The sequence below is a fragment of the Alicycliphilus denitrificans K601 genome, from assembly GCF_000204645.1.
Classification (GTDB): Bacteria; Pseudomonadota; Gammaproteobacteria; order Burkholderiales; family Burkholderiaceae_C; genus Alicycliphilus; species Alicycliphilus denitrificans.
This window is the reverse complement of record NC_015422.1, coordinates 1331405-1387202: the sequence shown is the minus strand read 5'-3', so window position 1 is coordinate 1387202 and position 55798 is coordinate 1331405. Positions and strand designations below refer to the sequence as shown.

Annotated in this window: 54 protein-coding genes (1 of these 54 only partly in view); 40 read left to right on the top strand and 14 right to left on the bottom strand. The window is 68.8% G+C overall.

Annotated elements, in window-relative coordinates:
* Positions 1-20: 20 nt before the first annotated feature.
* A complete protein-coding gene (gene rpsF, locus ALIDE2_RS06600; RefSeq protein WP_013519928.1) occupies positions 21-395 on the bottom strand; it encodes a 30S ribosomal protein S6 in 375 nt (124 codons plus the stop codon).
* Positions 396-438: 43 nt separating this feature from the next.
* On the opposite strand from rpsF, the gene grpE reads away from it, so the two are divergent.
* From grpE to ALIDE2_RS06580, 4 genes are all read left to right on the top strand, one after another.
* A complete protein-coding gene (grpE, locus tag ALIDE2_RS06595) occupies positions 439-1173 on the top strand; it encodes a nucleotide exchange factor GrpE (protein ID WP_420796268.1) in 735 nt (244 codons plus the stop codon).
* Between the two features lie 92 nt (positions 1174-1265).
* Complete coding sequence (dnaK, locus tag ALIDE2_RS06590) at positions 1266-3209, top strand: molecular chaperone DnaK (protein WP_013519930.1); 1944 nt, start codon at positions 1266-1268, stop codon at positions 3207-3209.
* 95 nt (positions 3210-3304) lie between these two features.
* Positions 3305-4438, top strand: coding sequence for a molecular chaperone DnaJ (dnaJ, locus tag ALIDE2_RS06585; protein ID WP_013519931.1), 1134 nt, complete (start codon positions 3305-3307; stop codon positions 4436-4438).
* A gap of 214 nt (positions 4439-4652) precedes the next feature.
* Complete coding sequence (locus ALIDE2_RS06580; RefSeq protein WP_013721653.1) at positions 4653-5318, top strand: PEP-CTERM sorting domain-containing protein; 666 nt, start codon at positions 4653-4655, stop codon at positions 5316-5318.
* A 73-nt stretch (positions 5319-5391) separates the two neighbouring features.
* Here the strand turns inward: ALIDE2_RS06580 and ALIDE2_RS06575 are convergent, their stop codons facing one another.
* Complete coding sequence (locus ALIDE2_RS06575; RefSeq protein WP_013721652.1) at positions 5392-6762, bottom strand: tryptophanase; 1371 nt, start codon at positions 6760-6762, stop codon at positions 5392-5394.
* A 198-nt stretch (positions 6763-6960) separates the two neighbouring features.
* Between ALIDE2_RS06575 and ubiU the strand changes: the two genes are divergently transcribed.
* From ubiU to accD, 20 genes are all read left to right on the top strand, one after another.
* Positions 6961-8082 carry a ubiquinone anaerobic biosynthesis protein UbiU gene (ubiU, locus tag ALIDE2_RS06570; RefSeq protein ID WP_013519934.1) on the top strand — a complete coding sequence of 374 codons (1122 nt, stop codon included), beginning with the start codon at positions 6961-6963 and terminating at the stop codon, positions 8080-8082.
* A 23-nt stretch (positions 8083-8105) separates the two neighbouring features.
* Positions 8106-9011, top strand: a complete 906-nt coding sequence (locus tag ALIDE2_RS06565) for a U32 family peptidase (protein WP_174764562.1) — start codon at positions 8106-8108, stop codon at positions 9009-9011.
* Between the two features lie 19 nt (positions 9012-9030).
* Positions 9031-9549 carry a ubiquinone anaerobic biosynthesis accessory factor UbiT gene (gene ubiT, locus ALIDE2_RS06560; RefSeq protein ID WP_013519936.1) on the top strand — a complete coding sequence of 173 codons (519 nt, stop codon included), beginning with the start codon at positions 9031-9033 and terminating at the stop codon, positions 9547-9549.
* On the top strand, positions 9546-9953 hold the full coding sequence (locus ALIDE2_RS06555; RefSeq protein ID WP_013519937.1) for a putative zinc-binding protein: 408 nt from the start codon (positions 9546-9548) through the stop codon (positions 9951-9953). The genes ubiT and ALIDE2_RS06555 overlap by 4 nt, the downstream gene beginning before the upstream one ends.
* Positions 9950-10534: a UbiX family flavin prenyltransferase gene (locus ALIDE2_RS06550; protein WP_013519938.1), complete on the top strand. Its 585-nt coding sequence runs from the start codon at positions 9950-9952 to the stop codon at positions 10532-10534. The genes ALIDE2_RS06555 and ALIDE2_RS06550 overlap by 4 nt, the downstream gene beginning before the upstream one ends.
* 55 nt (positions 10535-10589) lie before the next feature.
* Positions 10590-12074, top strand: a complete 1485-nt coding sequence (ubiD, locus tag ALIDE2_RS06545) for a 4-hydroxy-3-polyprenylbenzoate decarboxylase (protein WP_013519939.1) — start codon at positions 10590-10592, stop codon at positions 12072-12074.
* A gap of 18 nt (positions 12075-12092) precedes the next feature.
* Positions 12093-13241: a cytochrome P450 gene (locus ALIDE2_RS06540; protein WP_013519940.1), complete on the top strand. Its 1149-nt coding sequence runs from the start codon at positions 12093-12095 to the stop codon at positions 13239-13241.
* Between the two features lie 40 nt (positions 13242-13281).
* Positions 13282-14646 carry an MBL fold metallo-hydrolase gene (locus ALIDE2_RS06535; RefSeq protein ID WP_013519941.1) on the top strand — a complete coding sequence of 455 codons (1365 nt, stop codon included), beginning with the start codon at positions 13282-13284 and terminating at the stop codon, positions 14644-14646.
* Between the two features lie 188 nt (positions 14647-14834).
* Positions 14835-15773, top strand: a complete 939-nt coding sequence (locus ALIDE2_RS06530) for a LysR family transcriptional regulator (protein ID WP_013519942.1) — start codon at positions 14835-14837, stop codon at positions 15771-15773.
* A gap of 20 nt (positions 15774-15793) precedes the next feature.
* Positions 15794-17215, top strand: a complete 1422-nt coding sequence (leuC, locus tag ALIDE2_RS06525) for a 3-isopropylmalate dehydratase large subunit (RefSeq protein ID WP_013519943.1) — start codon at positions 15794-15796, stop codon at positions 17213-17215.
* A gap of 23 nt (positions 17216-17238) precedes the next feature.
* The gene (locus ALIDE2_RS06520; protein WP_013519944.1) at positions 17239-17364 is read left to right on the top strand and encodes an entericidin A/B family lipoprotein; all 126 of its coding nucleotides are present in this window, start codon (positions 17239-17241) and stop codon (positions 17362-17364) included.
* 23 nt (positions 17365-17387) lie between these two features.
* On the top strand, positions 17388-18038 hold the full coding sequence (leuD, locus tag ALIDE2_RS06515) for a 3-isopropylmalate dehydratase small subunit (protein ID WP_013519945.1): 651 nt from the start codon (positions 17388-17390) through the stop codon (positions 18036-18038).
* Between the two features lie 74 nt (positions 18039-18112).
* Entirely contained in the window at positions 18113-19183 is a 1071-nt protein-coding gene (gene leuB / locus ALIDE2_RS06510) for a 3-isopropylmalate dehydrogenase (protein ID WP_013519946.1), read from the top strand.
* Between the two features lie 269 nt (positions 19184-19452).
* Positions 19453-20565 (top strand): aspartate-semialdehyde dehydrogenase, encoded by a 1113-nt coding sequence (gene asd, locus ALIDE2_RS06505; RefSeq protein WP_013519947.1) that lies wholly within the window; start codon positions 19453-19455, stop codon positions 20563-20565.
* 279 nt (positions 20566-20844) lie between these two features.
* Entirely contained in the window at positions 20845-23460 is a 2616-nt protein-coding gene (locus ALIDE2_RS06500) for a motility hub landmark protein FimV (protein ID WP_041700722.1), read from the top strand.
* Between the two features lie 64 nt (positions 23461-23524).
* Positions 23525-24343, top strand: a complete 819-nt coding sequence (truA, locus tag ALIDE2_RS06495) for a tRNA pseudouridine(38-40) synthase TruA (RefSeq protein ID WP_013519949.1) — start codon at positions 23525-23527, stop codon at positions 24341-24343.
* Complete coding sequence (locus ALIDE2_RS06490) at positions 24340-25056, top strand: phosphoribosylanthranilate isomerase (protein ID WP_013519950.1); 717 nt, start codon at positions 24340-24342, stop codon at positions 25054-25056. Before truA ends, ALIDE2_RS06490 begins: the two co-directional genes overlap by 4 nt.
* Entirely contained in the window at positions 25057-26325 is a 1269-nt protein-coding gene (gene trpB / locus ALIDE2_RS06485; RefSeq protein WP_013519951.1) for a tryptophan synthase subunit beta, read from the top strand.
* Positions 26322-27131 (top strand): tryptophan synthase subunit alpha, encoded by an 810-nt coding sequence (gene trpA, locus ALIDE2_RS06480; RefSeq protein ID WP_013519952.1) that lies wholly within the window; start codon positions 26322-26324, stop codon positions 27129-27131. The genes trpB and trpA overlap by 4 nt, the downstream gene beginning before the upstream one ends.
* Positions 27132-27159: 28 nt before the next feature.
* Positions 27160-28032: an acetyl-CoA carboxylase, carboxyltransferase subunit beta gene (gene accD, locus ALIDE2_RS06475; protein WP_013519953.1), complete on the top strand. Its 873-nt coding sequence runs from the start codon at positions 27160-27162 to the stop codon at positions 28030-28032.
* Between the two features lie 76 nt (positions 28033-28108).
* Here the strand turns inward: accD and ALIDE2_RS06470 are convergent, their stop codons facing one another.
* Positions 28109-28657 carry a YggT family protein gene (locus ALIDE2_RS06470; RefSeq protein ID WP_013519954.1) on the bottom strand — a complete coding sequence of 183 codons (549 nt, stop codon included), beginning with the start codon at positions 28655-28657 and terminating at the stop codon, positions 28109-28111.
* 93 nt (positions 28658-28750) lie between these two features.
* Here ALIDE2_RS06470 and ALIDE2_RS06465 point away from each other — a divergent pair, with 93 nt between their 5' ends.
* From ALIDE2_RS06465 to ALIDE2_RS06390, 16 genes are all read left to right on the top strand, one after another.
* Positions 28751-29386, top strand: coding sequence for an LON peptidase substrate-binding domain-containing protein (locus tag ALIDE2_RS06465; protein WP_013519955.1), 636 nt, complete (start codon positions 28751-28753; stop codon positions 29384-29386).
* A gap of 36 nt (positions 29387-29422) precedes the next feature.
* Positions 29423-31324 (top strand): polysaccharide biosynthesis protein, encoded by a 1902-nt coding sequence (locus ALIDE2_RS06460; protein ID WP_013519956.1) that lies wholly within the window; start codon positions 29423-29425, stop codon positions 31322-31324.
* Positions 31321-32553 (top strand): lipopolysaccharide biosynthesis protein, encoded by a 1233-nt coding sequence (locus tag ALIDE2_RS06455; RefSeq protein ID WP_013519957.1) that lies wholly within the window; start codon positions 31321-31323, stop codon positions 32551-32553. The genes ALIDE2_RS06460 and ALIDE2_RS06455 overlap by 4 nt, the downstream gene beginning before the upstream one ends.
* The gene (locus tag ALIDE2_RS06450) at positions 32537-33139 is read left to right on the top strand and encodes an acyltransferase (protein ID WP_013519958.1); all 603 of its coding nucleotides are present in this window, start codon (positions 32537-32539) and stop codon (positions 33137-33139) included. Before ALIDE2_RS06455 ends, ALIDE2_RS06450 begins: the two co-directional genes overlap by 17 nt.
* Complete coding sequence (locus ALIDE2_RS06445; RefSeq protein WP_238530113.1) at positions 33132-34190, top strand: glycosyltransferase; 1059 nt, start codon at positions 33132-33134, stop codon at positions 34188-34190. Before ALIDE2_RS06450 ends, ALIDE2_RS06445 begins: the two co-directional genes overlap by 8 nt.
* Positions 34187-35215, top strand: a complete 1029-nt coding sequence (locus ALIDE2_RS06440) for a glycosyltransferase family 2 protein (protein ID WP_013721650.1) — start codon at positions 34187-34189, stop codon at positions 35213-35215. Before ALIDE2_RS06445 ends, ALIDE2_RS06440 begins: the two co-directional genes overlap by 4 nt.
* Positions 35212-35907, top strand: coding sequence for a class I SAM-dependent methyltransferase (locus ALIDE2_RS06435; RefSeq protein ID WP_013519961.1), 696 nt, complete (start codon positions 35212-35214; stop codon positions 35905-35907). Before ALIDE2_RS06440 ends, ALIDE2_RS06435 begins: the two co-directional genes overlap by 4 nt.
* On the top strand, positions 35904-37076 hold the full coding sequence (locus ALIDE2_RS06430; RefSeq protein WP_013519962.1) for a DegT/DnrJ/EryC1/StrS family aminotransferase: 1173 nt from the start codon (positions 35904-35906) through the stop codon (positions 37074-37076). The genes ALIDE2_RS06435 and ALIDE2_RS06430 overlap by 4 nt, the downstream gene beginning before the upstream one ends.
* Positions 37077-37082: 6 nt before the next feature.
* Positions 37083-37709, top strand: a complete 627-nt coding sequence (locus tag ALIDE2_RS06425; protein WP_013519963.1) for a sugar transferase — start codon at positions 37083-37085, stop codon at positions 37707-37709.
* Between the two features lie 39 nt (positions 37710-37748).
* Positions 37749-39296 carry a lysine--tRNA ligase gene (lysS, locus tag ALIDE2_RS06420; protein WP_013519964.1) on the top strand — a complete coding sequence of 516 codons (1548 nt, stop codon included), beginning with the start codon at positions 37749-37751 and terminating at the stop codon, positions 39294-39296.
* A gap of 5 nt (positions 39297-39301) precedes the next feature.
* The gene (locus tag ALIDE2_RS06415) at positions 39302-39955 is read left to right on the top strand and encodes a mechanosensitive ion channel family protein (protein ID WP_174764520.1); all 654 of its coding nucleotides are present in this window, start codon (positions 39302-39304) and stop codon (positions 39953-39955) included.
* A 192-nt stretch (positions 39956-40147) separates the two neighbouring features.
* On the top strand, positions 40148-41266 hold the full coding sequence (locus ALIDE2_RS06410; protein WP_013519966.1) for a branched-chain amino acid ABC transporter substrate-binding protein: 1119 nt from the start codon (positions 40148-40150) through the stop codon (positions 41264-41266).
* 120 nt (positions 41267-41386) lie between these two features.
* Complete coding sequence (gene livH / locus ALIDE2_RS06405; protein ID WP_013519967.1) at positions 41387-42313, top strand: high-affinity branched-chain amino acid ABC transporter permease LivH; 927 nt, start codon at positions 41387-41389, stop codon at positions 42311-42313.
* Positions 42313-43572 (top strand): high-affinity branched-chain amino acid ABC transporter permease LivM, encoded by a 1260-nt coding sequence (locus tag ALIDE2_RS06400; RefSeq protein WP_013519968.1) that lies wholly within the window; start codon positions 42313-42315, stop codon positions 43570-43572. The genes livH and ALIDE2_RS06400 overlap by 1 nt, the downstream gene beginning before the upstream one ends.
* Positions 43572-44345 (top strand): high-affinity branched-chain amino acid ABC transporter ATP-binding protein LivG, encoded by a 774-nt coding sequence (gene livG, locus ALIDE2_RS06395; RefSeq protein ID WP_013519969.1) that lies wholly within the window; start codon positions 43572-43574, stop codon positions 44343-44345. The genes ALIDE2_RS06400 and livG overlap by 1 nt, the downstream gene beginning before the upstream one ends.
* Positions 44345-45055, top strand: a complete 711-nt coding sequence (locus ALIDE2_RS06390; protein ID WP_013519970.1) for an ABC transporter ATP-binding protein — start codon at positions 44345-44347, stop codon at positions 45053-45055. Before livG ends, ALIDE2_RS06390 begins: the two co-directional genes overlap by 1 nt.
* 80 nt (positions 45056-45135) lie before the next feature.
* On the opposite strand, the gene ALIDE2_RS06385 is transcribed toward ALIDE2_RS06390, so the two are convergent.
* From ALIDE2_RS06385 to ALIDE2_RS06335, 11 genes are all read right to left on the bottom strand, one after another.
* Positions 45136-46197, bottom strand: a complete 1062-nt coding sequence (locus ALIDE2_RS06385) for a 6-phosphofructokinase (protein WP_041701293.1) — start codon at positions 46195-46197, stop codon at positions 45136-45138.
* Between the two features lie 2 nt (positions 46198-46199).
* The gene (gene nagZ, locus ALIDE2_RS06380) at positions 46200-47282 is read right to left on the bottom strand and encodes a beta-N-acetylhexosaminidase (RefSeq protein ID WP_013519972.1); all 1083 of its coding nucleotides are present in this window, start codon (positions 47280-47282) and stop codon (positions 46200-46202) included.
* A 64-nt stretch (positions 47283-47346) separates the two neighbouring features.
* On the bottom strand, positions 47347-47739 hold the full coding sequence (acpS, locus tag ALIDE2_RS06375) for a holo-ACP synthase (RefSeq protein ID WP_013519973.1): 393 nt from the start codon (positions 47737-47739) through the stop codon (positions 47347-47349).
* Positions 47740-47796: 57 nt separating this feature from the next.
* Positions 47797-48564, bottom strand: a complete 768-nt coding sequence (locus ALIDE2_RS06370; protein ID WP_013519974.1) for a pyridoxine 5'-phosphate synthase — start codon at positions 48562-48564, stop codon at positions 47797-47799.
* Positions 48561-49334: a DNA repair protein RecO gene (gene recO / locus ALIDE2_RS06365; RefSeq protein ID WP_013721649.1), complete on the bottom strand. Its 774-nt coding sequence runs from the start codon at positions 49332-49334 to the stop codon at positions 48561-48563. The genes ALIDE2_RS06370 and recO overlap by 4 nt, the downstream gene beginning before the upstream one ends.
* A 221-nt stretch (positions 49335-49555) precedes the next feature.
* Positions 49556-50497: a GTPase Era gene (gene era / locus ALIDE2_RS06360; protein WP_013519976.1), complete on the bottom strand. Its 942-nt coding sequence runs from the start codon at positions 50495-50497 to the stop codon at positions 49556-49558.
* Positions 50498-50565: 68 nt separating this feature from the next.
* Positions 50566-51252: a ribonuclease III gene (gene rnc / locus ALIDE2_RS06355; RefSeq protein ID WP_013519977.1), complete on the bottom strand. Its 687-nt coding sequence runs from the start codon at positions 51250-51252 to the stop codon at positions 50566-50568.
* Between the two features lie 2 nt (positions 51253-51254).
* Entirely contained in the window at positions 51255-51620 is a 366-nt protein-coding gene (locus tag ALIDE2_RS06350) for a DUF4845 domain-containing protein (protein ID WP_013519978.1), read from the bottom strand.
* A 13-nt stretch (positions 51621-51633) separates the two neighbouring features.
* Positions 51634-52608 carry a signal peptidase I gene (lepB, locus tag ALIDE2_RS06345; RefSeq protein WP_013519979.1) on the bottom strand — a complete coding sequence of 325 codons (975 nt, stop codon included), beginning with the start codon at positions 52606-52608 and terminating at the stop codon, positions 51634-51636.
* A 6-nt stretch (positions 52609-52614) separates the two neighbouring features.
* Entirely contained in the window at positions 52615-54423 is a 1809-nt protein-coding gene (gene lepA / locus ALIDE2_RS06340; protein WP_013519980.1) for a translation elongation factor 4, read from the bottom strand.
* A 424-nt stretch (positions 54424-54847) separates the two neighbouring features.
* A protein-coding gene (locus ALIDE2_RS06335) for a DegQ family serine endoprotease (protein WP_013519981.1) crosses the window boundary here: on the bottom strand, positions 54848-55798 show its 3' portion. It continues 531 nt past the right edge of the window; the window shows 951 of its 1482 coding nt (coding positions 532-1482); its start codon lies beyond the right edge, outside the window — the gene reads right to left on this strand; it ends in the stop codon at positions 54848-54850.

Sequence of the window (55798 nt, the reverse complement as noted above, 5' to 3'; positions counted from 1 at the left end):
CTCCTGGAACGGCCGGTCTATCAGCGCTCGGTGGCGGCGAACTCGGCCTGGCTGGCCTTGCGGGCTTCTTCGCGCTCGACAGTCTTCATCATCGAAGACGGGCCGGTCTCGGCCTTCTTCTTCTGCACGGTCAGGTGGCGCAGCACGGCGTCGTTGAACTTGAAGGCGTGCTCCAGCTCGGCCATCACGGCCTGGTCGGCCTCGATGTTCAGGCACAGGTAGTGGGCCTTGGCGAGCTTGTTGATCAGGTAGGCCAGCTGGCGGCGGCCCCAGTCCTCCACGCGGTGCACCTGGCCACCGCCGGCGGTGATCATGCCCTTGTAGCGCTCCAGCATGGCCGGAACCTGCTCGCTTTGATCCGGATGGATCAACAAAATGATTTCGTAGTGACGCATGCAAACTCCTTTTGGATGACACCACCCGCCGCGTCGTGTAGCAGTGTGGCAAGGCAAAGCCGGGCATTATAACGCTCACGAGCGGAGCTTGTACACTGCGGCCCGGCGCGCCACCGACCCAGATCATGCCGATGGCGGCAAACGGCGGCGCGGGCCGCGTCCTTGCTTGAAATTTCCCGGCCCGTACCCATGTGCCGCGGATAAGCACTCCAGTTCCAATCCAACCGTAGCCGACATGTCCGACACCCAGAACCAGAATCCCGCACCCACCCCCGAAGAGATCGAAGCCGCGCTGGCGGCGAATGCGGCCGACGAGCTGGCCCGCCTGCAGGCCGAGCTCGCCGAGCTCAAGGCCAAGAGCGCCGAGCTGGCCGACCAGTTCCTGCGCGCCAAGGCCGAGGCCGAGAACGCCCGCCGCCGCGCCGAGGAAGAGGTCTCCAAGGCGCGCAAGTTCGGCATCGAGAGCTTTGCCGAGAGCCTGCTGCCCGTGTGCGACAGCCTGGACGCCGCCCTGTCCATCGAGAGCGCAACGGCCGAGCAGCTGCGCGAGGGCTCGGACGCCACGCTGCGCCAGCTGGTCGGTGCGCTGGAGCGCAACAAAGTGGTGGTCATCAACCCGGCCAGCGGCGCCAAGTTCGACCCCCACCAGCACCAAGCAATCAGCATGGTGCCGGCCGATCAGGAGGCCAACACCATCGTCAGCGTGCTGCAGAAGGGCTACCTGATCGCCGACCGGGTGCTGCGCCCGGCCCTGGTGACCGTGGCGGCATCCAAATAAGAAGAGAGAAAAAGCATCGCGCCGCTTGAATACCGGCGGCCCATCCACAAGTTACTGGCTATCCAGACATTTCAGACATCACGGAGAAAAACATGGGAAAAATCATCGGCATCGACCTGGGCACGACCAACAGCTGCGTGGCCATCATGGAAGGCAACACCACGCGCGTGATCGAGAACAGCGAGGGCGCGCGCACCACGCCGTCCATCATTGCCTACCAGGAAGACGGTGAGATCCTCGTCGGCGCCTCCGCCAAGCGCCAGGCCGTCACCAACCCCAAGAACACGATCTACGCCGCCAAGCGCCTGATCGGCCGCAAGTTCGAGGAAAAGGAAGTGCAGAAGGACATCGACCTGATGCCCTTCGAGATCGTCAAGGCCGACAACGGCGACGCCTGGGTGCAGGTGCGCGGCCAGAAGCTCGCGCCCCCGCAGATCAGCGCCGAAGTGCTGCGCAAGATGAAGAAGACCGCCGAGGACTACCTGGGCGAGCCCGTGACCGAGGCCGTGATCACCGTGCCGGCCTACTTCAACGACAGCCAGCGCCAGGCCACCAAGGACGCCGGCCGCATCGCGGGCCTGGACGTCAAGCGCATCATCAACGAGCCCACCGCCGCGGCCCTGGCCTTCGGCCTGGACAAACAGGACAAGGGCGACCGCAAGATCGCCGTCTATGACCTGGGCGGCGGCACGTTCGACGTGTCCATCATCGAGATCGCCGACGTGGACGGCGAGAAGCAGTTCGAGGTGCTGGCGACCAACGGCGACACGTTCCTGGGCGGCGAGGACTTCGACCAGCGCATCATCGACTACATCATCGGCGAGTTCAAGAAGGAACAGGGCGTGGACCTGTCCAAGGACGTTCTGGCCCTGCAGCGCCTGAAGGAAGCCGCCGAGAAGGCCAAGATCGAGCTGTCGAACTCGGCCCAGACCGACATCAACCTGCCCTACATCACGGCCGACGCCTCGGGCCCCAAGCACCTGAACATCAAGCTCACGCGCGCCAAGCTCGAAAGCCTGGTCGATGAACTGATCGAGCGCACCATCGCGCCCTGCCGCACGGCCATCAAGGACGCCGGCATCAGCGTGTCGGACATCAACGACGTGATCCTGGTCGGCGGCATGACGCGCATGCCCAAGGTGCAGGAGAAGGTCAAGGAGTTCTTCGGCAAGGAGCCGCGCAAGGACGTGAACCCCGACGAGGCCGTAGCCGTGGGCGCGGCCATCCAGGGCCAGGTGCTCAGCGGCGACCGCAAGGACGTGCTGCTGCTGGACGTCACCCCCCTGTCCCTGGGCATCGAGACCCTGGGCGGCGTGATGACCAAGATGATCACCAAGAACACCACGATCCCGACGAAGTTCGCGCAGACCTTCTCCACGGCCGAGGACAACCAGCCCGCCGTGACGATCAAGGTGTTCCAGGGCGAGCGCGAGATCGCCAGCGCCAACAAGCTGCTGGGCGAGTTCAACCTGGAGGGCATCCCGCCCGCCTCGCGCGGCACGCCGCAGATCGAGGTGAGCTTCGACATCGACGCCAACGGCATCCTGCACGTGGGCGCCAAGGACAAGGGCACGGGCAAGGAGAACAAGATCACCATCAAGGCCAACTCGGGCCTGTCCGAGGAAGAGATCCAGAAGATGGTGAAGGACGCCGAGCTCAACGCCGCCGACGACAAGAAGAAGCTCGAACTGGTGCAGGCCCGCAACCAGGGCGAGGCCGCCGTGCACACGGTGAGCAAGAGCCTGGCCGAACACGGCGACAAGCTCGACGCCGGCGAGAAGGAGAAGATCGAGGCTGCGGTGAAGGATCTGGAAGCCGCTCTCAAGGGCGAGGACAAGGCCGCCATCGAGGAAAAAACCACGGCCCTGATGGCAGCCAGCCAAAAGCTCGGAGAGAAGATGTACGCCGACGCCCAGGCGGCCCAGCAGGGTGCGGGCGCCGACGCCGCGCAGGCCTCCTCGGCAGGCACCTCCGCTGGCGCCGCGCAGGACGACAACGTGGTGGACGCCGAGGTCAAGGAAGTCAAGAAGGGCTGACCCGCGCCAACGCAGCGCCGCCCGCCCAGCCGCCGCGCCGTGCCCCTGCCGGGGCTCGCGCGGCGTTCCTGCTCCAACCGGTCTGAAGAATCCCCATGTCCAAGAGAGATTTTTACGAGGTCCTCGGCGTTCCCAAGAACGCCTCGGACGACGAGCTCAAGAAAGCCTATCGCAAGCTCGCGATGAAGCACCACCCTGACCGCAACCAGGGTGACGCCGCCAAGCCTGCAGAGGAAAAGTTCAAGGAGGCCAAGGAGGCCTACGAGATCCTGTCCGACCCGCAGAAGCGCGCCGCCTACGACCAGTACGGCCACGCCGGCGTGGACCCCAACATGCGCGGCGGCATGGGCGGTGCCGAGGGCTTCGGCGGCTTCGCCGAGGCCTTCGGGGACATCTTCGGCGACATGTTCGGCGGCGGACGCGGGGGGCGCGGGGGGCGCCAGGTCTATCGCGGCAACGACCTGTCCTACGCCATGGAGATCACGCTGGAGGAGGCTGCAAAGGGCAAGGATGCGCAGATCCGCATCCCGAGCTGGGAATCCTGCGACACCTGCCATGGCAGCGGCGCCAAGCCTGGCACCAGCGCCAAGACCTGCGGCACCTGCAATGGGGCGGGCGCGGTGCAGATGCGCCAGGGCTTCTTCAGCGTGCAGCAGACCTGCCCGCACTGCCGCGGTACGGGCAAGATCATTCCCGAGCCCTGCACCGCCTGCCACGGCCAGGGCAGGATCAAGCGCCAGAAGACGCTGGAGGTGAAGATCCCCGCCGGCATCGACGACGGCATGCGCATCCGCTCCTCCGGCAACGGCGAGCCGGGCACCAACGGCGGCCCGCCGGGCGACCTGTACATAGAGATCCGCGTGCGAAAGCACGACATCTTCGAGCGCGACGGCGACGACCTGCACTGCCAGGTGCCCGTGAGCTTCATCACCGCGGCGCTGGGCGGCGAGATCGAAGTGCCCACGCTCTCGGGCAAGGCGGCCATCGACATCCCCGAGGGCACGCAGGCGGGCAAGCAGTTCCGCCTGCGCGGCAAGGGCATCAAGGGGGTGCGCGCGAGCTACCCCGGCGACCTGTACTGCCACATCGTGGTGGAGACGCCGGTCAAGCTCACCGAGCATCAGCGCAAGCTCCTGCGCGAACTCGACGAGTCGCTGAAGAAAGGCGGGGGCAAGCACTCGCCCTCGACCGAGAGCTGGACCGACAGGCTCAAGAGCTTCTTCAGCTGACGGCCACCCTGCAAGCGCAGAAACGGCACGCATGGCGTGCCGTTTTTCTTGAGGAGTGACCGGCGCCCCTCCCCCAAACTCCGAGGGTAATTTGTCGAGAATTTTTACATCACGTATCAATCGATTGGCACGGCCCATTGATTTTCAAAGCCTTTTTTATTTGGCATGAAAAATGCTTTTTGATACACGCCTGTAATTTCGACCCGATACAACCATGAAAACCATTGCCGCCCTCGTACTCGCCCTGGCCTCGGTTGGCGCCCAGGCCGATGTGGTGATCACCAATACCTTCAACGGCACCGGCATTCAGCCCCTGGGCGAGCCGGACACCACCACCTATGGCGAGGTTTTCACCACGCCCGATGCCATCAACACGGTGCTCGACAGTTTCAGCCTGATCTTGCAGTCCCTGAATGCGAGCACAAGCCAGCTGTACGCCGGCGTGGCCACCTGGGTCAATGGCGGTGCGGGCACGTCGCTGTTCACCTCTTCCGTTTTCAGTGGCAATTTCACGGACTGGACCGAGGTCGTCATCGGCACCGGCGGCCTCTCGCTCACGCCCGGCCAGCAATACGTGGCCTTCTTCAGCGCCTCGGGCCTGTTCGATGGCTCCAACGCCCTGGTGCAAGTGGGCCTGAGCGACGATGCCAACACCCTTGGCATGTCCTGGGACAACGCCAACGGCGGCAGCCCGCTGCATCCCAACTGGAATGGTTGCCAGGCATGCTCCTACCAACTGGCCGGAACCATGGAATTCAGCAACCCGGGCAATCAGGTGCCCGAGCCAGGCAGCATGGCACTGCTGGGTCTGGGGCTGCTCGGCGCCGCCGCAGCCCGGCGCCGCAGTCCGGCGAAGGCGCGCGTGCCCGAGCAGGTCTGACCCCCAGGCAGCGGCGGGGGCCTTCCCGCATCCGCTGCCGATATAGCGAGACAACGCAAGGCGCAAAGAGCCCTCACACCCACGCGCACTCGCAGGTGAAGTGGCGCAGAAACCGGGGCTGCCTGGTGATCCTCACGCCGCGGATGCCCGCGGCCTTGGCCTTGACCTCGGCGATCACCTCGGCCGCGTAGTCGAAGTGGCTTTGTGTGTACATGCGGCGCGGGAAGGCCAGGCGCACCAGCTCCATGCTGTGGTAGGTCTCGGTTCCGTCCTCCAGGCGCTTGCCGAACATCACCGAGCCGATCTCCACGCCGCGGATGCCGCCCTCCAGGTAGAGCGCGTTGCACAGCGCCCAGGCCGGGTAGTGCTGCACGGGCATGTCGGGCAGCACGGTGCGCGCGTCGATGTAGACGGCATGGCCCCCGGTGGGCTTGACAAAGCCGACCCCGGCCGCCTCCAGGCGCTCGCCCAAATATTCGGCGGTACGCAGGCGGTAGCGCAGGTAGTCCTCCTGCAGCCCTTCCTCCAGCCCCACGGCCAGCGCCTCCAGGTCGCGTCCGGCCATGCCGCCGTAGGTGGGAAAGCCTTCCATCATGATCAGGTCGTTCCTCACCTCGTCCAGCCATTCGTCGCTGCGCAGGACGATGAAGCCGCCGATGTTGACCATGCCGTCCTTCTTGGCGCTCATGGTCGCGCCGTCGGCGTAGGAGAACATCTCGCGGGCGATCTCGCGCACGGGGGTGTTCTCGTAGCCGCGCTCGCGCATCTTGATGAACATGGCGTTCTCGGCGAAGCGGCACACGTCCATGATGAAGGGCTTGCCGTATTGCTTCAGCAAGGCGCTGTAGGCACGGATGTTGGCCATGGACACGGGCTGGCCGCCGCCCGTGTTGTTGGTCATCGTGAGCATGCCGAAGGGAATGCGGCCGCCTTCCTTCTTCAGCAGTGCCTCGGCGCGGTCCAGGTCGATGTTGCCCTTGAACGGGTGGATCGTCGCGGGCTGCAACCCCTCGGCGATGACCACGTCCACGGCCTCCACGCCCATGTATTCGAGGTTGCCGCGCGTGGTGTCGAAGTGGCAGTTGTTGGGCACCAGGTCGCCCTTCCTGCACACCGCCGTGAACAGCACCTTCTCGGCCGCGCGGCCCTGGTGCGTGGGCACGAAGTGCGCCATGCCGGTGATGTCCTGGATCACCTTTTCGAGACGGAAGAAGCTGCGCGCGCCGGCGTAGCTCTCGTCGCCCTCCATGATGGCGCCCCACTGGCGCGCGGACATGGCGCCCGTGCCCGAGTCGGTGAGCCAGTCGATGAGCACGTCCTCGGCGCGCAGTTTGAAGATGTTGAGATGGGCCTCTTCGAGCAGGCGTTCGCGCTCAGCGCGCGTGGTCATGCGTATGGGTTCGACGCTCTTGATGCGAAACGGCTCGATGAGGGTCTTGGGCATGGTCTGTCGCTCCTGGGATGTATGGTGGATGCGCGAAGGTAGTCCCGCCCCAAAAACCATGGTGTCGGTCTTTTCCAACACCGGTGGAAAAAACCGCCGCGACCGCGGCATGCACCCATGCCCATTTCCAATGGGATACATCGGAAATACACCGCCTGCCCTTGACAAAAATCAGCTTGTGGTCTTTTGCATCGTCCTATGGTGTGCGGCCTGCGGGGAAACGCCCGCACCAGAACAGCACCGGAACCCGCCGTGAACGCCCTTGCCAGCCCCTCCTCAGCCAGCACCATCGATACGGCCGCCAGCGCCGCCCCTGCCGCCCCCGAACTGGTCTGCCCCGCCGGCAGCCTGCCCGCGCTCAAGGCGGCCATCGACGGCGGCGCCGACTGCGTCTACCTGGGCCTGCGCGACGCGACCAACGCGCGCAATTTCGCCGGCCTGAACTTCGACGAGGCCGCCATTCAGAACGGCATCGCCTATGCCCACGACCGCGGCCGCAAGGTGCTGATGGCGCTCAACACCTACCCGCAGGCGACCAACCCCGCGCCCTGGCGCTCCGCGCTCGACCGGGCCAGCGCCTGGGGCGTGGACGCCATCATCCTGGCCGACCCGGGCCTGATGCGCTACGCCAGCGAGCGGCACCCCAACCTGCGCCTGCACCTGTCGGTGCAGGGCTCGGCCACCAACCACGACGCCATCAACCTGTACCACGCGCAGTTCAACATCCAGCGCGCCGTGCTGCCGCGCGTGCTGTCGCTGGAGCAGGTGCGCCAGCTGGTCAACCGCACCAGCGTGGAGATCGAGGTCTTCGGCTTCGGTAGCCTGTGCGTGATGGTGGAGGGGCGCTGCGCGCTCTCGTCCTACGCCACGGGCGAATCGCCCAACACGCACGGCGTGTGCTCGCCGGCCAAGTTCGTGCGCTGGCAGGAAACACCCCAGGGGTTGGAGTCGCGCCTGAACGGCGTGCTCATCGACCGCTACGGCCAGGGCGAAAACGCCGGCTACCCGACACTGTGCAAGGGGCGCTTCGACGTGGGCGACGAGAGCAACTACTACGCGCTGGAGGAGCCCACCAGCCTGAACACGCTGGAGCTGCTGCCCCAGCTGGTCAAGATGGGCGTGCGCGCCTTCAAGATCGAGGGCCGCCAGAGGAGCCCCGCCTACGTGGCCCAGGTCACCAAGGTCTGGCGCGAGGCCATAGACCACTGCATGGCGCAGGGCCACCTGTATGCGCCCAAAACCGCCTGGATGGCCAGCCTGGACCAAGTGGCCGAAGGCCAGCAGCACACGCTGGGCGCCTACCACCGCCCCTGGAAGTGATGGACATGATGGATAAGCCGATGATGAAGCTGGCCCTGGGCCCCCTGCAGTACTACTGGCCGCGCGAGACGGTTTTCGAGTTCTACCAGGCTATTGGCCAGACCCCGGTGGACATCGTCTACCTGGGCGAGGCCGTGTGCTCGCGCCGCCACGAACTGCGCCAGAGCGACTGGATGGACATCGCGCGCATGCTGCAGGGTGCCGGCAAGGAGGCCGTCATGTCCACCATGGTGCTGCTGGAATCGACCAGCGACGTGGCCGACATGCACAAGATCGCGCGCGACGAGGAGTTCCCCGTCGAGGCCAACGACATGGGCGCCGTGCACAACCTGGCGGGCAAGCGGCCCTTCGTCGCCGGCCCGCAGCTCAACATCTTCAACGCCGACACCCTGGCCTGGATGGCCAGCCTGGGCGCGCGCCGCTGGGTCATGCCGCTGGAGATGCGCCAGAGCGACCTGGCCGTGCTGCTCAAGGACAAGCCCGCCGGCCTGGAAACGGAAGTGTTCGCCTATGGCCGCATGCCGCTGGCGTTCTCGGCGCGCTGCTTCACGGCGCGCCACTACAACCTGCCCAAGGACGACTGCGGCTTCCGCTGCATCGAGCACCCGGACGGCCAGCTGCTGCAGACGCGCGAGAAGGAGCCCTTCCTGGTCATCAACGGCATCCAGACCCAGTCGGCGCGCGTGCACAATCTGGTGCTGGACATACCCGCGCTGCGCGCGGCCGGGGCAGACATACTGCGCCTGTCCCCGCAGTCGCAGCACATGGACAAGATCATCGCCGCCTTCGACGCCGCGCGCCGCGCCGAGCGGCCGGACCCCGCCACGCTCGCCAACATGCGCCCCTTCATGCCCGAGGCGTCCTGCAACGGCTACTGGCACGGCAAGCCGGGCCTGGACCTGATCACGCCGGCGCCGGCCATCGCCTGAACCACGAGGAACACACGCCATGAACGCGACCCCACCCGCCCCCTTCACCCTGCCGCGCCCCGTGGGCGCCGTGCTCGCGCGCCTGCCGGCCTACCCGGGCTCCATGCTCCTGGTGGCGGCCATCAACTTCGCGCTGGCCAGGCAGCTCCCGCAGGACGTCAAGGACATCCTGCAGGGCAAACGCCTGGCCATCCGCGTGCGCGACGCGCGCCTGGGTTTCGACTTCAGTTGGAACGGCCAGCGCTTCGCACCCAGCGCGCCGCAGGCCAACCCCGACCTGGCCATCAGCGCCAACGCGCAGGACTTCCTGCTGCTGGCGCAGCGCCGCCAGGACCCGGACACGCTGTTCTTCAACCGCCGCCTGGTCATGGAGGGCGACACCGAGCTGGGCCTGGTGGTGAAGAATGCACTCGACGCGCTGGAGCTGCCCGTGCTCGCCCCCAGCCACTGGAGCCCGCGCGCAGTCCTGGAGCGCAAGGCGCCGCACCTGCTGCGCCAGCTGCCGCCCCTGCCCGCCTTCCTGAAGCCCCGGCCATGAGCGCATCTGCCACCGACCCAGCCCCTGAAGAAGACCAGCCCCTGGTCTACTCCTGCTCCGGCTGCTCCAGCGCCGCGCAGCTGGCCAACCACATCGCCGTGCAGATGGACCGGCGCGGCATGGCCGAGATGTCGTGCATCGCCGGGGTCGGCGGCGACGTGCCCAAGCTGGTCAGGCTCGCCAGGAGCGGCCGCCCCATCATCGCGCTCGACGGCTGTCCCCTGGTGTGCGTCAGGAGCAGCCTGGCGCGCCACCGCATCGCCCCCGCGCGCCATTACCAGCTGCATGAATACGGCGTGAAGAAACGCAACCACCAGGATTTCGACGCCGCCCAGGCGGCCGAGGTGCTGGGCCGCATCGAGGCCGACCTGCGCGACCACCCCTTGCGCGGGGGCCGCGCATGAGCACCCCGAAACGCATCATCGTCGGCATCTCCGGCGCCAGCGGCGCCGTCTATGGCGCGCGCCTGCTGCAGGCGCTGCAGGGCATGGAGGGCGTGGAGTCGCACCTGGTCGTGTCGCACGCGGGCTGGCTCAACCTGCGCCACGAGCTGGACATGGAGCGCGCCGAGGTCGAGGCCCTCGCCGACCACGTGCACGATCTGGCCGACGTGGGCGCCAGCATCGCCAGCGGCTCCTTCGCCGCGCACGGCATGGTGGTGGCGCCCTGCTCCATGCGCACGCTGGCGGCCATCGCCCATGGCCTGGCCGACAACCTGCTGACCCGCGCCGCCGACGTGGTGCTCAAGGAGCGCCGCCGCCTGGTGCTGCTCACGCGCGAATCGCCCCTGCACCTGGTGCACCTGCGCAACATGGCCACCGTGACCGAGCTGGGTGCGATCTGCTGCCCGCCCATGCCCGCCTTCTACCAGCGCCCCACCACCATCGGCGAGATCGTGGACCACAGCGTGGCCCGCGCGCTGGACCTGCTGGGCCTGGACAACGACCTGGCGCCGCGCTGGCAGGGTTTGCCCAAGAACTCCTGATTTAATAGCTGCAATCGCTTTATGGACGAGCGCTGGAGCAAGATTTGGCTTGAAAATGCACTACCGTGACCTGCGCGACTTCCTGGCCCAGCTGGAGGCCGCAGGCGAGCTGCGCCGCATCGCCGCCCCGGTCTCGCCGCACCTGGAGATGACGGCGCTCAGCGACCGCGTGCTGCGCGCCGGTGGCCCGGCGCTGCTGTTCGAGAACCCCACGGGCCACCGCATGCCGGTGCTCGCCAACCTGTTCGGCACGCCCGCTCGCGTGGCGCGCGCGCTGGGCGTGGCGGGCCTGGCCGAGATACGCGCCTTCGGCGAGGTGCTGGCCCAGCTCAAGGAGCCCGAGCCGCCGCGCGGCATGAAGGACCTGTGGGGCCGGCGCGACCTCGTCAAGACGCTGTGGAGCATGGCGCCGTCCACCGTGCGCCGCCCGCCCTGCCAGCAGATCGTCTGGGAGGGCGGCGACGTGGATCTGGGCAGGCTGCCCATCCAGCACTGCTGGCCCGGCGACGTGGCGCCGCTCGTCACCTGGGGCCTGACCATCACGCGCGGCCCGCACAAGGCGCGGCAGAACCTGGGCATCTACCGCCAGCAGCTGCTGTCGAAGAACGAACTCATCATGCGCTGGCTGGCGCACCGCGGCGGCGCGCTGGACTTCGCCGAGCATTGCCGCCAGAACCCCGGCAAGCCCTACCCCGTGGCGGTGGCCCTAGGGGCCGACCCGGCGACCCTCCTGGGCGCCGTCACACCCGTGCCCGACACCCTGTCGGAATACCAGTTCGCGGGCCTGCTGCGCGGCGCGCGCACCGAGGTGGCGCCGGCCATCGGCGTGCCCCTGCAGGTGCCGGCCCAGGCCGAGATCGTGCTCGAAGGCCACATCCACCCCGACGCCGGCCACCCGAGTGGCTGGCGCCACGCGCTGGAGGGCCCCTACGGCGACCACACCGGCTACTACAACGAGTGCGCCGAATTCCCGGTCTTCACCGTGGAGCGCATCACGCTGCGCGAGGACGCGATCTACCACAGCACCTACACGGGCAAGCCGCCGGACGAGCCCGCCATGCTGGGCCTGGCGCTCAACGAGCTGTTCGTGCCGCTGCTGCAGCGCGCCTTCCCCGAGATCGTGGACTTCTACCTGCCGCCCGAAGCCTGCAGCTACCGGCTGGCCGTGGTGCGCATCAAGAAGGCCTACGCCGGCCACGCCCGGCGCGTGATGATGGGCGTGTGGAGCCACCTGCGCCAGTTCCTCTACACCAAGTTCATCGTGGTCGTCGACGACGACATCGACGCGCGCGACTGGAAGGAGGTCATCTGGGCCATGACCACGCGCATGGACCCGGTGCGCGACACGATGCTCATCGAGAACACCCCCATTGACTACCTGGACTTCGCCTCGCCCGTGGCCGGCCTGGGCGGCAAGATGGGCCTGGACGCCACGAACAAATGGCCTGGCGAGACCCAGCGCGAATGGGGCCGCCCCATGGCCATGGATGCGGACGTGCGCCACCGCATGGACGCGCTGGCCGACGACCTGGGCCTTTGACGGCATGGAGAAACTGTAATGACCACGACCCCACCGCAATGGGACCCGCAGGCCCCCGAGGTCCAGCGCGACCAGCGCGCCGCCTACGACCAGCTGCGCGAACGATGCCCCCTGGCCCATAGCGAATCGCAGCACTGGTCCGTGCTGCGCCACGCCGAGGTCATGCGGGTGCTGGATGACCACGCCACCTTCAGCAGCGCCGTGTCGGCGCACCCGGCCGTGCCCAACGGCTACGACCAGCCCGAGCACACGGCCTACCGCCGCGCGCTCGACCCCTTCTTCGCGCCCGAGCGCATGGCGCGCTTCGAGCCCGTGTGCCGCGCCCTCTCCGGCGCCACCGTGCAGGAGGCCCTGGCCCTGGGCGGCGACCTGGAGATCACCCAGGAATTCGCCCTGCCCTTCGCCGTGCGCGTGCAGTCTGCCTTCCTGGGCTGGCCCACGCTGCTGCAGGACGAGCTGCTCGGCTGGCTGCGCCGCAGCCACGCCGCCACGCGCTCGGGCGACCGCGTCCAGACATCGGCCGTGGCCCGGGAGTTCGAGGACCTGGTCGAGCGCGTGCGCCAGGCGCGGCGCGACGCGCCCCCCACGCAGGACGTCAGCAGCGAACTGATGCACACCCGCGTCGATGGCCGCCTGCTGGACCTGCGCGAGCTCGCCAGCGTGCTGCGCAACTGGACGGTGGGCGAGGTCGGCACCATCGCCGCCTCCATCGGCATCCTCATGCACTGGCTGGCCAGCCACCCCGACTGGCAGCAGCGCCTGCGCGAACAGCCCGCGTTGCTGCCCACGGCCATCGACGAGGTGCTGCGCATCGACGGCCCGCTGGTGTCCAACCGCCGCATCACCACCCGTGCCACCGCGCTGGGCGGCTGCCCGCTGCCGGCCGGCAGCCGCCTGTCGGTCAACTGGATCGCCGCCAACCGCGACCCGCGCGTGTTCGGCGACCCCGACGCGTTCCGCATGGACCGCGACCCAGGGCTCAACCTGCTGTACGGCGCGGGCATCCACGTCTGCCCGGGCGCCCCTCTGGCGCGGCTGGAGCTGCGCGTGCTGATAGAGGAGCTGCTCGCGCGCACCACCCGCATCGTCCTGGCCGCGGGCCATGCGCCGGCGCGGGCCGTCTACCCCGACGCCGGCTACGCCACGCTGCGGATGCGGCTGGGTTAACTGCTACGCTGGCGGCCATCGAACCCGGGAGAGCACCCCCATGACCGTCAGCCTCACTTTCCTCGGCGGCGCCGGCACCGTCACCGGCTCCAAGTACCTCGTGCGCCATGGCGGCAAGGCACTGCTGGTGGACTGCGGGCTGTTCCAGGGCTACAAGCTGCTGCGCCAGCGCAACTGGCGGCCGCTGCCGGTGGAGCCGCACGAGATCGACGCCGTGCTGCTCACCCATGCCCACCTGGACCATTCGGGCTATCTGCCGCTGCTGGCGAAGGGCGGCTTCGGCGGCCCGGTGTTCTGCACCTCCGGCACGCGCGACCTATGCGCCATCCTGCTGCCCGACAGCGGCCACCTGCAGGAGGAGGAAGCGGCCTACCTCAACCGCCACCACCTGAGCAAGCACGAGCCCGCGCTGCCGCTGTACACGCGCCTGGACGCGCAGCACAGCCTGTCGCTCCTGCGCGCGCAGCCCGCGCGCACGCCCTTCGAGCCCCTGCCCGGCTGGCGCGCCACGTTCACGCGCGCCGGCCACATCCTGGGCGCGGCCAGCATCCTGCTGGAAGTGGGCGGGCGGCGCATCCTGTTCTCGGGCGACCTGGGCCGACCGGACGACCTGCTGATGTGCGCCCCCGACGCGCCGCCCGCGGCCGACACGGTGCTCGTCGAATCCACCTACGGCGACCGCAGCCACCCGCCGGGCTCGGTGCTGGACGAGCTGGGCCCGGCCCTGGCACGCCTGGCCGCGCGCGGCGGCGTGGCCGTGGTGCCGGTGTTCGCGGTGGGGCGGGCGCAGACGGTGCTGCACGCCATCGCCCGGCTGAAAGCGCGCGGCGACCTGCCGGCGCGCCTGCCCGTGTACCTGGACAGCCCCATGGCCGTGAGCACCACCGAACTGTTCGAGGACCACGTGGGCGAGCACTGCCTAAGCCACGCCGACCTGCACGCCATGGCGCGCGGCACCACGCTGGTGCACAGCGTGGAGGAGTCCAAGGCCCTGGCGCGCCTGCACGGGCCGCGCATCATCCTGTCGGCCAGCGGCATGGCCACGGGCGGGCGCGTGCTGCACCACCTGGCGCTGCACGCGGGCGACCACCGCAACATGATCGTGCTCACCGGCCACCAGGCCGGCGGCACGCGCGGCGCGCGCATCGCCAATGGCGAAAAGAGCATACGCATCCTCGGGCGCGACGTGGAGATCCGCGCCGAGGTGGTGCAGCTGGCCACGGCGTCGGCCCATGCCGACGGCAACCAGGTGCTCGACTGGCTGCGCGCCATGCCCGCCGCGCCGCGCCGCGTGTACGTGGTGCATGGGGAGCTGCCCGCTGCCGACATGCTGCGCCAGCGCATCGAGTACGAGCTGCACTGGCCCGCCGAGGTGCCGGAGCATGGCGACACCGTGGTGCTGTAAAAATCCATAAAAACCTGCTCCATTCCTTTCTAGCAAAGCGCTAGCAGCTCTTTTTTGAGGAGCAGACCCGCCGCAGCAGCGCGCATGACGGCATGCAGGCCATCGTGGTTAACGATGGCAAAGGCAACGTATCAAGGGGAAAATCCGGGCATAGCCTCTCCAAACGAGAAGCCACAACGACTCCCCCGATGAAAAGCTCCGAGCGCAGTTTCGCGCGCCGTATCGACCTGACCTCGCTGCAACTGTTCGTGGCCGTCTGCGAACTGGGCAGCATCGGCCGCGCGGCCGAGCGCGAGTTCATCGCCGCCTCGGCCGTGAGCAAGCGCCTGTCCGACCTGGAGGCCGCGGTGGACACGGCCCTGCTGTACCGCCACAGCCGCGGCGTGACGCTCACGCCCGCGGGCGAGAGCCTGCTGCACCACGCGCGCGCGGTGCTCTTCGGGCTGGAGCGCATGCAGGGCGAGCTCAGCGAATACGCCGAGGGCGTGCGCGGCCATGTGCGCATGCACGCCAACATCTCGGCCATCGTGCAGTTCCTGCCCGAGGACCTGGGGCAGTTCGCCCGCGCGCACAGCCAGATCAAGATCGACCTGCAGGAGCACCTGTCCCCCGACGTGCTGCACGCCGTGCACGAGGGCGCGGCCGACCTGGGCATCTGCAACCTGGGCGGCGGCAACGGCGCGGGCGGCGCAGACCTGCAAAGCCGCCCCTACCGCAGCGACCACCTGGTGCTCGTCGTGCCGCAGACCCACGCGCTGTCCGCGCGGGAATCCATCCAATTCGACGAAGTGCTCGACTGGGACATCGTCGGCCTGCACGCCGGCAGCAGCATCAGCCTGGCCATGCGCCAGGCCGCCGCCCAGGCCGGGCGGCCGCTGCGCCAGCGCATCCAGGTCACCAGCCTGGACGCCATGTGCCGCATGATCGACAACGGCCTGGGCGTGGGCCTGCTGCCCGATCGCGCCTTCGCGCTGATGCGCGGCGTGGGGCAGCTCGCGGCCGTGCGCTTGGACGAGCCCTGGGCCCGGCGCGAGCTGCGCCTGGTGGCGCGCGACTTCGACGCGCTGCCCGTCACCGCGCGGCTGCTGGTCGAGCATCTGGCTCCTACAATTTCCCCATCCCCCTGAACCCACGAAACGAGACCGCCATGGGACGCACCCTGTACGACAAGATCTTCGACGAACACGTCGTCCACACCGAAGAAGACGGCACGGCCGTGCTCTACATCGACCGCCACCTGGTCCACGAAGTGACCAGCCCGCAGGCCTTCGAGGGTCTGCGCGAAGCCGGCCGCAAGGTCTGGCGCGTGAGCTCCATCGTCGCCACGGCCGACCACAACACGCCCACCACGGGCTGGGAGCGCGGCTACGACGGCATCGCCGACCCCATCAGCAAGGAGCAGATCGTCACGCTGGACAAGAACATCGCCGAATCAGGCGCGGCCGCGTTCTTCCCCTTCCTCTCCAGGCGCCAGGGCATCGTGCACGTGATCGGCCCCGAGAACGGCGCCACCCTGCCCGGCATGACCGTGGTCTGCGGCGACAGCCACACCAGCACGCACGGCGCCTTCGGCGCACTGGCCCACGGCATCGGCACCAGCGAGGTCGAGCACGTGATGGCCACGCAGACCCTGCTGGCCAAGAAGGCCAGGAACATGCTTATCAAGGTCAACGGCAAGGTGGCCCCCGGCATCACGGCCAAGGACATCGTGCTGGCCATCATCGGCAGGATCGGCACCGCCGGCGGCACGGGCTACACCATCGAGTTCGCGGGCGAAGCCATCCGCGACCTGTCGATGGAAGGCCGCATGACCGTGTGCAACATGGCTATCGAAGCCGGCGCGCGCGCGGGCCTGGTGGCCGTAGACGACAAGACCATCAACTACGTCAAGGGCCGCCCGCTGGCCCCCACGGGCGTGGAGTGGGACCAGGCCGTGCAGTACTGGAAGACGCTGCACTCCGACGCCGACGCGCAGTGGGACGCCGTGGTGGAGCTCAACGCTGCCGAGATCGTGCCGCAGGTGACCTGGGGCACCAGCCCCGAGATGGTGCTGGGCGTGGACGCCACGGTGCCCGACCCCGACAAGGAAAAGGACCCCTCCAAGCGCGGCGCGACCGAGCGCGCCCTGACCTACATGGGCCTTGAGCCCGGCAAGCCGATCGCCGACATCTTCGTGGACAAGGTGTTCATCGGCAGTTGCACCAACAGCCGCATCGAGGACATGCGCGAGGCCGCCACCGTGGTCAAGAAGCTCGGCCAGAAGGTCGCCAAGAACGTCAAGCTGGCCATGGTCGTGCCCGGCTCGGGCCTGGTCAAGGAACAGGCCGAGCGCGAAGGCCTGGACCAGATCTTCAAGGCCGCCGGCTTCGAATGGCGCGAGCCCGGCTGCTCCATGTGCCTGGCCATGAACGCCGACCGGCTGGAGCCCGGTGAGCGCTGCGCCAGCACCAGCAACCGCAACTTCGAAGGCCGCCAGGGCGCGGGCGGGCGCACCCACCTGGTCAGCCCGGCCATGGCCGCGGCCGCCGCCATCCACGGCCATTTCGTCGACATCCGCAAGTTCGCCTAACCCCCTCTTCAGCGAGCACCACCATGAAGCCCTCCTTCTCCGTCCTTCTGATCGGCCTGGCCCTGACCCTGGCGGCCTGCAACACCATCAAGGGCATAGGCCAGGACGTGCAAAGTGCCGGCGGCGCCATAGAGCGCGCGGCCCGCTGACAACCCCATCCTCTTCAACCGCCATGCAGAAATTCACCATCCACCAGGGCCTGGTCGCTCCCATGGACCGCGAGAACGTCGATACCGACGCCATCATCCCCAAGCAGTTCCTCAAGTCGATCAAGAAGACGGGCTTCGGCCCCAACCTGTTCGACGAATGGCGCTACCTGGACAAGGGCGAGCCCGGCGTGCCCGAGAGCCAGCGCAAGCCCAACCCCGACTTCGTGCTGAACCAGCCGCGGTACAAGGGCGCCTCCATCCTGCTCGCGCGCAAGAACTTCGGCTGCGGCTCCAGCCGCGAGCACGCGCCCTGGGCGCTGGACCAGTACGGCTTTCGCGCCATCATCGCGCCGAGCTTCGCCGACATCTTCTTCAACAACTGCTTCAAGAACGGTCTGCTGCCCATCGTGCTGCCCGAGGCCACGGTGGACCTGCTGTTCAACGAGGTCGCGGCCTTCCCCGGCTACCAGCTGACCATCGACCTGGAGCGCCAGGTCGTGATCCGCCCCCAGGGCGAGGAAATTGCCTTCGACGTGGTCCCGTTCCGCAAGTACTGCCTGCTCAACGGCTTCGACGACATCGGCCTGACCCTGCGCCATGCCGACAAGATCCGCGCCTTCGAGGCAGAGCGCCTGGCCACCAAGCCCTGGCTGGCCCACACCATGGCATCCTGAAAATTCAAGACAAATCAACATCCAGAGCTTTCCAGCCAAGCGCCAGTAGCTATCAAAACAGAAGTAAACACACCATGAAAATCGCAGTCCTGCCGGGCGACGGCATTGGCCCCGAAATCGTCGCCGAAGCCGTCAAGGTGCTCGAGGCGCTCGACCTGAAGCTGGAGATGGAAACCGCCCCCGTGGGCGGCGCCGCCTACGAAGTCGCGGGCCACCCGCTGCCTGAATCCACGCTCGGGCTCGCGCGCGAGGCCGACGCCATCCTGTTCGGCGCCGTGGGCGACTGGAAGTACGACAAGCTCGACCGCCCGCTGCGCCCCGAGCAAGCCATCCTGGGCCTGCGCAAGCACCTGGGCCTGTTCGCCAACTTCCGCCCCGCCATCTGCTACGAGCAGCTCACACACGCATCGAGCCTCAAACCCGAGCTGGTCGCGGGCCTGGACATCCTCATCATCCGCGAGCTCACGGGCGACATCTACTTCGGCCAGCCGCGCGGCCGCCGCACGGCGCCCGACGGCCACTTCCCCGGCGCCGAGGAAGCCTTCGACACCATGCGCTACAGCCGTCCCGAGATCGAGCGCATCGCCCGCGTGGCCTTCGAGGCCGCGCGCAAGCGCAGCAAGCGCGTCACCAGCGTGGACAAGGCCAACGTGCTGGAGACCTTCCAGCTCTGGAAGGACGTGGTCACCGAGGTGCACAAGGACTACCCCGACGTGCAGCTCGACCACATGTACGTGGACAACGCCGCCATGCAGCTCGTCAAGGCGCCCAAGGCCTTCGACGTGATCGTGACCGGCAACATGTTCGGCGACATCCTCTCGGACGAAGCCTCCATGCTCACCGGCTCCATCGGCATGCTGCCCAGCGCCAGCCTGAACGACAAAAAGCAGGGCCTGTACGAGCCCAGCCACGGCAGCGCGCCCGACATTGCCGGCAAGGGCGTGGCCAACCCGCTCGCCACCATCCTCTCGGCGGCGATGATGCTGCGCTTCTCGCTGGGCCAGGAGGAAGCCGCCCGCCGCATCGAGGCCGCCGTCCAGAAGGTGCTGGCCCAGGGCCTGCGCACGCCCGACATCCACAGCGAGGGCACGACCCGCGTGGGCACGGTGCAAATGGGCGATGCGGTCGTCAACGCCTTGCGCTGATGCCGCGTTGACCACGAGGATGCAGTGCCCGGCACTGCATCCTCTACAATGTTTCCCCATGTTTGCCGCCTGCCCGTTCCCGCCGAAGAACAAGCCTGCCGCCCCGGCAGCGCCGGCAGCGCGCGCAATCACCACCAAAACCACGACCATTAAGAGCTGATCCAGCTCCGGCATCGTCGTGCGCCCTTCCTGGCCAGACGAGCCGGGGCCCCCAAAAGCTGCCACCGGTCGGGTGCGCACCGTTTTTTAACTTGAAAGGGCGATTTGAAATGAGCAAGCAATTGGTAGGCCTGGTCGGCTGGCGCGGTATGGTCGGCTCGGTACTGATGGACCGCATGCAGGCCGAGGGCGACTTCGACCTCATCGAGCCAGTCTTCTTCTCCACCTCCAACGCCGGCGGCAAGGCGCCCGCCATGGCCAGGACGCACACCCAGCTCAAGGACGCGAACGACGTCGCGGAACTGGCCAAGTGCGACATCGTCATCACCTGCCAGGGCGGCGACTACACCAAGGAAGTCTTCCCCAGGATCCGCGCCGCCGGCTGGAAGGGCCACTGGATCGACGCCGCCTCCGCGCTGCGTATGGAAGACGACGCCGTCATCGTGCTCGACCCGGTCAACGACGGCCTGATCAAGTCCAGGCTGGCCGCCGGCGGCAGGAACTGGATCGGCGGCAACTGCACCAACTCCATCCTGCTCATGGGCCTGGCCGGGCTGTTCAAGGCCGACCTGGTCGAATGGGTGTCCTCCATGACCTACCAGGCGGCCTCGGGCGGCGGCGCCAACCACATGCGCGAACTGCTCAAGGGCATGGGCGTGATCTACGGCAGCGTGGCCGGCGAGCTGGCCACGCCGGCATCCGCCATCCTGGAGATCGACCGCAAGGTGGCGGCCACCATCCGCCAGGACGTGCCCACCGAATTCTTCGGCGCCCCGCTGGCCGGCGGCCTGATCCCGTGGATCGACTCGCAACTGCCCAACGGCCAGTCCAAGGAGGAATGGAAGGGCCAGGCCGAAGTCAACAAGATCCTGGGCACCCCGGCCACCATCCCCGTCGACGGCCTGTGCGTGCGCATCGGCGCCATGCGCTGCCACTCGCTGGCGCTCACCCTGAAGCTCAAGCGCGACCTGCCGCTTGCCGAGATCGAGTCCCTCATCAAGGGCGGCAACCCCTGGGTGAAGTTCGTCGCCAACGACAAGGCCCTCACCCTCCAGGAACTGACCCCCGCCGCCATCACCGGCGGCCTGCAGGTCGGCGTGGGCCGCGTGCGCAAGCTCAACATGGGGCCCGAGTACGTGTCGGCCTTCGTGATCGGCGACCAGCTGCTGTGGGGCGCGGCCGAACCCCTGCGGCGCATGCTGCGCATCCTGCTGGGCGCCTGACGCGCAGCAACGGCGCCACCCCGCGTGGCGCCGTTTTTGTTTCAGGCAGTGCCCGGGCAGGCGCGCCCGGCCGAGCGCCGTTGTCCATTACCAACAGGCACCGGGCCTTTTCGCTCCCTTGGACAGGGTAGGAAAAGCGGTGCAGTGGCTCGGCTTGTCAGTGCAAAACATTGATGCTATGGTGCTTTTTACATATTTTCACGTACTGGAGCGGCTCCAGCCATGAGCATGAACACCCTGCTCCCCACGGCAAGGCCCACTCAATCATTCGTCGCACACATGCATCGTTGGAAATTCTCTGCCCTGGCCACGGCGGCCATCCTGTCGGCTGGCCTCTATGGCACCGATGCCAGTGCCCTGGCCCTGGGACGCGTGAACGTGCAATCGGCACTGGGTGAGCCGCTACGAGCCGAAATCGAACTGCCGCAGATCACCGCCGCCGAAGCCGAGTCGCTGCGCGTGGCCCCTGCCAGGCCCGAGGTCTTCCGCAGCCAGGGCCTGGAGTATTCGCCTGCGGCCGGCAACGTGCAGATTCAGCTGCACCGCCGCGCCGACGGCTCCATGGTGCTGCGCCTGAGCAGCACCCGCCCCATCAACGAGCCCTTCGTGGACATGGTGATCGACGCCACGTGGAGCTCGGGCCATGTCGTGCGCAGCTACACCATGCTGTTCGACCCTCCGGCAACGGAGCGCGCGCCGGCCACCGCGACGACAGCGCCGCAGCTGACGGCACCGCGCGCCGAAACCGCGCCAGCCGCGCCCCGCGCAACGGCGCCCGCCCCGGCCCCGCGCGCGGCGGCACCGGCCCCCGCGGCTCCGGCGGCCCGCCCTGCGCCAACGGTCACGCCCGCTCCCAGCCGCCCCGCGGTCGCCGCCGCCTCCGGCAGTGGCGACGAGGTCAGGGTGCGCCCCGGCGACACCGCCGGGCGCATCGCCAATGCGCACCGGCCCGCCAGCGTCTCGCTGGACCAGATGCTAGTCGCCATGGCGCAGGCCAACCCCGACGCCTTCGTCCAGGGCAATGTGAACCGCTTGCGCGCCGGCACGGTGCTGCGCATGCCCAGCGAGGCCGACGCGCAGGCCACCCCGGCCGTACAGGCGCGCCAGATCGTCGCCGCGCAAAGCCGCGACTTCAACGAGTACCGCCGCCGCCTGGCCTCGGTCGCGCCGCGCACGCAAGTGGCCGCCGCCGAGCGCTCGGCCAGCGGCACGGTCCAGGCCCAGGTGGACGAGAGCAAGCCCGCGGCCGCCAGCCCCGACAAGCTGACCCTCTCCAAGGGCGGCGTGCAGGCCCGCAAGGCCGAAGATCAGATGGCCCGCGACAAGCAGGCCGATCAGGACACGGCCCGCATGGCGGAGCTGTCGAAGAACATCGCCGAGCTCAACCAGATCGGCGGCGGCGCCACCCAGGCCGCAGCGGCAGCCCCCGGCAACGCGGCATCTGCCCCCGGCATCGCCGTGCCGGCGCCTGCGGCGCTGCCCACGCCCGTGCAGACCACGGCCAGCGCCGAAGCGCCCGCCGGAGCCACCGATGCGGCCGGCGCCGCGGCATCGGAGCCCGCCGCCGCGCCCCCCCCCAAGCCGGCGCCGCAGCCGGCACCACAGCCGGCCGTCCCCGAGGAGCCGAGCATCCTCGACTCGCTCATGGAGGACCCGCTGCGGGCCGGCGGCGCCCTCGCCCTCATACTGGCCCTGCTCGGCTACGGCGGCTACCGCGCGGCCCAGAACCGACGCAACCGTGCCGCCACCGTGGACAGCTCGTTCGAGGAAAGCCGCGTCGCGCCGGACTCCTTCTTCGGCTCCAGTGGCGGCCAGCGCGTGGACACGGCCAGCAGCGACCTGTCGACGGGCTCCTCGTCGATGACCTATTCGCCCAGCCAGTTGGACGCCGGCGGCGACGTGGACCCCGTGGCCGAGGCCGACGTCTACCTGGCCTATGGCCGTGATCTGCAGGCAGAGGAAATCCTCAAGGAAGCCATGCGCCACCAGCCGGAACGCGTGGCCATTCCCGCCAAGCTGGCCGAGATCTACGCCAAGCGCCAGGACCGCAAGGCCCTGGAGTCGGCCGCGAACGACGTGTTCAGGCTCACGAACGGCACGGGCCCCGACTGGGCCCGGGTATCGGACCTGGGCCGCACGCTGGACCCCGAGAATGCGCTGTACCGGCCCGGCGGCCGTCCGGCCACCGCGGCGGGCGAGCAGCCGGGGGCGGACTCATTGCCCCCCCCCTTCCCGAGCACCCTGAACGTCGCGCCTCCCTCCGCCTCGGGCCCGGATTCCGTGCTCCCGGCCCTTGATCTGGATCTTGATCTGGACCTGGACCTGCACGAAGCCCCGGCGGCGCCCGCTCCCACGCCCAGCGCCTTCGCCATGGCGGCCGCGGCCAACGAGCAGGCGGCCCACGAGAGCGCCGAGGCGCAGCCGCCAGAAACCGAGGCGCCCGCGCCGGTGCTCGACCCCGAGCTGCCCGGCGCCGCGCAAGCGCCCGAGACCGCCGCGGACGCGGCGGAGCCTGCCCCCGAGGAGGAAGCCTCCGCAACCGGACCCTTGCCGCTCGACTTCCCGGAGGACGCCCTGTCGCTGATGGACTCCTCCATCGCACCGTTGACCAGCCGCGATGCCAAGGCGCCGGCCGTGGAGCCCCTGGACTTCGACCTGGGCGACCTGTCGCTGGACCTCACCGGCCCGGGCGGGCTCACCGCGTCGCAGCCGGCCAACACGCCTGCCGACGAGCCGCTGCCGGACGATCCGCTGGCCACCAAGCTGGCGCTGGCCGAGGAATTCAACACCATCGGCGACAGCGAGGGCGCGCGCACCCTGGTGGAGGAAGTGATCGCCGAATCCTCCGGCGAGCTCAAGGCCCGTGCCCAGCGCCTGCTGGCCACACTCAGCTGATGCGCCGCCACCCCATGCGCCCGCGCCGCGCCGGCGCGGTGCCTGAACGGCCGGGAGCCGCGCGATGAGGGTGGCCCTGGGCGTCAGCTACAACGGCCAGGCCTACAGCGGCTGGCAAAGCCAGCCCAGCGGCAACACCGTGCAAGACCATCTCGAAGCGGCCCTGGGCCGCTTCGCCACTCAGAAGGTGGCAACGATCTGCGCCGGCCGCACGGACGCGGGCGTGCACGGCCTGATGCAGGTCGTGCACTTCGACACCGGGCTGCAGCGCGCGCCGTTCTCCTGGGTGCGCGGCACCAACACATTCCTGCCGCCCGACATCGCCGTGCAATGGGCGCAGCCCGTACCCGACGCCTTCCACGCGCGCGCCTGCGCCGTGGCGCGCCGCTATGCCTACGTGCTGCTGCAGTCGCCCGTGCGCCCCAGCGTGGAGGCCGGGCGCGTGGGCTGGGTGTTCCATGAACTCGACGGGCAGGCCATGCAGGACGCCGTGCAGCACCTGCTGGGCGAGCACGACTTCAGCTCGTTCCGCGCCAGCGCCTGCCAGGCCAAGTCGCCCGTCAAGACGCTGCACCGCATCGCCATCACGCGCCGCGGCCCGGCCAATGGCCCCTCCCTGCACGGCTGCGCGCCCTGCTACTGGCGCTTCGAGTTCGAGGGCAACGCCTTCCTGCACCACATGATCCGCAACATCATGGGCTGCATCGTCGCCATCGGCCAGGGGCTGTACCCGCCGCAGTGGATGCGCCAGGTGCTCGACGCCCGCTCGCGCGACGCCGCGGCGCCCACGTTCTCGCCCGATGGCCTGTACTTCCTGGGGCCGGTGTACGCACCCGAGTGGGGCCTTCCCACGCGCACGGCTGCGTATGATTGGCTGCCATGAGCAGCCCCTCCCCCATACGCACCCGCATCAAGATCTGCGGCCTGACGCGCGAGCAGGACGTGGACGCGGCCGTTGCCGCAGGCGCGGACGCCGTCGGCTTCGTGCTCTACGCGAAGAGCCCGCGCGCCGTCAGCCCCGAGCGCGCCGCGGCCCTGGCCCGGCGCCTGCCGCCCTTCACAACGCCCGTCCTGCTGTTCGTGAACGCGCAAGCTACTGAAGTGATAGCTGCAAGCGCTTGCGTACCGGGCGCTACGGTGCAATTTCATGGTGACGAGACACCCGAGGACTGCTGGGCCGCCAGCGACCAGGGGCGCATCCCCTTCCTGCGCGCCGCGCGCATTCCCCTGGGCGAGGATGCGGCACGGTTCGACCTCGTAGAATACGCACAGGCTCACTCTCACGCCCGTGCCATCCTGCTCGACGCCCATGTCGAGGGCTATGGCGGCGGCGGCAAGGCATTCAATTGGTCACTCCTTCCACCAAGCGTCGACTGTCACCTCGTTTTGTCTGGTGGACTCACGCCTGCAAACGTGGCCGATGGCATCCTGCAGGTCCGACCGCGTTGCCGAACGCTGGCGGTTGACGTCAGCTCCGGCGTAGAGGCCGACGGCCCCGACGGCTCCCCCCTGAAGGGCGTCAAGGACGCCGGCAAGATCCAACGCTTCATCGCCGCCGTGCGCGCGGCGGATGCGGCACCAGCTTCCATCTCCTGAATGTTCGAATACCACCAACCCGATGCATCGGGCCACTTCGGCCCCTATGGCGGCAGCTTCGCCAGCGAGACCCTGACCCATGCGCTGACCGAGCTGCGAGAGGCCTATGCGCGCTACCAGCACGATCCGGCGTTCCTCGCCGAATTCCAGTACGAGCTGGCCCATTTCGTGGGCCGGCCCTCACCCGTCTACCACGCCGCGCGCATGTCGCGCGAGATGGGCGGCGCGCAGATCTACCTCAAGCGCGAGGACCTCAACCACACCGGCGCGCACAAGATCAACAACGTGATCGGCCAGGCCATGCTCGCGCGCCGCATGGGCAAGCCGCGCATCATCGCCGAGACCGGCGCGGGCCAGCATGGCGTGGCCACGGCCACGATCTGCGCGCGCTACGGCCTGCAGTGCGTGGTCTACATGGGCGCCGAGGACGTCAAGCGCCAGAGCCCCAACGTCTACCGCATGAAGCTGCTGGGCGCCACCGTGGTGCCCGTCGAATCCGGCAGCCGCACGCTCAAGGACGCGCTCAACGAGGCCATGCGCGACTGGGTGGCCAACGTGGACGACACCTTCTACATCATCGGCACCGTGGCCGGCCCGCACCCCTACCCGGTGATGGTGCGCGACTTCCAGAGCGTGATCGGCAAGGAATGCCTCGAACAGATGCCCGCCATGCTGGCCGAGCAGAAAATAGCCGCAGAGCAGCCCGACGCCGTGGTCGCCTGCGTGGGCGGCGGCAGCAACGCCATGGGCATCTTCCACCCCTACATCCCGTTCGAGAACACGCGCCTGATCGGCGTGGAGGCCGCGGGCGAGGGCCTGGACAGCGGCAAGCACTCCGCCAGCCTGCAGCGCGGCAGCAGCGGCGTGCTGCACGGCAACCGCACCTACATCCTGCAGGACGAGAACGGCCAGATCACCGAGACGCACAGCATCAGCGCCGGCCTGGACTACCCCGGCGTGGGCCCCGAGCATGCCTGGCTGCAGGAGATCGGCCGCGCCGAATACGTGGGCATCACCGACAAGGAGGCGCTCGACGCCTTCCACTACCTGTGCCGCACCGAAGGCATCATCCCGGCGCTCGAATCCAGCCACGCCGTGGCCCATGCGATGAAGCTCGCCAAGACCATGACGCCCCAGCAATCCATCCTCGTGAACCTCTCCGGCCGCGGCGACAAGGACATCGGCACCGTGGCCGACCTGTCGGGCGCGGACTTCTACGACCGCCCCAGCATGCGCGGCCACACCGTCAAGGGAGGGCCCGCCGCATGAGCCGCATCGCTGACACCTTCGCCGCCCTGCAGGAAAAGGGTCGCAAGGCGCTCATCCCCTACGTGACGGCGGGCTTCCCGTTCGCCGACATCACGCCCGCGCTCATGCACGGCATGGTGGAGGCCGGCGCCGACGTGATCGAGCTCGGCGTGCCCTTCTCCGACCCCATGGCCGACGGCCCGGTGATCCAGAAGGCGGGCGAGAAGGCCCTGTCCCTGGGCATCGGCATGCCGCAGGTGCTGGAGATGGTGCGCAGTTTCCGCCAGCGCAACCAGACCACGCCCGTGGTGCTCATGGGCTACGCCAACCCGGTGGAGCGCTACGACCAGCGCCACGGCAAGGGCGCGTTCGCCCGCGATGCCGGCGCGGCCGGCGTGGACGGCGTGCTCGTCGTGGACTACCCGCCCGAGGAATGCGAGCAGTTCGCCGCCGACCTGCGCGCACACGGCATCGATCTGATCTTCCTGCTCGCCCCCACCTCCACGCCCGAGCGCATGCAGCAGGTGGCGCGCGTGGCCAGCGGCTACGTGTACTACGTCTCGCTCAAGGGCGTGACGGGCTCGGGCGCGCTCGACACCGCCGCCGTCGAGTCCATGCTGCCGCGCATCCGCGAGCACGTGAAGATCCCCGTCGGCGTGGGCTTCGGCATCCGCGACGCGGCCACGGCCCAGGCCATCGGCCGCGTGGCCGACGCCGTGGTCATCGGCAGCCGCATCATCCAGCTCATCGAGGACCAGCCGCACGAGAAGGTGGTCGGCATCACCGTGGACTTCCTGCGCGGCATCCGCAAGGCGCTCGACGCATAATCACCGCCCTCAAGCAAGAGGAAACCCTATGTCCTGGCTCGAAAAACTCCTGCCCGCCAAAATCCAGCAGACCAACCCCACCGAGCGCCGCCAGATGCCCGAGGGCCTGTGGGTCAAGTGTCCCAGCTGCGACAACGTGCTCTACAAGACCGACCTGGAGCACAACCAGAACGTCTGCCCGCAATGCGGCCACCACCACCGCATCGGCGCGCGCGCGCGGCTCAACGCCTTCCTGGACGGCGAGGGCCGCTACGAGATCGGCCAGGAGGTTCTGCCCGTGGACGCCCTCAAGTTCAAGGACAGCCGCAAGTACCCCGAGCGCCTGAAGGAGGCGCTGGAAAACACCGGCGAGACCGACGCGCTCATCGTCATGGGCGGCGCCGTCAAGAGCATCAACGTGGTGGCCGCCTGCTTCGAGTTCGACTTCATGGGCGGCTCCATGGGCTCCGTGGTAGGCGAGCGCTTCGTGCGCGGCGTGGAGACCGCCATCGAGCAAAAGGTGCCCTTCATCTGCTTCACCGCCACCGGCGGCGCGCGCATGCAGGAAGGCCTGCTGTCCCTGATGCAGATGGCCAAGACCAACGCCGCGCTCACGCGCCTGGCCAAGAAGGGCCTGCCCTACATCAGCGTGCTCACCGACCCGACCATGGGCGGCGTCTCGGCCGGCTTCGCCTTCGTGGGCGACATCGTGATCGCCGAGCCCAAGGCCCTGATCGGCTTCGCCGGCCCGCGCGTGATCGAATCCACCGTGCGCGTGACCCTGCCCGAGGGCTTCCAGCGCGCCGAGTTCCTGCAAACCAAGGGCGCCGTGGACTTCATCTGCGACCGGCGCGAGCTGCGCCAGACGGTGGCGCAATGCCTGTCCATGCTGCAGCGCCTGCCGGCGGACGCGGTGGCCTGACGGCGGAAAAGCTATTCAAACGATAGCTGCCAGCGCCCTATAGAAGGGCGCTGGAGGCGTTTTCCGTATAAATCCATCACATCATCACGCTGGCCTGCAGATGGCCCAGCACGATGGACAGAACCTGCAGCAACACCAGCAGCACCAGCGGCGACAGGTCGATGCCGCCCACCAGCGGCAGCACGCGCCGCACGGGGCGCAGGAGCGGCTCGCACAGGCGCGCGATCACGTCGCCTAGAGCTGAGCGCGTCTGCACCCACGAGAGCACGGCATAGACGATCAGCAGCCCCATCAGGCCCGACACGGCCACGTGCGCCAGGCTGAAGACGGCCACCCACGGCAGCCAGGCCAGCCCCACGCCGGCGCCCAGCAGCAGCCACAGCAGCAGGTATTGCACCAGCTGCAGCAGGAACGCCGCCACCAGGCTCGACAGATCCCAGCGTCCCGCGGCCGGCACCAGCTTGCGCAGCGGCAGCACCAGCCAGTCGCTGAGCGCGAACACCAGCCGCCCCACGGGGTTGGCGAACGAGACACGCTGCCACTGCATGTACAGGCGCAGCAGGCAGGCGCCGGTCAGCAGGCCGCTGGCGACTTCGAGAAGGAAAGAAAGGATCTGGAACAGCATGGAAGGCAGCAAAAGGACGCCCGCCACGGGCGCGGCACGGCGCCGGGGACGGCGCAGCATGGGATGATAGCGGTGCCGCCACCGCGCCCCGCCATGCCCCAGCCGCTGACACTGACTTCACTGCCGCTGTTTCCGCTCGACACCGTGCTGTTTCCCGGTGGCGTGCTGGCGCTGCGCGTGTTCGAGGTGCGCTACCTGGACATGGTGCGCAAATGCCGGCACGCGGGCGCCCCGTTCGGCGTGGTCGCGCTCACCGCCGGGCACGAGGTGCGCCGCGCCGGCGCGCCCGCGGAACAATTCCACGACATGGGCACTCTGGCCGCCATCGAGCAAATGCAGGCGCCGCAGCCCGGGCTGATCACCCTGCAGTGCCGAGGCGCCGCGCGCTTTCGCATCACCCACCGCAGCCACCTTCCGCACGGGCTGTGGGTGGCGGACGTGGAGCAGCTGCCCGGCGACCCGCATGTACCGGTGCCCGACGACCTGCAGCGCACGGCCCGCGTGCTGGCGCAGGTGCTGGCCTCGCTGCACGCGCGCGAGGCGGGGGCCGGACCGCACGCCGTCCCCACGCCGGAGCAACTGCAGGACTGCGGCTGGGTAGCCAACCGCTGGTGCGAGCTGCTGCCCCTGCCCGCAGACCGCAAGCAGCGCCTGATGACGCTGGACAACCCGCTCGTGCGCCTGGAGCTGGTGGGCGACATGCTCGAGCGCATGGGAATCTTCCTGTAGACAGAGACATCGCCGGACCAAAGGAATACCGCACGCATGCTGATGCAAGCACTGACCTGGCCGCGCTCCATCAAGCGGCTGGTCGTCGTCACACTGGACCTGGGCCTGGGGCTGCTGGCGATGTGGCTGGCCTTCTCGCTGCGGCTGGACACCCTGCACTGGCCCGAGGGGCTGCAATGGCTGGTCTACCTGCTCGGGCCGGCCATGGCCTTCCCCGTCTTCGTCCACATGGGCCTGTACCGCGCCATCTTCCGCTACAACGGCATCGCCGCGCTGCTGACCACCGGCCGCGCCGTTACCACCTATGGCGCGCTGCTGCTGGCGCTGCTGCTCCTGGCCAAGTGGGAGGGCGTGCCGCGCAGCGTGGGCATTCTGCAGCCCCTGATCCTGCTGCTGCTCATAGGCACGAGCCGCGCGCTGGGCTGGTTCTGGCTCTCGGGCCAGACACGCAATGCGCGCCACCGCCTGCTGATCTATGGCGCGGGCGTCGCGGGCGCGCAAACGGCCGCGGGCCTGGCGAGCGCACGCCAGTACACGCTGCGCGGCTTCGTGGACGACGACCCGAGAAAGGTCGGCAGCAGCATCAACGGCGCCCGCGTCCATGGCGCCAGCGCCCTGCCGGCACTGGTGGAGCGCGAGGGCATCACCGACGTGCTGCTGGCGCTGCCCAGCATCTCGCACGAGCGGCGGCGCGACATCATCGGGCACCTGAGCGAGCTGCCCGTGCGCATCCGCACGCTGCCCAGCCTCACGGACCTCGCGAGCGGCCGCGTGAGCGTGACCGACTTCCAGGACCTGGACATCGTCGACCTGCTGGGCCGCGCGCCCGTGGCCCCGGACCAGGAACTGCTCGAACGCAACCTGCGCGGCGCCGTGGTGCTCGTCACGGGCGCGGGCGGCAGCATAGGCAGCGAACTGTGCCGGCAGATCCTGCGCGCGCACCCGTCCAGGCTGCTGCTGGTGGACCACAGCGAATACGCGCTCTACGGCATCCACCAGGAACTACAGGCCGCCGTCGCCGCGCAGCAGGACGGCGCCGCCGCATGCTGCACGCTCGTGCCCCTGCTCGCCAACGTGACCGACGAAGCGCACATGGCCCGCATCTGCCGGGAGCATCAACCAAGCTCCATCTACCATGCCGCCGCCTACAAGCACGTGCCCATGGTCGAGGCCAACGCGGCGGAGGGCATATTCAACAACGTGTTCGGCACGCTTTCCGTGGTCCGCGCGGCGGTAGAACATGGCGCGCGCCACTTCGTCCTGATCTCCACCGACAAGGCCGTGCGCCCCACCAACGTCATGGGCGCGAGCAAGCGCATCGCGGAACTGGTGCTGCAGGCCATCTCCGCCTGCGGCCGACAGCCGTTCGGCAGCGCGCGCACGCCGACGCGCTTTTCCATGGTGCGCTTCGGCAACGTGCTGGGCTCCAGCGGCAGCGTGATCCCGCTGTTTCGGCGCCAGATCGCCGCGGGCGGCCCCATCACGGTCACGCACCCGGAGGTCACGCGCTACTTCATGACCATCCCCGAGGCGGCCCAGCTCGTGCTGCAGGCCGGCGCCATGGCCGAGGGCGGCGACCTGTTCCTGCTCGACATGGGCGAGCCCATACGCATCGTGGATCTGGCCCGGCGTATGGTGGCGCTGTCGGGCCTCACGGTGCGCAGCGACGCGCACCCGACCGGAGACATCGAAATCCGGTTCATCGGCCTGCGCCCCGGCGAGAAGCTGTACGAGGAGCTGCTGATAGGCGACAACCCCCTGCCCACGGCGCACCCGCGCATACTGCGCGCGCACGAGGAGCACGCGCCGTGGTCAGACATGCAGCCCAGGCTGGAGGCCCTGCGCCGCGCGGCACTGGCCGGCGACACGCCTGCCATCATGGCCCTGCTGCGGCAGATGGTGCCCGGCTACCAGCCCGCCGGCCCGGCCAGCCCATGACGCTCGGCCTGCTGCGCGCCACGCTCACGCTGCTGGCCGGCAGCGTACTGGCCCACGCCCTGCCCCTGCTGCTGGGGCCGGCGCTGACGCGGCTGTATGCGCCCGCGGATTTCGGCCAGTACGCCCTGCTCTGGGCCCTGGCCACCAACCTGGCAGTGGTGGCCTGCGCGCGCTACGAATTCGCCCTGCCGCTCGAAAAATCCCCCCGGCGCGCCGCCCTGCTCATGGCCCTGTGCGCGCGTCTGCTGCTGGCCGTCACGGCCGCATCCACGCTCCTGGCCCTGGCGCTCCTCTGGGGCCAGGGCCAGGCCCTTGCCTGGCTGCTGCCTGTGGGCGTGCTGGCCATCGGTGCCACCCAGTGGCTGACCCTGTGGGCCACGCGCGCGCAGCGCTTCGGCCTGCTGTCGGCCGCGCGCCTTGTGCAGCAGGGCGGCGGCGCGTTGCTGCAGGTGCTGCTGGGCCTTCTCAAGACGGGGCCCGCGGGCCTGCTGCTCGGCCCCATCGCCGCGGGCCTTGGCGCCGCCTGGCTGCTGGCCCGGCCGGCGCCACGGGGCGGCTGGCGGCGCATGTGGCGCCAGCCACTGCCGCGCCTGAAGGCCATGGCCGCGCGCCACCGCGACTTCCCGCTCTACAACACGCCGCACGCCTTCATCGGCGCGCTTCAGGACACGCTCACGCTGCTGCTCATCGCCGCCTGGGCGGGCGACGCAGCGGCCGGCCTCTGGGCGCTGGCGCTGCGCTACCTCAAGGCCCCCGCCACGCTGCTGGGCGGCGCGCTCTCTCAGGCGCTGTACCCGCAGCTGGTGCATGCGCGCAGCGCCGATCACGCCCGCGCCCTGGTGCGCCGCTCCATGCTGGCGCTGGCGCTGCTGGCCGCGCCGTTGGCCGCCGTGCTGCTGCTATGGGGGCCGGGGCTGTTCGCCCGGGCCTTCGGCGCGCAGTGGGAAGGCGCCGGTGCGCTCGCGCGCGGCCTGGCCCTGTACATCGGGCTGCATTTCGTCGCCTCGCCGCTTTCCGTGGTCACGCTGGCCTGGCGCGCCCAGCCCTGGGCGCTGCGGCTGTCGCTGGCGGGGCAGGCAGCCTTCTTCGCGGGCCTGTGCGCGGGCCTGGCCTGGGATGGGCTCCAGGGCGCGGCCTGGGGCGTGTCGGCGGCCATGGCGGCGTACTTCCTCTACTATTTCAGGGCCCTCGCGTTCTGGAGCGACATTCCCCATGAGAGCCCTGCTTAACCGCTGGCGCCGCTGGCTCTGGCGGCTGCTGTTCTTCCGCATGGTGTTCGGCGAGCAAGGCCGCGCGGGCCGGCGCCTGCCGCACACCCGCATCGCGCCCAGCACCTGCATCGAGGGCGCGCAAGGCCTCGACCTGGCGGACCACGTGTTCATCGGCCAGTTCAACTTCCTCGATGCCACGGCCGGTCTGCGCATCGCCGAGGGCGTGCAGGTCACCAACTTCGTGAGCATCGTCACGCACAGCTCGCACCGCAGCATCAGGCTGCTTGGCCGCACCTACGCCGGCCACGCGGGCGACATGCCTGGCTACGTGCGCGCACCCGTGGAGATCGGTGCCTACAGCTTCATCGGCCCGCACAGCGTGGTCGAGGCGGGCAGCCGCATCGGCAAGGGCGTGGTGGTCTGCGCCCATTCCCGCGTGCGCGGCGCGGTGCCGGACTTCGCCATCGTCGCCGGCTCGCCCGCGCGCGCCATCGGTGACGTGCGCACCGGCGATGCCCGCCTGCTGGCGCAGCATCCGGAACTGGCCGCCCACTATGCTGCCTGGGCCGGCGAACTGCCCCGCGCGGAGCAGGAGCATGGCTGACATGCAGCCCCACCTGTGCCTGCTGGGCGATGCCAACAGCCCCCACACCCGGCGCTGGGCGACGGAGATGCGCGCGCGCGGCTGGCGCGTATCGCTCGTCACGGCGCGGCCCGAGCCGCTCGACGGCGTGGAGCAGCGCATCCTGCCGCCCGTGCGGCGCCAGGCCGACTGGCTGCTGCGCGCGGGCGCGGCGCGCCGCCATGTACACGAGCTGGCGCCCGACATCGTGCACGCACACTACCTCACCTCCTATGGCTACCTGGCCGCGCGCTGCGGCCGCCACCCGCTCGCGATGACGGCCTGGGGCAGCGACCTGCTCGTGACTCCGCACCGCAGCCCCTGGATGCGCTGGCTCACGGGCTGGATCCTGCGCCGCGCCGACCTCGTCACCGGCGACTCGGCCAGCCTGGTCGAGGCCGCGCGGCAGTACCGCCCGCGCGCGCCGGTGCACGAGATCCACTGGGGCGTGGACCGCGCCCGCTTCGCCCCCGTGCCCTGGGGGGACAAGGACGGCCTGCAGATCGTGAGCCTGCGCGCCTGGGAGCCCAACTACCACATCGGCACGCTGATCGACGCCTGCGCGCTGCTGCGCCAGCGGCTGCCCGGCGCGCCGCTGACGCTGCACCTGCTGGGCGGCGGCTCGCTCGAACCCGCGCTGCGCGCCCGGGTGCAGGAACAGGGCCTGGCGCAATGCGTGGTGTTCCACGGCCGCCTCGACGATGCGGGCATGGCCGCCGTGCTGGCGCGCTGCAAGATATCGGTCAGCGTGCCCGAGAGCGATGCGACCTCGGTGGCCATGCTCGAGAGCATGGCATGCGGCCTGGCGGTGGTGGCGAGCGACCTGGCGGCCAACCGGCAGTGGATCGCCCCCGACCTGCTGGTGCCCGCGGGCGACGCGCACGCGCTGGCCGGCGTGCTGCAGCAGCTTGCCGAGGACGATGCGCGCATGCGCGGCATCGGAACCCGCAATGCCGAGCGCATCGCGCTGGACGGCGACCGCAAGGCGCAGATGGACCAGGTAGACCGGCTGTACCGGCAGTTGCTGAAATGACCCCCACCTCCGTGCCCCGCCTGCTCAGCGTGATCGCCCCCTGCCGCAACGAGGCGGCCTTCATCGACGCCTTCTGCGGCTCAGTGCTGCGCCAGCAGCTGCCCGAGGGCTGGCGCATGGAGGTGCTGATCGCCGACGGCCAGAGCGACGACGGCACGCGCGAGCGCCTGCTGGAGCGCTGCGCCGCCGACCCACGGCTGCTGCTCGTGGACAACCCGGACCGCATCGTCTCCACCGGGCTCAACGCCTGCATCGCGCACGCGCGCGGCGAGGTGATCGCGCGGCTCGACATCCACACCCGATTCGCCCCGGACTACCTGGCGCGCTGCATCGAGGCCTTGGAGCGCAGCGGCGCCGACAACGTGGGCGGCCCCTGGGTCGCGCAGGGCACGGGCCCCATGGGCGAGGCCATCGCTGCGGCCTTCCAGTGCCGCTGGGTGGTGGGCGGCGCGCGCTCGCGCGACCGCAGCTACGAGGGAGAGGTCGATACCGTGTACCTGGGCTGCTGGCGGCGCGAGGCGTTCGCGCGCTTCGGCCTGTTCGACGAGGCGCTAGTGCGCAACCAGGACGACGAGCACAACCTGCGCCTGCGCATGGCCGGCGGCCGCATCTGGCAAAGCGGCGCCATCCGCTCGGTCTACCACCCGCGCAACTCGCTGCGCCACCTCCTGGCCCAGCAGCGGCAATACGGCTACTGGCGGCCCTTCGTGGTGCGCAAGCACGGCCAGCCGGGCTCGTGGCGCCAGCTCGTGCCGGCGCTGTTCGTCGCCGCGCTCGCGCTCGCCGCGCTGCTGCTGCCCTGGACGCCGTGGCCCGCCGCGGCGCTGCTGGCGCTCTACGGCAGCTATCTCGCGCTGGCCAGCGTGGCCGCGGCGCGCGCGGCCGGCGCCTGGCGCCTGCTGTGGCGGCTGCCGGCCGTGATCGCGGCGTTCCACATCGGCTACGGCTGGGGCACGTGGCGCGGCCTGTGGGACGTGCTGCGCGCGCGCGCGCCGTCGTCGCGCTTCGCAAGGATCACGCGATGAACCAGCCAGAGACCCGCGCCGTACAGGCCCGCTACGCGCGCCGCGACAGCGAGGCCGACGCGCTGCGCTACAGCCTGTACGCCAACGCAGCGGCGCTGCAGGCCCAGCAGGAGCGCCTGCGCGCCATGGCCCGGATCTGGCGCGCGCATGGCTGGAGCGGCCTCGCTGGCCGCCCCCTGCTCGAAGTGGGCTGCGGCAGCGGCGGCAACCTGCTCGACCTGCTGCGCCTGGGCGCCACGCCGCGGCAGCTCACGGGCATCGAGCTGCTGCCGGACCGCGCGGACGCCGCGCGCACCCTGCTGCCCGAGGGCGTGCGCATCCTGCAGGGCGATGCCTGCGCCGCCGCCATACCCGACGCCAGCCAGCAGGCCGTGCTGGCCTTCACCGTGTTCAGCTCGCTGCTCGACGCTGACTACCGCCAGCAGTTCGCACGCCAGCTGTGGCGCTGGGTGATGCCGGGCGGCGGCGTTCTGGTCTATGACTTCGTCATCGACAACCCGCACAATCACGACGTGCGCGGGCTGCCGCTGGCCGAGCTGCGGGCGCTGTTCCCCGGCGCCCGGCTGCATTCGCACAAACTCACGCTGGCGCCGCCGCTCGCGCGGCGGCTGCCGGCGGCACTGATCACCGCGGCAGCGCTGCTGCCCGCGCTGCGCACCCACCGCCTGACCTGGGCGGTCAAACCGACATGACCATGCCTGACGCCACCCCGCCCTTCCTGCCCTTCGCGCGCCCCGACATCGGCGACGCCGAGATCGCCGCCGTCACCGATGCCCTGCGCTCCGGCTGGGTGACCACCGGCCCCAAGGCCCGCGCCTTCGAGGAGGCCTTCACCGCCTACCTCGGCGGCGACGGGCTGCAGTCCATCGCCGTCAACTCGGCCACAGCCGGGCTGCACCTGGCGCTCGAAGCGCTGGGCATAGGCCCTGGCGACGAGGTGATCGCGCCCACGCTGACCTTCACCGCCACCGTGGAGGTGGTGCGCTACCTCGGCGCAGACCCCGTGCTGGTGGACGTGGACCCTGTGACGCTGAACATCGACCCCGAGGCCATCCGCGCCGCCATCACCCCGCGCACAAAGGCCATCATGCCCGTGCACTACGGCGGCCTGGCCTGCCGCATGGATGCCATCCTGTCCATCGCGCGCGAACACGGCCTGAAGGTGGTGGAGGACGCCGCCCATGCCCTGCCCACGACCTGGCAGGGCGCGCTGGTGGGGCGGCTCGCCTCCGACGCGACGGTGTTCAGCTTCTACGCCAACAAGACCATCACCACCGGCGAGGGCGGCATGGCCGTCACGCGCGACCCGCGCCTGGCCGAGCGCATGCGCGTGATGCGCCTGCACGGCATGAGCCGCGACGCCTTCGACCGCTTCACGTCAAAAACCCCCGCCTGGTACTACGAGGTGGTGGCCCCGGGCTTCAAGTACAACCTGACCGACATCGCCGCCGCCCTGGGCCTGGTGCAGCTGCAGCGCCTGCCTCGCTTCCTGGAGCGGCGCCAGCACCTGGCAAGGCGCTACCACGCCGCATTGGCGGGCCTGCCCCTGGTGCTGCCGGCCGACGCCCCGGCGGGCGACGTGCATGCCTGGCACCTGTACGTGGTGCGCCTGGCGGCCGGTGCCCGCCTGTCGCGCGACGAGCTCATCCAGGCGCTGTCGGAGCGCGGCATAGGCACCAGCGTGCACTATGTGCCGTTGCACCGCCACCCCTATTGGCGCGACCGCTACCGCCTTGCGCCCGAACAGTTCCCGCATGCCGACACGGCCTATCGGGCCATGCTCAGCCTGCCGCTGTTCACGGCCATGCACGACGCCGAGCAGGACCGCGTGATCGCCGCACTGCACGCGCTGCTGGGCTGAGCGCACATGGGCAAGCGCCTGTTCGACATCGTCTTCGCGGCGCTGGCCCTGCTGCTGCTGTGCCCGCTGCTGCTGGCCGTGGCGCTGTGGGTGCGGCTCGACTCGCCCGGGCCGGCGCTCTTTCGCCAGCAGCGCGTGGGGCGCGGCGGCCGGCCGTTCCACATCTACAAGTTCCGCACCATGCGCTTGGATGCCGAGGCCGCTGGCCCGCAGATCACGGTGGGGGCCGACGCGCGCATCACCCGCGCGGGCGCCTGGCTGCGCCGCGCCAAGGTGGACGAGCTGCCGCAGCTCCTCAACGTGCTGCGCGGCGACATGAGCGTGGTCGGGCCGCGCCCCGAGGTGCCGCGCTACGTGGCGCTGTATCCGTCCGACGTGCGCGAGACGGTCCTGGGCGTGCGCCCCGGCATCACCGACCTGGCCTCCATCGCCTTCCGGGACGAAAGCAGCCTGCTCGCGCGCAGCGCGGACCCGGAGCGCACCTACGTCGAACAGATCCTGCCCGCCAAGCTGCTGTATGCCCAGCGGTACGTGCGCACCCGCAGCCTGTGGCTGGACCTGCGCATCATCGCCTGGACCATCCTGGCCGTGCTGGGCCGGCCCGGCGCCCCCCGGCATTCGCCAAAACCCTAAAATTACGGGTTTGCCCTTCCGGCCCCACTAGACGGCACCATGTCTGAACACAATCACGCCCCCTCCCTCCCGCAAGACGAAAACCAGCTCATCGCCGAGCGCCGCGAGAAGCTCAAGGCCCTGCGCGAGGGCCAGGCCCAGGGCCAGAGCGTGGCGTTTCCCAATGATTTCAAGCCGCAGAACCATGCGGCCAGCCTGCAGCAGCGCTATGGCGCGCTGGATGCCGAGGCGCTGGAGGCGCAGGACGTAGCCGTCAGCGTGGCCGGCCGCATGATGCTCAAGCGCGTCATGGGCAAGGCCAGCTTCGCCACGCTGCAGGACGGCTCGCTCGGCGAGACGGGCGGGCGCATCCAGCTCTACGTGACGCGCGACGGCGTGGGCGAGGACGTGTACGCCGACTTCAAGCGCTGGGACCTGGGCGACATCGTGGGCGCCGAGGGCACGCTCATGAAGACCAAGACGGGCGAGCTGTCGGTCAAGGTCACGCGCCTGCGCCTGCTCACCAAGAGCCTGCGCCCCATGCCCGACAAGTTCCACGGCGTGGCCGACCAGGAGGTCAAGTACCGCCAGCGCTACGTGGACCTGATGACCGACGAGGCCGCGCGCCGCCGCTTCGTGGCGCGCAGCAAGGCCATCGGCGGCATCCGCGCGTTCATGATCGAGCACGGCTTCCTGGAGGTGGAGACGCCCATGCTCCACCCCATCCCCGGCGGCGCCAACGCGCGGCCCTTCGTCACGCACCACAACGCGCTGGAGCAGGAGATGTTCCTGCGCATCGCGCCCGAGCTGTACCTCAAGCGCCTCATCGTGGGCGGCTTCGAGCGCGTGTTCGAGATCAACCGCAACTTCCGCAACGAAGGCATCTCGGTGCGCCACAACCCCGAGTTCACGATGATGGAGTTCTACGCGGCCTACTGGAACTACCGCGACCTCATGGACTTCACCGAGGAGCTCGTGCGCGACGCGGCGCTCAAGGCCACGGACACGCTGCAGCTGACCTACGGCGGGCGCGCGGTGGACCTGTCCCAACCCTTTGCGCGCCTGACGATCCGCGAGGCCATCTACCAGTACACCGAAGCCGGTGCGCACGTGGACGACGCCGCCTGGCTCGTGAGCGCGCTCAAGAAGCTGGGCATGACCGAGGAGAAGGACCGCCTGTCCACGCGCTCCCTGGCCAGCCTGCAGGTGTTGTACTTCGAGGAGGAGGTGGAGGACAAGCTCTGGCAGCCCACCTTCATCATGGAGCACCCGACCGAGATCAGCCCGCTCGCTCGCGCCAACGACCTGCGCCCCGAAGTCACCGAGCGCTTCGAGCTCTACATCACCGGCCGCGAGTTCGGCAACGGCTTCTCCGAGCTCAACGACGCCGAGGACCAGGCCGCACGCTTCAACGCCCAGGTGGCGGCCAAGGACAGCGGCGATGACGAGGCCATGTTCTTCGATCACGACTTCGTGCGCGCGCTGGAGTACGGCATGCCCCCCACGGGCGGCTGCGGCATCGGCATCGACCGTCTGATGATGCTGCTCACCGACAGCCCCAGCATCCGCGACGTCATCCTGTTCCCGGCCCTGCGCCGCGAACAATGAGCCCCATGCTGGAACGCCTGAAGACCATTCTTCCTCCCTGGGCGCACGACTGGCTCGACGTGATCGTGCCGGGCATGCAGATCGCGCTCATCGTGCTGGCGGCGCTGCTGCTGCACTACATCGTGCGGCGCCTCATCCGGCGGGCCAGCGACCACTACCAGTTCCCGCACGAGCTGCTGACGCCCGTCAATGCCGTGGTGCGCTGGCTCATCCTCGGCGGCGCCGCCCTGCTGGCGCTGGAGCGCCTGGGCGTGTCGGCGGCCGTGCTGTGGACGGCCTTCACCGGCTTCGCCACCGTGGGCGCCGTGGCCTTCTTCGCCGCATGGAGCGTGCTGTCCAACCTGTTCTGCGCCTTCCTGATCCTCACCGTGGGGCCGTTTCGCGTGGGCGACCACATTGAGCTGCTGGACACGGCGGAGAAGCCCGGCGCCCTGGGCCGCGTGCTGGACATCAACCTGCTGTACACCACGCTGGAAGACGCCACGGCGCCCGAGCCCGGCACGCTGCTGCAGATCCCCAATGCGCTGATCTTCCAGCGCGTCGTGCGCCGCTGGCGCGCCGGCATGCCGGTGCCGCCCTCCAAGCTGCATTCCGAAGCCACCCCCGCCGCAGGTGCGGCAGAATCGGCACCGGCCCCGAAGGCGGCCAGCTTTCCTTGAAAGGGCAATCCCAGGAAAATTGATCAATATCAATCACTTGCCTGCCGTAGCAAAAAATTGGCGACAGTGCCAGCCTTGCTTACCCTGTTGCCAATACGATGCGCGCGGTTAACCATGGCGGTCTTGATCGCAGGCCCCCACCGGGGCCTGATGATTTTTCAGACCGCTTCACCAAAAGTTGGAGATCGTTTTATGAGCATTCCGTTCCGCATGCACACCGTCGTCGCTGCACTGGGCCTGGCCAGCGCGGCTTTGTTGTCCACCGCGCATGCGCAGGTCAAGATCGCCATGGTCGTCCCGGCCACCGGGCCCGTCACCCAGTACGGTGACATGGTCAAGGAAGGCGTGAACACGGCCGTGGAGCAGGCCAACGCCGCCGGCGGCATCAACGGCAAGAAGATCGAACTGGTCGTCGTGGACGACGCCTGCGAGCCCAAGCAAGGCCCCGTCGCCGCCAACCGCGTGGTCAACGACAAGATCCACTATGTGGTCGGTCCCGTATGCTCGGGCGCGGCGATTGCCGCCGCCCCCATCTATAACAACGAGGGCGTGGTCGTCGTGACTCCCTCGGCCACCTCGCCCGCGCTGACCGAGGGCAAGAACTACCACTTCATCTTCCGCACCATCGGCCGCGACGACCAGCAGGGCCCCGCTGCCGCCAAGTTCATCATCGAGAAGGTCAAGCCCAAGAAGGTCGCCGTGCTGCACGACAAGCAGTCCTACGGCCAGGGCATTGCCGCCTCGGTGCGCGACGACCTGAAGAAGGCCGGCATCAACGTGGCGCTGTTCGAGGGCATCAACGCCGGAGACAGCGACTACTCCGCCGTCATCACCAAGCTCAAGAGCGCGGGCGTCGATTTCGTCTACTACGGCGGCTACCACCCCGAAATGGGCCTGCTGCTGCGCCAGGCGGGCGAGCAGGGCCTGAAGGTAAAGATGATGGGCCCCGAGGGCGTGGGCAACCCCGAGGTGAACGCCATCGCCGGCCCCGCCGTCGAAGGCATGCTGCTGACCCTGCCGGCCGACTTCTCGACCAACCCCAAGAACGCCGCCATCGTGAAGGCCTTCAAGGACAAGAAGCGCGACGCCGGCGGCGCCTTCCAGATGACCGCCTATGCTGCCGCGCAGGTCATCATCGACAGCATCAAGGCCGTGGGCGACAACCCCACCAAGGTGGCCGACCATATGCACAAGACCACCTTCGAGACGCCCCTGGGCGCCATCGGCTGGAACAAGAACGGCGACCTGAAGTCCTTCGACTTCCAGATCTTCGAGTGGCACAAGGACGGCAGCAAGTCCGTCGCCAAGTAAGCCGCCTGCGCTCTTCACCCCGACGCCCTCTCCGCCAGGAGGCGGGGCCGTCGGGGTTTTGTCGTGCCCCTCGGGCATGGCCGCCCATTTGTTCCCCATCTCTTTATCGAGAGGCCCAGGATGTCTGAATTCCTGCCGCAGCTGCTTCAGCAGCTCTTCAACGGCCTGTCGCTCGGAGCGATCTACGCCCTGATTGCCATCGGCTACACCATGGTGTACGGCATCATCGGCATGATCAACTTCGCGCACGGCGAAATCTACATGATCGGCGCCTACGCGGGCCTGGTCACCCTGGCCGCGATCGGCACGCAGAGCGGCCTGCCGGTTGCCGTCATCATCGCCCTCATGCTGCTGGTCGCCGTCCTCGTCACGGGCGTGTACGGCTTCGTGGTCGAGCAGGTGGCCTACAAGCCGCTGCGCAACGGGCCGCGCCTGGTGGCGCTGATCTCGGCCATCGGCATGTCCATCTTCCTGCAGAACTGGGTGGCCCTGGGCCAGGGCGCGCGCGACATGGCCGTGCCCTCACTGCTGCCGGGCGCGCTGCGCTTCGGTGACGAAAGCGGCTTCGAGGTCTTCGTGCCCTACACCCGCGTGCTCATCATCGTCGTCACCGTAGTGCTGATGATCGCCCTCACGCTCTACATCCGGCATTCCCGCATGGGCCGGGCCTCGCGCGCCTGCTCGCAGGACATGCACATGGCCGGGCTGCTCGGGATCGACGTGAACCGCGTGATCTCGTTCACCTTCATCCTGGGCGCGGTGCTGGCTGCCGTGGGCGGCGTGCTGATCGCGCTCGCCGTGGGCAAGCTCAACCCCTTCATCGGCTTCATCGTGGGCGTCAAGGCGTTCACGGCGGCCGTGCTCGGCGGCATCGGCTCCATCCCCGGCGCCATGCTGGGCGGCGTGCTGCTGGGCGTGGCCGAGACCTTCGCGGCCGCCTACATCTCGTCGGAATACAAGGACATCGTGGCCTTCGGCCTGCTGGTGCTGATCCTGCTGTTCCGCCCCACGGGCCTCCTGGGCAAACCTGAAGTGGAGAAAGTCTGATGAGCGCCGCCATCTCCTCCTCCGCCCGCCCCGGCTGGCGCCAGAACCTGGCCCATGCCCTCACGGCCACGGTGCTCACGGCCGTGGTGGTCACGCCCATCTTCGGCCTGCACCTGGAGCGCGCGGGCGTGCGCACCATCATCGCGCAGCACTGGAGCAACGTGGCCTGGGCCTGCCTGCTCGTCTTCATCGCGCAGATGCTGCGGCCCCTGCTCGCGGGGCGCGGCGTGCGCCTGCCCTGGCCGAAGCTGCCCGCCATCCCCGCGCGCCAGCGCGGGGTGTGGATCACGGCGGCGCTGCTGCTGGCCGTGATCTGGCCCTTCTTCGCCGGACGCAACGCCGTCGATATCGCCACCCTGGCCATGATCTACGTGATGCTGGGCCTAGGCCTGAACGTGGTCGTGGGCTTCGCTGGCCTGCTGGACCTGGGGTTCGTGGGCTTCTACGCCGTGGGCGCCTACACCTACGCGCTGCTGTTCCACTGGGCGGGTTGGAGCTTCTGGGAGGCACTGCCGCTGGCGGGCGCCGCCTCGGCGCTGTTCGGCTTCGTGCTGGGCTTTCCGGTGCTGCGGCTGCGCGGCGACTACCTGGCCATCGTGACGCTGGGCTTCGGCGAGATCATCCGCCTGCTGCTGGTCAACCTGACGGACTTCACCGGCGGCCCCGACGGCATCTCGGGCCTGCCCAAGCCCTCGATGTTCGGTCTGGAGATGACGCGCAGCCCCTCGGCCGAGGGCGCCACCACCTTCCACCAGTTCTTCGGGCTGGAGTTCAACTCCATGCACATGGTGATCTTCCTGTACCTGATGGCGCTGCTGCTGGCGGTGGTCACGCTGTTCATCAGCAACCGGCTGATCCGCATGCCCATCGGCCGCGCCTGGGAGGCGCTGCGCGAGGACGAGATCGCCTGCCGCTCGCTCGGCCTGAACCCCATGAAGATCAAGCTCTCGGCCTTCACGCTGGGCGCCATGTTCGCGGGCTTCGGCGGCGCGTTCTTCGCGGCGCGCCAGGGCATCGTGAACCCCGAGTCGTTCACCTTCATCGAGTCGGCGCTGATCCTGGCCATCGTGGTGCTGGGCGGCATGGGCTCGCAGCTCGGGGTGATCCTCGCGGCCATCCTGCTCACCGTCCTGCCCGAGTTCGCGCGCGAGTTCGCCGAGTACCGCATGCTGATCTTCGGCCTGGTGATGATCCTGATGATGGTGTGGCGCCCGCAGGGCCTGCTGCCCATGCAACGCCACCACGTGGAGGTGAAGTGATGGCAGCCGGCAACAGCTTTTTACACGTCGATGGCCTGAGCATGCGCTTCGGCGGCCTGCTGGCCGTCGACGGCATCGCCTTCGACGTCAAGGAACGCGAGATCTTCGCCATCATCGGCCCCAACGGCGCGGGCAAGACGACGGTGTTCAATTGCATCAGCGGCTTCTACCGCCCCACCACGGGCAACATCCGCCTGCAGGGGCAGGACATCGCCGGCCAGGGCAGCCACAGCGTGGCGCTGAACGGCCTGGTGCGCACCTTCCAGAACGTGCGCCTGTTCAAGCACATGACGGTGCTGGAGAACCTGCTGGTCGCGCAGCACCGCCACCTCTCGACCAACCTGCTCTCGGGCCTGTTCAAGACCCGCAGCTACCGCGAGAGCGAGCAGAAGGCCCTGGAAAACGCCCTGCACTGGCTGGACTACATGGGCCTGCGCGAGTTCGTGAACCGCGAGGCCGGCAACCTCGCCTACGGCCACCAGCGGCGCCTGGAGATCGCGCGCTGCATGGTGACCAAGCCGCGCGTGCTCATGCTCGACGAGCCCGCCGCGGGTCTGAATCCGCAGGAGAAGAAGGATCTGCAGGGCCTGATCGAGAAGCTGCGCCAGGAGTACGGCGTGGCGGTGCTGCTCATCGAGCACGACATGAGCCTGGTGATGGGCGTGTCCGAGCGCATCCTGGTGATGGAATACGGCCGCCCGATCGCCCTGGGCACGCCCGACGCCATCCAGAAGGACGAGCGCGTGATCAAGGCCTATCTGGGAGAAGAATGATGCAAGCCATGCTGGAATTCAAAGGCATCAGCACCCATTACGGCGCGATCTGCGCCGTCAACAACGTCAGCCTGCACGTCAACAAGGGGGAGATCGTCTCGCTCATCGGCTCCAACGGCGCGGGCAAGACTTCGCTCCTGATGACGCTGTGCGGCAACCCGCGCGCCAGCGGTGGCCAGGTGCTGTTCGAGGGCGAGGACATCACCAACACGCCCTCGCACCTCATCATGCGCAAGGGCATCGCCATCTCGCCCGAGGGACGGCGCATCTTCCCGGCCCTCACGGTGGTGGAGAACCTGCAGATGGGCGGCTTCTTCCAGTCCAAGGACGCGATCGCCGAAGGCATGGAGCATGTGTTCAGGCTCTTCCCGCGCCTGAAGGACCGCGCGAGCCAGCGCGCCGGCACCATGAGCGGCGGCGAGCAGCAGATGCTGGCCATAGGCCGCGCGCTCATGAGCAAGCCGCGCCTGCTGCTGCTCGACGAGCCCACGTTGGGCCTGGCGCCGCTCATCATTGCGCAGATCTTCGAGATCATCCAGGAGATACGCGCGCAGGGCGTGACGGTGTTCCTGGTGGAGCAGAACGCGAACCGCGCCCTGTCCATCGCCGACCGGGGCTACGTGCTGGAGACGGGCCGCCTGGTGCTGGAGGACACGGGCGCCAACCTGCTGACCAACGCCGACGTGCGCAAGGCCTACCTGGGCGCCTGATGCTGGAGGTTGGGCTGGGCATGAAAACCCGGAAAAACCCTTTACAGCAAAGCGCTTCCAGCTCTCAAATCTGAAGCAGATCAATCACCCAGGCACACGCCGATGTCGCGTGCCATGGTGATCAGGTCGTGGTTCGGCGGCACCTTGCGCTGGGTGTTCGCCACCCGGGCGATCTCCACGCTGCCGATGCGCCCGTCCTGCAGCGTGACCATGCGGTCCAGCTGGCCGGCGATCACCAGTTGCGCCGCATGATGGCCGAAGCGCGTGGCCAGCACGCGGTCGAACGGCGTGGGGTCGCCGCCGCGCTGCACGTAGCCCAGCACGGTGGTGCGCACCTCGCTCTTGAGGTGCGGCTGCAGCTGCTGGCGCAGCACGTGGCCCACGCCACCTAGGCGCACCGGGTCGGGGCTGCCGGCCACGCGCTCGCGCACGGTGATCTCGCCGCCGCGCGGCTTGGCGCCCTCGCCTATGCAGATGATGGTGTAGCGCTGGCGCTGCTCGCGCTCGCGGCAGCGGTCGATGATGGCCTGCAGGTCGTAGTCGATCTCGGGCAGCAGGATCACGTCGGCCGCGCCTGCGATGCCGCTCTCCAGCGCCAGCCAGCCCGCGTGGCGGCCCATGGTCTCGACGATCATCACGCGGTGATGGCTGTTGGCCGTGCTCTCCACCCGGCGCAGCGCGTCGGTGGCCGTGGCCACGGCCGTGTCGAAGCCGAAGCTGCGCTCGCACAGCGCGATGTCGTTGTCTATGGTCTTGGGCACGCCCACGCAGGCCAGGCCGATTTTCTGCAGGCCGTGCGCCAGGCTCATGGTGCCGTCGCCGCCTATGGCCACGACCACGTCCAGGCCCAGGGCGCGCACGTTGCGCCGCACCTGCTCCAGCGTGGCCTCGTCCTTCAGGGGGTTGGCGCTGTTGCTCGTGCCCAGGATGGTGCCGCCCATGTGCAGGATGCCCGAGACCCGGTCCCACACCAGCGGCCGGGCGCGCGGCGTGTCGCCCATCAGGCCCTCGAAGCCGTCCAGGATGCCCAGCACCTCGACCCCCTTGCCGTGGCCATGCTGGATCAGCGACTTGGTGACGGCGCGGATCACCGCGTTCAGGCCGGGGCAATCGCCCCCGCCCGTGAGCACGCCGATGCGCATGTTCATGGCAGCAGGTCCAGCGCGTGCATGTAGGCCGGCTGCACCATGAGGTCGTCCCAGGGCTGCGGCAGGGTCTCGGGCAGCAGCGCCTGGCGGCGCGCCTCGCTGGCCCTGCTGGCCTGCCAGCGGCCCGCGGCCTGGGCGTCGGCCAGGCCGGCTATGAGTTCGTCCACGGCCTGGCCGTCGCCCAGGCTCTGGTTGCACAGCAGCACCAGGTCGCAGCCGGCATTGAGCGCGGCCACGCCCGCGTCGGTGTAGCCGACCACCTGGCCATCGATGCGCCGCGCGCCCTCCATGCTCAGGTCATCGCTGAAGATGGCGCCGTCGAAGCGCAGCCGGCCGCGCAATATGTCCTGCAGCCACCTGGCCGAGAAGCCCGCGGGGCGGCCGTCCACCTTGGGATAGATGACGTGCGCCGGCATGACGCTGGTAAGCACGGTGGACAGCCACGGGTACGGCGCCGCGTCATCCTGCAGGATGGCCTTGAGGCTGCGCCGGTCCACCGGGATCTCGGTGTGCGAGTCGGCCCGGACGAAGCCGTGGCCCGGGAAATGCTTGCCGCAGTTGGCCATGCCCGCCTGCAGCAGCCCCTGCATGAGCGCGCGCGCCAGCATGGCGACCACGCGCGGGTCGCGGTGGAACGCGCGGTCGCCGATCACGCCGCTCTCGCCCCAATCCAGGTCCAGCACGGGCGTGAAGGAAAAGTCCACGCCGCAGGCGCGCAGCTCGCTGCCCAGCACGTAGCCCGCCGCCGTGGCCGCCTCCATGGCGCGCAGCGCGCCGCTGCCCTGCCCCGCCTTGCCGTCGTTCATCCACAGTTCGCCGAAAGCGCGCATGGGCGGGATGTGGGTGAAGCCGTCGGTGCGAAAGCGCTGCACGCGCCCGCCCTCGTGGTCCACGCAGATCAGCAGGTCGTGGCGCACGGCCTTGATGGCGGCCGTGAGCGCGAGCAGCTGCGCGCGGTCCTGCCAGTTGCGCGCGAACAGGATCACGCCGCCCACGAGCGGGTGGGCCAGGCGGCGGCGGTCGTCGGCGCTCAGCTGCGTGCCGGCCACGTCGATGATGAGGGGTGCATGTTCTGTCATCTTTTTGCTTTCGTGTCGATAGCTGCCAGCGCTCGATGGATGGGCGCTGGAGGCCGTTTTTGCTTCAATCCTTTTCCACCACGCAGAAACTCGCGGCGTAGTCGCTCTCGTCGGTCACGCTCAGGTGGCAGCGCAGGCCGCGCGCCTCGAACCAGTCCTTGAGCGCGCCGTGCAGCACGATCGTCGGCTGGCCGCTGGCCAGCTTGGCCACCTCGCAGTGGCGCCAAGTCATGGGCATGCGCAGCCCCAGGCCTATGGCCTTGCTGAACGCCTCCTTGGCGGAAAAGCGCGTGGCCAGGTAGCGCACGCCGCGCTCGGGCCAGCGCGCGCCGCGTGCGCGCCAGGTGGCCAGCTCGCCGTCCGCCAGCACCTTCTCGGCGAAGCGGTCGCCATGGCGCGCCAAGCTGTCGCGGATGCGGCGCACGTCGCAGATGTCCGTGCCTATGCCATAGATCATGGTTTCAAGTGAAATAGGCTCCCAGCGCTTGCGGGACAAGCGTCGGCAGCTATGGAATCAGGAGTCGCGTTCGAGCATGCCCTGGTCTATGCAGCGCTGGTAGGCGCGCACCGTGTCGCCGTAGCCCAGCTCCAGCGCGTCGGCAATCAGCGCATGGCCTATGGAGACTTCGAGCACGCCGGGCACGGCGGCCAGGAAGTCGGCCAGGTTGTCGCGGTTCAGGTCGTGGCCGGCGTTCACGCCCAGGCCCGCGTCCAGCGCGGCCTGGGCCGCGTCGCGGTAGCGCGCGAGTTCGGCGGACTGCCGGGGCGTGCCCCAGGCGGCCGCATAGGGCTCGGTGTAGAGCTCCACGCGGTCGGCGCCCACGGCCCTGGCCGCGGCCATCTGCTCGGGCACGGGGTCCATGAACAGGCTGACGCGCACGCCCAGGGCCTTGCATTCGGCCACCAGGGGGGCGAGCCGCTCAGCGTCCTCGGGGAAGCGCCAGCCATGGTCGCTGGTGAACTGGCCCACGCTGTCGGGCACGAAGGTGGCTTGGGCAGGAAGCACCTGGCAGATGAACTCCATCAGGTTGTGCGTGGGGTTGCCCTCGATGTTGAACTCGGCCTGCGGCCATTGTTTGAGCAGCGCGGCCAGTTCGTGCACGTCCTGGGCGCGGATGTGGCGCTCGTCGGGCCGCGGGTGCACGGTGATGCCCTGCGCGCCCGCCTGCAGGCACAGCTGCGCGGCGCGCGTGACGCTGGGTATGCCCAGATGGCGCGTGTTGCGCACCAGGGCCACCTTGTTAACGTTGACCGAGAGGGCTGTGCGTGGGAGGGAGGTCATAGCGATTGCAGGTCCATCATGAGCTGGCGCGTGCGCAGCAGGGGGCTTCCGCAATGGTATTGCAGCAGCGCGCGCAATTGTGCTTTGAGCTCTCCGGTGGCGGGGGCTCCCGCGCCGGCCACGGCGCGCAGGACCGCCGTGTAGCCCTGCTCCAGCGCCCGCTGCAGCACCAGCCACTGCGCGCCCGTGAGGGCCGCGCGCTCGCCATGGGCCGCGGCGCGCAGGCCGCCCTCGGCCACCAGGGCGTAGCGCGACTGCGGCGCCAGCGCGCCGAGCGTGGCGGTCTCGGCATCGAGCGCGGGCAGCAGGCCGATCTCGCGCAGCAGCAACAGCTCGAAGGCGCGCAGCACGGGTTCGAGCGCCTCGCCGTGCGCGCCGCTGCCGAGCACGCGCACCACGCCCGCGTACAGGTCGAAAAGCTGGGCATGCGTGTCCTCGCGCGCCAGCAGGCGCAAGAGCAGCTCGTTCAGGTACAGGCCCGACAGCAGCGCGTCGCCCGTGGGCAGCACATGGCCGCCCACCCACTCCGCAGCCTTGAGCGTGTGGATCTCGCCCTGCCCGACCTCGCCCGCCAGGCCCCAGGCCAGGCGCAGCGGCTGCAGCGGCAGCAGCACGGGGCGGAAGTTGGAGGTGGGCTTCTTCGCGCCCTTGGCGACCAGGGCGACGCGCCCGTAGTGGCACGTGAACACGTCCAGGATCAGGCTCGACTCGCTCCAATCGTAGGCGTGCAGGATGTAGGCGGGCTCGTCGACAATACGGCGCGTAGCCATGGAGAAGCTATTCTTTCAATAGCTGCTAGCGCTTATTGGATAAGCGCCAGAGGCCGATTTACATGCGCACGCCGCCCGCAACGCCTGAAACCCGCACCCGTGCCACCCGCCAGAAGGCCGCGGAGCAGGCCATGTCAGCGGGCGCCGTGGAGCTGGCTTTGCCAGGCCACCGGCGGCGTCCCCCTGGGGGGAAGGCGCGAAGCGCCTCAGGGGGGTGTCCATCATTCATAGCCGAAGGAACGGACGCGCGCCTCGTCGTCGGCCCAGCCGGAGCGCACCTTGACCCAGACTTCGAGGAACACCTTGGCGTCGAGGAGCTTTTCCAGCTCCTGGCGCGCCTCGGTGCTGATGCGCTTGAGGCGCTCGCCCTTCTCGCCGATCACCATGGCCTTGTGGCCGTCGCGTTCGACGACGATGGTCGCCGCGATGCGGATGAAGCGCTTGTACTGCTTGCTCTTTTCCTCGTCCCACTTGTCGATGACCACGGTGGACGTGTAGGGCAACTCGTCACCCGTGAAGCGGAACAGCTTCTCGCGCACGGTCTCGCTAGCGAGGAACTTCTCGCTGCGGTCGGTGAGCTCGTCCTCGGCGTACCACCAGGGCTGCTCGGGCAGGTACTTCTCGCAAATGCCGAACAGGCGCTCGATGTCGCCCTTGTTCTTGGCCGACATGGGCACGAACTCGGCGAAGGGATGGCGCTCCTGCATGCCCTTGAGCCAGGGCGCGATCTCGGCGCGGCGGTGCACGGTGTCGAGCTTATTGGCGATGAGCAGCGTGGGGATGCCGGGCTTGAACAGGCTCAGCACCTTAGCGTCGGCCAGCGTGAAGCTGCCGGCCTCGACGACGAACAGGATCAGGTCCACGTCGCCGATCGCGCCCATCACCGTCTTGTTCAGCGACTTATTTAAAGCCGTGCTGTGCCGCGTCTGGAAGCCCGGCGTGTCCACGAACACGAACTGCGTCTGCCCCCGCGTGCGTATGCCGGTGATGCGGTGGCGCGTGGTCTGGGCCTTGCGGCTGGTGATCGAGATTTTCTGGCCCACGAGCGCGTTCATCAGCGTGGACTTGCCCACGTTGGGCTTGCCCACGATGGCGATCAGGCCGCAGCGCTGGCCCGCGGCGTCGCCCGCCGCGCTGCCGCCCGCTCGCGCGGCAGCGAGCATGGATTCAAGATCATTTTGGCCGCCAGCGCCCGGTTCATCGGCGCTACCAGCTACCATATTCATAGCATTCATGCGTGCTTTGCTTTCAGTTGGGCCAGCATGGCGGCAGCCGCCGCCTGTTCGGCCGCGCGGCGCGACGCGCCGCTGCCGCGCTCGGCCAGCTGCAGCGCCGGGACCTCGCATGCGACGTGGAACACCTGCTTGTGCGCGACCCCCGTGGTCTGCACCACGCGGTACTGCGGCAGGCTCATTTTGCGACCCTGCAGCCACTCCTGCAACGCCGTCTTGGCATCCTTGGCGGCCTCCTGCAGGCGCGGGCTCAGCTCCACGCCCTCGAACAGGCGGTGGACCAGGGCCTGGGCCTGCTCGTAACCCGCGTCCAGGTAGACGGCGCCGATGACGGCCTCCAGCGCATCGGCCAGGATGGAGGGGCGCATCTTGCCGCCGGAGCGCGATTCGCCCTCGCCCAGGCGCAGCACCTGCGGCAGCTGCAGGCGCACGGCGATGCCGTGCAGCGACTCCTGCCGGACCAGCAAGGCGCGCACGCGCGAGAGCTCGCCTTCGGGCAGGCCCTGCATGCGCTTGAACAGCAGGCTGGAGACGGCCAGGTTCAACACCGAGTCGCCGAGGAACTCCAGGCGCTCGTTGTGGTCGGCCGAGAAGCTGCGGTGCGTGACGGCACGCTGCAGCAGCGAGGGATCGGAGAACATGTGCTGCAGCCGCTGCTGCAGCGCCGGGAGGCTGTCGGGCGGCACTACTAATTGGTCGATTCTTTGAAGCGGTAGACCAGGTAGGCCGGCCCCGCCAGCGGTATCTCACGCGAATAGCTGAACGAGACGACGACCTTGTCGTTGCGCTTGGTGATCTCCAGGTCCTGGCCGGAGATGGAGTGGATGTCGTCGATCTGCGCGGCGCGGTCGAACGCGGCGCGGATCTCCGGCACCGTCGAGCCTTCGCGAGCGGCCTTCGTGGCCGCCTTCTTGATGGCCGCGTATTCGATGAAGACGGGGACGGACTGCCCGCCGATGGCGAACGCCGCCACGGCCAGCACGCCCACGAAGATCACGCCGATGAAAGACAGCCCGCGCTGGCGCGAACGTGCTGCCGTGCGTTGCAGACCCATACCCATCTCCCCCTCAGTTGAACGAACCTATGCGCTTGAGATCACCGAAATTCATCCACACGAAGAAGGCCTTGCCGACGATGTTGGCATCCGGCACGAACCCCCAGTAGCGCGAATCGAGCGAATTATCGCGGTTGTCGCCCATCATGAAATAGTGGCCCTCGGGTACCGTGCAGGCCACGCCCTCGACGCTGTAGCGGCACTGGTCGCGGAACTGGTAGTTGCTGGCCCCCTGCACGAATGCGGGCATCTCGGGGTTGTTGAGGATGCGGTGGCGGTGCGTGCCGAGCTGCTCCTCGAACTGCTTGAAGTAGCGCATCGCATCGCGGTCGAAGAAGTCGGGCAGCGCCGTGGCGGGCACGCTCTGGCCATTCACGGTGAGGCGCTTGTTCAGGTAGGCCACCTCGTCGCCGGGCAGGCCGACCACGCGCTTGATGTAGTCCATGCTGGGCTGGGGCGGGTAGCGGAACACCACCACGTCGCCGCGCTCGATCGGCTTGCCCTGGGTGATCTTGGTGTTGAGCACGGGCAGGCGCAAGCCGTAGGTGAACTTGTTCACGAGGATCAGGTCGCCCACGAGCAGCGTCGGGATCATCGAGCCCGAGGGGATCTTGAACGGCTCGAACAGGAACGAGCGCAACAGGAACACCACGGCGATCACCGGGAACAGGCCCGCCGTCCAGTCCAGCCACCAGGGCTGCATGAGGATGCGGCCCTTGGCCTCCTCCACGTCGCCGTCCACCTTCTGGATGCCCATGCGGTCGAGCTCCGCGCGGCGCCGGGCCGCGGCGTCCTCCAGCGCCTGCGCTGCCTTGCGCCTGCGCGGCAGGAACACCAGACGCTCGGCCAGCCAGTAGCCGCCCGTGACCACGGTGGCAAGGAACAGCAGCAGCGCGAAATTGCCTTCTATGGCGCCCACGTACCAGGCCCCGATATAGCCCACGAAGGCCGCGAGCACGGCGCCCGTGATGTATTGCATGGCTTGCATCGCGTATCAATCCTCCACTTGCAGGATGGCGAGGAACGCCTCCTGCGGAACTTCCACCGAGCCGATCTGCTTCATGCGCTTCTTGCCCGCCTTCTGCTTCTCCAAGAGCTTCCTCTTGCGCGTGATGTCGCCGCCGTAGCACTTGGCCAGCACGTTCTTGCGCAGCGCCTTGATGGTCTCGCGCGCGATGATGTTGGCGCCGATCGCGGCCTGGATGGCCACGTCGAACATCTGGCGGCTGATGATTTCGCGCATCTTCGCCGCCACGGCGCGGCCCCGGTAGGCGGCCTGCGTGCGGTGCACGATGATGGACAGCGCGTCCACCTTCTCGCCGTTGAGCAGGATGTCCACCTTCACCACGTCGGAGGCGCGGTACTCCTTGAACTCGTAGTCCATCGAGGCATAGCCGCGCGACACGCTCTTGAGCTTGTCGAAGAAGTCCAGCACGATCTCGCCCAGCGGCAGCTCATAGGTCAGCATGACCTGGCGGCCGTGGTACTGCATGTTCATCTGCACGCCGCGCTTCTGGTTGGCCAGCGTCATCACCGGGCCCACGTAGTCCTGCGGCATGTACAGGTGCACCGTCACGATCGGCTCGCGGATCTCCTGGATGCGGCCCTGGTCCGGCATCTTGGAAGGGTTCTCCACCATGATGACCTCGCCGTCGCCCTTGACCACCTCGTAGACCACGCTGGGCGCGGTGGTGATCAGGTCCTGGTCGAACTCGCGCTCCAGGCGCTCCTGCACGATCTCCATGTGCAGCAGGCCCAGGAAGCCGCAGCGAAAGCCGAAGCCCAGCGCCTGGCTCACCTCGGGCTCGAAGTGCAGCGATGCGTCGTTGAGCTGGAGCTTCTCCAGCGCGTCGCGCAGCGCGTCGTACTGGTTGGCCTCGGTGGGGTAGAGCCCGGCGAACACCTGGGGCTGGATCTCCTTGAAGCCGGGCAGCGCCTCGGTGGCCGGGCCCGCGTTGTTGGGCAGCTTTTTCTCCAGCGTGATGGTGTCGCCCACCTTGGCGGCCTTCAGCTCCTTGATGCCCGCGATGATGTAGCCCACCTCGCCCGCCCTGAGCGCGTCGCGCTGCACGTTGGCGGGGGTGAAGACGCCGAGCTGGTTGGCCTCGTAGGCGGCGCTCGTGGCCATCATCTTGAAGCGCTCGCCCTTCTTGAGCTCTCCATCGACCACGCGCACCAGCATCACCACGCCCACGTAGCTGTCGAACCAGCTGTCGATGATCATGGCGCGCAGCGGCGCATCGGGCTTGCCGCGCGGCGCCGGCACCTTGGCGACGATCTGCTCGAGCACGTCGTCGATGCCCATGCCGGTCTTGGCAGAGATCGGAAGAGCCTCGCTCGCGTCGATGCCGATCACGTCCTCGATCTCGGCCTTGGCGTTCTCGGGGTCGGCCTGGGGCAGGTCCATCTTGTTGAGCACGGGCAGCACTTCCACGCCCAGGTCGAGGGCCGTGTAGCAGTTGGCCACCGTCTGCGCCTCCACGCCCTGCGAGGCATCCACCACCAGCAGCGCACCCTCGCATGCGGAGAGCGAGCGCGAGACCTCGTACGAGAAGTCCACGTGGCCCGGCGTGTCGATGAGGTTGAGGTTGTAGACCTGCCCATCCCTGGCCTTGTACTGCAGCGCCGCAGTCTGCGCCTTGATGGTTATCCCACGCTCCTTCTCGATGTCCATCGAGTCGAGCACCTGCGCCTCCATCTCGCGCTCGGCGAGGCCCCCGCAGCGCTGGATGATGCGGTCAGCAAGCGTGGACTTGCCGTGGTCGATGTGCGCAATGATCGAAAAATTTCTGATGTGATTCATCAACGGGATACGACAAATGTTTGAATGGCAAGACCCAGGGCAAGAAAAAAGGGCGCGTCAAACAAGCGACGCGCCCTGAACCAACAATCTTTGGCAACTGCGATGGTTGGAGCCTCATTGTAGGCAAAAAGCCTCCCGCGGGGAGGCCATCCAACGACTGCCGAGGGCCGTTGCCATGGTGCAACGAAATTTTATTAACAGATTATCCACAGAATTTCCGCCCTTTCTGAACAACAAGTGCGCAAACTGTGGAGCAGCTGTGAATTGCGCCATGCGTTTCCGCATGGCGGCGCAGCAGTACTGAGTTTATAGCGAATACTTCTGTATCAAGGATGCATTCTATCGAAATGGGCAAATGGGACTTTGCGGCCAAGCGCCGGACGCCAGGCACAAAGCCCTATTCCCGAGCAGGATGCGGGGTGCCTCAGCGCGCGGGGCGGATCAGCACGTACTGCGCCCACTCGCCGCGCCGCAGCAGCACGTTCACGGGCTTGCTCTTGTCGGCCTTGGCCAACGCGGCCTCGAAGTCCTTGAGGTTGCGGATCTCCAGGTTGGCCAGGGCCACGATCACGTCGTCCGCACGCAGCCCCGCACGCGCGGCCGCATCCTCGGCCGAGACCACGCGCACGCCGCCCTTGATCTTGAGCTCTTTTGCCTGGGCGGGCGTCAGCTCCGCCACCACCAAGCCGAGCTGCTGCGCAGCCACCGACGGCGACTTGCCCTTGCCATTGCCCTCCGCGGCCTTGGCCACGGCCTTCTCGTCGGGCTCGACCTCGGCGATGGTGATCGTCAGGTCCCGCGTGGCGCCCCGGCGGAAGACCGTGATGCTGGTCTTCGTGCCCGGCTTGGTGTTGCCCACCAGGCGCGGCAGGTCGGCCACCTTCTCCACCGTCTTGCCGTCGTAGCGGGTGATGATGTCGCCCGCCTCGATGCCAGCCTTCTCCGCGGGCGAGCCCGGCTCGACGCCGCGCACCAGCGCGCCCTGCGACTTGCCCAGGCCGATCGATTCGGCCACCTCCTTGGACACGGATTCGATCTGCACGCCGATGCGGCCACGCGTCACGCGCCCGCTGGTGCGCAGCTGCTCGCTCACGCGCATGGCCTCGTCGATGGGGATGGCGAACGAGATGCCCATGAAGCCGCCGGAGCGCGAGTAGATCTGGCTGTTGATGCCCACCACCTCGCCGCGCATGTTGATCAGGGGCCCGCCCGAATTGCCAGGGTTGATGGCCACGTCGGTCTGGATGAAGGGCAGGTAGTCGCCCGTGTCGCGCTGCTTGGCGCTGACAATGCCCGCCGTCACCGTGTTCTCCAGCCCGAAGGGCGAGCCGATGGCCATGACCCATTCACCGGCCTTCAGGCGGCTCACGTCGCC

Bases quoted from the DNA above. Each gene is read 5' to 3' on its own strand.
- accD (WP_013519953.1), top strand. From the start codon at position 27,160: ATGTCCTGGCTCGAAAAACTCCTGCCCGCCAAAATCCAGCAGACCAAC.
- ALIDE2_RS06445 (WP_238530113.1), top strand. From the start codon at position 33,132: ATGGCTGACATGCAGCCCCACCTGTGCCTGCTGGGCGATGCCAACAGC.
- ALIDE2_RS06435 (WP_013519961.1), top strand. From the start codon at position 35,212: ATGAACCAGCCAGAGACCCGCGCCGTACAGGCCCGCTACGCGCGCCGC.
- ALIDE2_RS06490 (WP_013519950.1), top strand. From the start codon at position 24,340: ATGAGCAGCCCCTCCCCCATACGCACCCGCATCAAGATCTGCGGCCTG.
- ALIDE2_RS06390 (WP_013519970.1), top strand. From the start codon at position 44,345: ATGCAAGCCATGCTGGAATTCAAAGGCATCAGCACCCATTACGGCGCG.
- ALIDE2_RS06370 (WP_013519974.1), bottom strand. From the start codon at position 48,564: ATGACCTCCCTCCCACGCACAGCCCTCTCGGTCAACGTTAACAAGGTG.
- recO (WP_013721649.1), bottom strand. From the start codon at position 49,334: ATGGCTACGCGCCGTATTGTCGACGAGCCCGCCTACATCCTGCACGCC.
- ALIDE2_RS06350 (WP_013519978.1), bottom strand. From the start codon at position 51,620: ATGGGTCTGCAACGCACGGCAGCACGTTCGCGCCAGCGCGGGCTGTCT.
- ALIDE2_RS06410 (WP_013519966.1), top strand. From the start codon at position 40,148: ATGAGCATTCCGTTCCGCATGCACACCGTCGTCGCTGCACTGGGCCTG.
- ALIDE2_RS06415 (WP_174764520.1), top strand. From the start codon at position 39,302: ATGCTGGAACGCCTGAAGACCATTCTTCCTCCCTGGGCGCACGACTGG.
- ALIDE2_RS06440 (WP_013721650.1), top strand. From the start codon at position 34,187: ATGACCCCCACCTCCGTGCCCCGCCTGCTCAGCGTGATCGCCCCCTGC.
- ALIDE2_RS06540 (WP_013519940.1), top strand. From the start codon at position 12,093: ATGACCACGACCCCACCGCAATGGGACCCGCAGGCCCCCGAGGTCCAG.
- lepA (WP_013519980.1), bottom strand. From the start codon at position 54,423: ATGAATCACATCAGAAATTTTTCGATCATTGCGCACATCGACCACGGC.
- dnaJ (WP_013519931.1), top strand. From the start codon at position 3,305: ATGTCCAAGAGAGATTTTTACGAGGTCCTCGGCGTTCCCAAGAACGCC.
- ALIDE2_RS06555 (WP_013519937.1), top strand. From the start codon at position 9,546: ATGAGCGCATCTGCCACCGACCCAGCCCCTGAAGAAGACCAGCCCCTG.
- lysS (WP_013519964.1), top strand. From the start codon at position 37,749: ATGTCTGAACACAATCACGCCCCCTCCCTCCCGCAAGACGAAAACCAG.
- leuB (WP_013519946.1), top strand. From the start codon at position 18,113: ATGAAAATCGCAGTCCTGCCGGGCGACGGCATTGGCCCCGAAATCGTC.
- ALIDE2_RS06580 (WP_013721653.1), top strand. From the start codon at position 4,653: ATGAAAACCATTGCCGCCCTCGTACTCGCCCTGGCCTCGGTTGGCGCC.
- ubiT (WP_013519936.1), top strand. From the start codon at position 9,031: ATGAACGCGACCCCACCCGCCCCCTTCACCCTGCCGCGCCCCGTGGGC.
- ALIDE2_RS06530 (WP_013519942.1), top strand. From the start codon at position 14,835: ATGAAAAGCTCCGAGCGCAGTTTCGCGCGCCGTATCGACCTGACCTCG.
- ALIDE2_RS06470 (WP_013519954.1), bottom strand. From the start codon at position 28,657: ATGCTGTTCCAGATCCTTTCTTTCCTTCTCGAAGTCGCCAGCGGCCTG.
- ALIDE2_RS06460 (WP_013519956.1), top strand. From the start codon at position 29,423: ATGCTGATGCAAGCACTGACCTGGCCGCGCTCCATCAAGCGGCTGGTC.
- ubiU (WP_013519934.1), top strand. From the start codon at position 6,961: ATGGTGTGCGGCCTGCGGGGAAACGCCCGCACCAGAACAGCACCGGAA.
- asd (WP_013519947.1), top strand. From the start codon at position 19,453: ATGAGCAAGCAATTGGTAGGCCTGGTCGGCTGGCGCGGTATGGTCGGC.
- truA (WP_013519949.1), top strand. From the start codon at position 23,525: ATGAGGGTGGCCCTGGGCGTCAGCTACAACGGCCAGGCCTACAGCGGC.
- trpA (WP_013519952.1), top strand. From the start codon at position 26,322: ATGAGCCGCATCGCTGACACCTTCGCCGCCCTGCAGGAAAAGGGTCGC.
- leuD (WP_013519945.1), top strand. From the start codon at position 17,388: ATGCAGAAATTCACCATCCACCAGGGCCTGGTCGCTCCCATGGACCGC.
- era (WP_013519976.1), bottom strand. From the start codon at position 50,497: ATGCTCGCTGCCGCGCGAGCGGGCGGCAGCGCGGCGGGCGACGCCGCG.
- ALIDE2_RS06400 (WP_013519968.1), top strand. From the start codon at position 42,313: ATGAGCGCCGCCATCTCCTCCTCCGCCCGCCCCGGCTGGCGCCAGAAC.
- ALIDE2_RS06535 (WP_013519941.1), top strand. From the start codon at position 13,282: ATGACCGTCAGCCTCACTTTCCTCGGCGGCGCCGGCACCGTCACCGGC.
- livH (WP_013519967.1), top strand. From the start codon at position 41,387: ATGTCTGAATTCCTGCCGCAGCTGCTTCAGCAGCTCTTCAACGGCCTG.
- dnaK (WP_013519930.1), top strand. From the start codon at position 1,266: ATGGGAAAAATCATCGGCATCGACCTGGGCACGACCAACAGCTGCGTG.
- ALIDE2_RS06430 (WP_013519962.1), top strand. From the start codon at position 35,904: ATGACCATGCCTGACGCCACCCCGCCCTTCCTGCCCTTCGCGCGCCCC.
- acpS (WP_013519973.1), bottom strand. From the start codon at position 47,739: ATGATCTATGGCATAGGCACGGACATCTGCGACGTGCGCCGCATCCGC.
- nagZ (WP_013519972.1), bottom strand. From the start codon at position 47,282: ATGACAGAACATGCACCCCTCATCATCGACGTGGCCGGCACGCAGCTG.
- ALIDE2_RS06425 (WP_013519963.1), top strand. From the start codon at position 37,083: ATGGGCAAGCGCCTGTTCGACATCGTCTTCGCGGCGCTGGCCCTGCTG.
- ALIDE2_RS06455 (WP_013519957.1), top strand. From the start codon at position 31,321: ATGACGCTCGGCCTGCTGCGCGCCACGCTCACGCTGCTGGCCGGCAGC.
- leuC (WP_013519943.1), top strand. From the start codon at position 15,794: ATGGGACGCACCCTGTACGACAAGATCTTCGACGAACACGTCGTCCAC.
- ALIDE2_RS06550 (WP_013519938.1), top strand. From the start codon at position 9,950: ATGAGCACCCCGAAACGCATCATCGTCGGCATCTCCGGCGCCAGCGGC.
- trpB (WP_013519951.1), top strand. From the start codon at position 25,057: ATGTTCGAATACCACCAACCCGATGCATCGGGCCACTTCGGCCCCTAT.
- ALIDE2_RS06520 (WP_013519944.1), top strand. From the start codon at position 17,239: ATGAAGCCCTCCTTCTCCGTCCTTCTGATCGGCCTGGCCCTGACCCTG.
- ALIDE2_RS06575 (WP_013721652.1), bottom strand. From the start codon at position 6,762: ATGCCCAAGACCCTCATCGAGCCGTTTCGCATCAAGAGCGTCGAACCC.
- ALIDE2_RS06465 (WP_013519955.1), top strand. From the start codon at position 28,751: ATGCCCCAGCCGCTGACACTGACTTCACTGCCGCTGTTTCCGCTCGAC.
- ALIDE2_RS06500 (WP_041700722.1), top strand. From the start codon at position 20,845: ATGCATCGTTGGAAATTCTCTGCCCTGGCCACGGCGGCCATCCTGTCG.
- ALIDE2_RS06385 (WP_041701293.1), bottom strand. From the start codon at position 46,197: ATGCGCATCGGCGTGCTCACGGGCGGGGGCGATTGCCCCGGCCTGAAC.
- rpsF (WP_013519928.1), bottom strand. From the start codon at position 395: ATGCGTCACTACGAAATCATTTTGTTGATCCATCCGGATCAAAGCGAG.
- ubiD (WP_013519939.1), top strand. From the start codon at position 10,590: ATGCACTACCGTGACCTGCGCGACTTCCTGGCCCAGCTGGAGGCCGCA.
- ALIDE2_RS06565 (WP_174764562.1), top strand. From the start codon at position 8,106: ATGAAGCTGGCCCTGGGCCCCCTGCAGTACTACTGGCCGCGCGAGACG.
- ALIDE2_RS06450 (WP_013519958.1), top strand. From the start codon at position 32,537: ATGAGAGCCCTGCTTAACCGCTGGCGCCGCTGGCTCTGGCGGCTGCTG.
- lepB (WP_013519979.1), bottom strand. From the start codon at position 52,608: ATGCAAGCCATGCAATACATCACGGGCGCCGTGCTCGCGGCCTTCGTG.
- livG (WP_013519969.1), top strand. From the start codon at position 43,572: ATGGCAGCCGGCAACAGCTTTTTACACGTCGATGGCCTGAGCATGCGC.